Origin of the sequence: Flexilinea flocculi (assembly GCF_001192795.1) — a bacterium.
GTDB classification, from domain to species: domain Bacteria; phylum Chloroflexota; class Anaerolineae; order Anaerolineales; family Anaerolineaceae; genus Flexilinea; species Flexilinea flocculi.
Map to the genome: position 1 here is coordinate 115,344 of NZ_DF968180.1, position 57,671 is coordinate 173,014.

At 43.0% G+C, this 57,671-nt stretch carries 44 protein-coding genes, 1 tRNA gene, 4 pseudogenes and 1 riboswitch (2 of these 50 cut by a window edge); of the genes and pseudogenes, 23 read left to right on the forward strand and 26 right to left on the reverse strand.

What is annotated here, in order from left to right; genetic code table 11:
• The 3 genes from ATC1_RS02580 to ATC1_RS02590 form a co-directional block, all read right to left on the reverse strand.
• Window positions 1–122: the beginning of a sugar ABC transporter substrate-binding protein gene (locus ATC1_RS02580; RefSeq protein ID WP_062278113.1), read on the reverse strand. 847 nt of this gene lie to the left of the window's left edge; 122 of the gene's 969 nt are visible here — the first part of the coding sequence; the start codon lies at window positions 120–122; its stop codon lies beyond the left edge, outside the window.
• A 50-nt stretch (window positions 123–172) separates the two neighbouring features.
• The gene (locus ATC1_RS02585) at window positions 173–1,033 is read right to left on the reverse strand and encodes an N-acyl homoserine lactonase family protein (protein WP_062278115.1); all 861 of its coding nucleotides are present in this window, start codon (window positions 1,031–1,033) and stop codon (window positions 173–175) included.
• An 88-nt stretch (window positions 1,034–1,121) separates the two neighbouring features.
• Window positions 1,122–2,132 (reverse strand): LacI family DNA-binding transcriptional regulator, encoded by a 1,011-nt coding sequence (locus ATC1_RS02590; RefSeq protein ID WP_062278117.1) that lies wholly within the window; start codon window positions 2,130–2,132, stop codon window positions 1,122–1,124.
• Window positions 2,133–2,507: 375 nt separating this feature from the next.
• Between ATC1_RS02590 and asnS the strand changes: the two are divergent.
• Window positions 2,508–3,341: pseudogene (asnS, locus tag ATC1_RS02595) on the forward strand (asparagine--tRNA ligase); the annotation flags it as partial.
• A 76-nt stretch (window positions 3,342–3,417) separates the two neighbouring features.
• Here the strand turns inward: asnS and ATC1_RS02600 are convergent.
• Window positions 3,418–4,449: an NBR1-Ig-like domain-containing protein gene (locus ATC1_RS02600; protein ID WP_062278119.1), complete on the reverse strand. Its 1,032-nt coding sequence runs from the start codon at window positions 4,447–4,449 to the stop codon at window positions 3,418–3,420.
• A 753-nt stretch (window positions 4,450–5,202) separates the two neighbouring features.
• Here ATC1_RS02600 and ATC1_RS02605 point away from each other — a divergent pair.
• The 5 genes from ATC1_RS02605 to ATC1_RS02630 all read left to right on the forward strand — a co-directional run bounded on the left by ATC1_RS02605 (window position 5,203) and on the right by ATC1_RS02630 (window position 10,592).
• Window positions 5,203–5,291, forward strand: a tRNA-Ser gene (locus ATC1_RS02605).
• Window positions 5,292–5,853: 562 nt separating this feature from the next.
• Entirely contained in the window at window positions 5,854–7,236 is a 1,383-nt protein-coding gene (locus tag ATC1_RS02610; RefSeq protein WP_062278121.1) for an APC family permease, read from the forward strand.
• Between the two features lie 335 nt (window positions 7,237–7,571).
• Window positions 7,572–8,981, forward strand: coding sequence for a hypothetical protein (locus tag ATC1_RS02620; RefSeq protein ID WP_062278125.1), 1,410 nt, complete (start codon window positions 7,572–7,574; stop codon window positions 8,979–8,981).
• 12 nt (window positions 8,982–8,993) lie between these two features.
• On the forward strand, window positions 8,994–10,349 hold the full coding sequence (ftsZ, locus tag ATC1_RS02625; protein WP_062278127.1) for a cell division protein FtsZ: 1,356 nt from the start codon (window positions 8,994–8,996) through the stop codon (window positions 10,347–10,349).
• 15 nt (window positions 10,350–10,364) lie between these two features.
• Complete coding sequence (locus ATC1_RS02630) at window positions 10,365–10,592, forward strand: hypothetical protein (RefSeq protein ID WP_062278129.1); 228 nt, start codon at window positions 10,365–10,367, stop codon at window positions 10,590–10,592.
• Between the two features lie 491 nt (window positions 10,593–11,083).
• On the opposite strand, the gene gyrA is transcribed toward ATC1_RS02630, so the two are convergent.
• Entirely contained in the window at window positions 11,084–13,708 is a 2,625-nt protein-coding gene (gyrA, locus tag ATC1_RS02635) for a DNA gyrase subunit A (RefSeq protein ID WP_082174626.1), read from the reverse strand.
• 431 nt (window positions 13,709–14,139) lie between these two features.
• Here gyrA and ATC1_RS02640 point away from each other — a divergent pair, with 431 nt between their 5' ends.
• The 3 genes from ATC1_RS02640 to ATC1_RS02650 all read left to right on the forward strand — a co-directional run bounded on the left by ATC1_RS02640 (window position 14,140) and on the right by ATC1_RS02650 (window position 18,308).
• A complete protein-coding gene (locus ATC1_RS02640; RefSeq protein ID WP_062278131.1) occupies window positions 14,140–14,841 on the forward strand; it encodes a response regulator transcription factor in 702 nt (233 codons plus the stop codon).
• The gene (locus tag ATC1_RS02645) at window positions 14,838–16,265 is read left to right on the forward strand and encodes a sensor histidine kinase (RefSeq protein WP_062278133.1); all 1,428 of its coding nucleotides are present in this window, start codon (window positions 14,838–14,840) and stop codon (window positions 16,263–16,265) included. The genes ATC1_RS02640 and ATC1_RS02645 overlap by 4 nt, the downstream gene beginning before the upstream one ends.
• 447 nt (window positions 16,266–16,712) lie before the next feature.
• The gene (locus ATC1_RS02650) at window positions 16,713–18,308 is read left to right on the forward strand and encodes a trypsin-like peptidase domain-containing protein (protein WP_062278135.1); all 1,596 of its coding nucleotides are present in this window, start codon (window positions 16,713–16,715) and stop codon (window positions 18,306–18,308) included.
• Between the two features lie 68 nt (window positions 18,309–18,376).
• Here ATC1_RS02650 and ATC1_RS02655 read toward each other — a convergent pair whose 3' ends face one another.
• The 7 genes from ATC1_RS02655 to lysW form a co-directional block, all read right to left on the reverse strand.
• A complete protein-coding gene (locus ATC1_RS02655) occupies window positions 18,377–19,549 on the reverse strand; it encodes an alkaline phosphatase family protein (RefSeq protein WP_172667698.1) in 1,173 nt (390 codons plus the stop codon).
• Window positions 19,550–19,728: 179 nt separating this feature from the next.
• Window positions 19,729–20,505 carry a sulfite exporter TauE/SafE family protein gene (locus ATC1_RS02660; RefSeq protein WP_062278138.1) on the reverse strand — a complete coding sequence of 259 codons (777 nt, stop codon included), beginning with the start codon at window positions 20,503–20,505 and terminating at the stop codon, window positions 19,729–19,731.
• A gap of 314 nt (window positions 20,506–20,819) precedes the next feature.
• The gene (locus tag ATC1_RS02670; RefSeq protein WP_082174627.1) at window positions 20,820–21,890 is read right to left on the reverse strand and encodes a M20/M25/M40 family metallo-hydrolase; all 1,071 of its coding nucleotides are present in this window, start codon (window positions 21,888–21,890) and stop codon (window positions 20,820–20,822) included.
• A 269-nt stretch (window positions 21,891–22,159) separates the two neighbouring features.
• Window positions 22,160–22,984, reverse strand: coding sequence for a [LysW]-aminoadipate kinase (locus ATC1_RS02680; RefSeq protein WP_236688107.1), 825 nt, complete (start codon window positions 22,982–22,984; stop codon window positions 22,160–22,162).
• 154 nt (window positions 22,985–23,138) lie between these two features.
• Window positions 23,139–24,173 carry an N-acetyl-gamma-glutamyl-phosphate reductase gene (gene argC, locus ATC1_RS02685; RefSeq protein WP_062278144.1) on the reverse strand — a complete coding sequence of 345 codons (1,035 nt, stop codon included), beginning with the start codon at window positions 24,171–24,173 and terminating at the stop codon, window positions 23,139–23,141.
• A complete protein-coding gene (gene lysX / locus ATC1_RS02690; protein ID WP_062278146.1) occupies window positions 24,170–25,021 on the reverse strand; it encodes a lysine biosynthesis protein LysX in 852 nt (283 codons plus the stop codon). The genes argC and lysX overlap by 4 nt, the downstream gene beginning before the upstream one ends.
• The gene (gene lysW, locus ATC1_RS02695) at window positions 25,021–25,191 is read right to left on the reverse strand and encodes a lysine biosynthesis protein LysW (protein WP_062278147.1); all 171 of its coding nucleotides are present in this window, start codon (window positions 25,189–25,191) and stop codon (window positions 25,021–25,023) included. Before lysW ends, lysX begins: the two co-directional genes overlap by 1 nt.
• A gap of 389 nt (window positions 25,192–25,580) precedes the next feature.
• Here lysW and thrC point away from each other — a divergent pair, with 389 nt between their 5' ends.
• The 7 genes from thrC to ATC1_RS02735 are packed head-to-tail and all read left to right on the forward strand — an operon-like array spanning window position 25,581 to window position 32,417.
• Complete coding sequence (thrC, locus tag ATC1_RS02705; protein ID WP_062278151.1) at window positions 25,581–26,639, forward strand: threonine synthase; 1,059 nt, start codon at window positions 25,581–25,583, stop codon at window positions 26,637–26,639.
• On the forward strand, window positions 26,636–27,544 hold the full coding sequence (gene thrB / locus ATC1_RS02710) for a homoserine kinase (RefSeq protein WP_062278153.1): 909 nt from the start codon (window positions 26,636–26,638) through the stop codon (window positions 27,542–27,544). The genes thrC and thrB overlap by 4 nt, the downstream gene beginning before the upstream one ends.
• Window positions 27,545–27,561: 17 nt before the next feature.
• Complete coding sequence (locus ATC1_RS02715) at window positions 27,562–28,182, forward strand: LysM peptidoglycan-binding domain-containing protein (protein WP_062278155.1); 621 nt, start codon at window positions 27,562–27,564, stop codon at window positions 28,180–28,182.
• A gap of 10 nt (window positions 28,183–28,192) precedes the next feature.
• A complete protein-coding gene (locus ATC1_RS02720) occupies window positions 28,193–29,302 on the forward strand; it encodes a tRNA-ribosyltransferase family protein (protein WP_062278157.1) in 1,110 nt (369 codons plus the stop codon).
• On the forward strand, window positions 29,292–30,101 hold the full coding sequence (locus ATC1_RS02725; RefSeq protein ID WP_062278159.1) for a class I SAM-dependent methyltransferase: 810 nt from the start codon (window positions 29,292–29,294) through the stop codon (window positions 30,099–30,101). Before ATC1_RS02720 ends, ATC1_RS02725 begins: the two co-directional genes overlap by 11 nt.
• A complete protein-coding gene (locus ATC1_RS02730; RefSeq protein ID WP_062278161.1) occupies window positions 30,098–30,940 on the forward strand; it encodes a class I SAM-dependent methyltransferase in 843 nt (280 codons plus the stop codon). Before ATC1_RS02725 ends, ATC1_RS02730 begins: the two co-directional genes overlap by 4 nt.
• The gene (locus tag ATC1_RS02735; protein WP_062278163.1) at window positions 30,933–32,417 is read left to right on the forward strand and encodes a hypothetical protein; all 1,485 of its coding nucleotides are present in this window, start codon (window positions 30,933–30,935) and stop codon (window positions 32,415–32,417) included. The genes ATC1_RS02730 and ATC1_RS02735 overlap by 8 nt, the downstream gene beginning before the upstream one ends.
• Window positions 32,418–32,514: 97 nt before the next feature.
• Here ATC1_RS02735 and ATC1_RS02740 read toward each other — a convergent pair whose 3' ends face one another.
• Window positions 32,515–33,858, reverse strand: coding sequence for a sn-glycerol-1-phosphate dehydrogenase (locus ATC1_RS02740; RefSeq protein ID WP_062278165.1), 1,344 nt, complete (start codon window positions 33,856–33,858; stop codon window positions 32,515–32,517).
• Window positions 33,859–34,246: 388 nt separating this feature from the next.
• Here ATC1_RS02740 and amrA point away from each other — a divergent pair, with 388 nt between their 5' ends.
• Both amrA and amrS read left to right on the forward strand, forming a co-directional pair.
• Window positions 34,247–35,632, forward strand: a complete 1,386-nt coding sequence (gene amrA, locus ATC1_RS02745; protein WP_062278167.1) for an AmmeMemoRadiSam system protein A — start codon at window positions 34,247–34,249, stop codon at window positions 35,630–35,632.
• The gene (amrS, locus tag ATC1_RS02750) at window positions 35,629–36,456 is read left to right on the forward strand and encodes an AmmeMemoRadiSam system radical SAM enzyme (protein WP_062278169.1); all 828 of its coding nucleotides are present in this window, start codon (window positions 35,629–35,631) and stop codon (window positions 36,454–36,456) included. The genes amrA and amrS overlap by 4 nt, the downstream gene beginning before the upstream one ends.
• Window positions 36,457–36,588: 132 nt before the next feature.
• Here amrS and ATC1_RS02755 read toward each other — a convergent pair whose 3' ends face one another.
• The gene (locus tag ATC1_RS02755; RefSeq protein ID WP_062278171.1) at window positions 36,589–37,497 is read right to left on the reverse strand and encodes a demethoxyubiquinone hydroxylase family protein; all 909 of its coding nucleotides are present in this window, start codon (window positions 37,495–37,497) and stop codon (window positions 36,589–36,591) included.
• A 185-nt stretch (window positions 37,498–37,682) separates the two neighbouring features.
• A riboswitch (FMN riboswitch) is annotated at window positions 37,683–37,810 on the forward strand.
• 51 nt (window positions 37,811–37,861) lie between these two features.
• Here ATC1_RS02755 and ATC1_RS14555 point away from each other — a divergent pair.
• From ATC1_RS14555 to ATC1_RS02765, 3 genes are all read left to right on the forward strand, one after another.
• A complete protein-coding gene (locus ATC1_RS14555; protein WP_082174670.1) occupies window positions 37,862–38,650 on the forward strand; it encodes an ABC transporter permease in 789 nt (262 codons plus the stop codon).
• 171 nt (window positions 38,651–38,821) lie between these two features.
• Window positions 38,822–39,814 (forward strand): ABC transporter substrate-binding protein, encoded by a 993-nt coding sequence (locus ATC1_RS02760; protein WP_172667699.1) that lies wholly within the window; start codon window positions 38,822–38,824, stop codon window positions 39,812–39,814.
• Between the two features lie 40 nt (window positions 39,815–39,854).
• Complete coding sequence (locus tag ATC1_RS02765) at window positions 39,855–40,613, forward strand: ABC transporter ATP-binding protein (RefSeq protein WP_062278175.1); 759 nt, start codon at window positions 39,855–39,857, stop codon at window positions 40,611–40,613.
• A 194-nt stretch (window positions 40,614–40,807) separates the two neighbouring features.
• On the opposite strand, the gene ATC1_RS02770 is transcribed toward ATC1_RS02765, so the two are convergent.
• From ATC1_RS02770 to ATC1_RS02780, 6 genes and pseudogenes are all read right to left on the reverse strand, one after another.
• Window positions 40,808–41,815: a DNA polymerase III subunit gene (locus ATC1_RS02770; protein ID WP_062278177.1), complete on the reverse strand. Its 1,008-nt coding sequence runs from the start codon at window positions 41,813–41,815 to the stop codon at window positions 40,808–40,810.
• A gap of 7 nt (window positions 41,816–41,822) precedes the next feature.
• A complete protein-coding gene (locus tag ATC1_RS15140) occupies window positions 41,823–43,541 on the reverse strand; it encodes a hypothetical protein (protein ID WP_407920568.1) in 1,719 nt (572 codons plus the stop codon).
• Between the two features lie 80 nt (window positions 43,542–43,621).
• Window positions 43,622–44,081: pseudogene (locus tag ATC1_RS15145) on the reverse strand (preprotein translocase subunit SecA); the annotation flags it as partial.
• Between the two features lie 276 nt (window positions 44,082–44,357).
• Window positions 44,358–44,660 (reverse strand): annotated as a pseudogene (locus tag ATC1_RS15150) (preprotein translocase subunit SecA); the annotation flags it as partial.
• Window positions 44,640–45,923: pseudogene (locus ATC1_RS15155) on the reverse strand (preprotein translocase subunit SecA); the annotation flags it as partial. The pseudogenes ATC1_RS15150 and ATC1_RS15155, both read right to left, overlap by 21 nt.
• Before the next feature lie 509 nt (window positions 45,924–46,432).
• Complete coding sequence (locus ATC1_RS02780) at window positions 46,433–47,590, reverse strand: IS256 family transposase (RefSeq protein ID WP_062278182.1); 1,158 nt, start codon at window positions 47,588–47,590, stop codon at window positions 46,433–46,435.
• Window positions 47,591–47,711: 121 nt separating this feature from the next.
• On the opposite strand from ATC1_RS02780, the gene ATC1_RS02785 reads away from it, so the two are divergent.
• Window positions 47,712–49,292 (forward strand): glycosyltransferase family 39 protein, encoded by a 1,581-nt coding sequence (locus ATC1_RS02785; RefSeq protein ID WP_062278184.1) that lies wholly within the window; start codon window positions 47,712–47,714, stop codon window positions 49,290–49,292.
• A gap of 259 nt (window positions 49,293–49,551) precedes the next feature.
• Window positions 49,552–50,763 (forward strand): 30S ribosomal protein S1, encoded by a 1,212-nt coding sequence (locus ATC1_RS02790; protein ID WP_062278186.1) that lies wholly within the window; start codon window positions 49,552–49,554, stop codon window positions 50,761–50,763.
• Between the two features lie 274 nt (window positions 50,764–51,037).
• Here the strand turns inward: ATC1_RS02790 and ATC1_RS02795 are convergent, their stop codons facing one another.
• From ATC1_RS02795 to pelF, 6 genes are all read right to left on the reverse strand, one after another.
• The gene (locus tag ATC1_RS02795) at window positions 51,038–52,477 is read right to left on the reverse strand and encodes a DUF4832 domain-containing protein (protein ID WP_062278188.1); all 1,440 of its coding nucleotides are present in this window, start codon (window positions 52,475–52,477) and stop codon (window positions 51,038–51,040) included.
• A 53-nt stretch (window positions 52,478–52,530) separates the two neighbouring features.
• Entirely contained in the window at window positions 52,531–52,992 is a 462-nt protein-coding gene (locus tag ATC1_RS02800; RefSeq protein WP_082174630.1) for a DUF4956 domain-containing protein, read from the reverse strand.
• A complete protein-coding gene (locus ATC1_RS02805) occupies window positions 52,976–53,374 on the reverse strand; it encodes a VTC domain-containing protein (RefSeq protein WP_062278192.1) in 399 nt (132 codons plus the stop codon). The genes ATC1_RS02800 and ATC1_RS02805 overlap by 17 nt, the downstream gene beginning before the upstream one ends.
• Window positions 53,371–55,137, reverse strand: coding sequence for a CotH kinase family protein (locus ATC1_RS02810; RefSeq protein ID WP_062278194.1), 1,767 nt, complete (start codon window positions 55,135–55,137; stop codon window positions 53,371–53,373). Before ATC1_RS02810 ends, ATC1_RS02805 begins: the two co-directional genes overlap by 4 nt.
• A 2-nt stretch (window positions 55,138–55,139) precedes the next feature.
• Window positions 55,140–56,627, reverse strand: coding sequence for an exopolysaccharide Pel transporter PelG (gene pelG / locus ATC1_RS02815; RefSeq protein WP_062278196.1), 1,488 nt, complete (start codon window positions 56,625–56,627; stop codon window positions 55,140–55,142).
• Between the two features lie 287 nt (window positions 56,628–56,914).
• Window positions 56,915–57,671, reverse strand: partial view of a GT4 family glycosyltransferase PelF gene (gene pelF / locus ATC1_RS02820; RefSeq protein WP_062278198.1) — the 3' portion only. 674 nt of this gene lie beyond the right edge of the window; the window shows 757 of its 1,431 coding nt (coding positions 675–1,431); its start codon lies off the right edge, out of view; the stop codon is at window positions 56,915–56,917.

Genomic DNA, 57,671 nt, shown 5'->3' on the forward strand with positions numbered 1-57,671 from the left:
GCGGAGATTGATACGATTCCAATATCCTTAGTGTCTGCTGCTGCAGTTTGTTGAATTGAGCTACCCGCAAACGTTACTGCCATAAACATGGCACAAATAAAAATAACAAATACCTTTTTCATTTTTTTATCTCCTTTATTAAATTATTACAGACCGTGACCATGATCAAGATCTACTTAACAAAAATTGACTTATCGCCTTCAGCAAGGGCGATTTCTGCTACATGCAGTCCGTCGTCATACTTTTTTGTCGGAAATTTCGTCCAATTATTTGGTTCGTGCCCAATAATTATTCGATGCATATCGTTATTAGCAATTTTCATCATGTCATCTAAGGATTTTATGAGGTTGTAAGGAGATCCCACTGCAAGTCCGACAGGAACATAGGTTCCGGTGTTATCAATGCCAGTAAGGTTTTCCTGGACATATGCCAAGTCGCCAACATTCTCCCAAATTCCGTCAGGATTATTAATAACAATGATTTGTGATCCAAATGAATGCCCATCATATGCTGGATACAAATCAATATCGGGAAGAACATTTTTGACTTCACCATCAACTAATGTCATACGATTCTCTACAATCAAGTGAAGTGCATCAAAAATATCCTGATTATTAAGAGCCATGTTTGGAAAACGAAATTTCTTTTCACGCGTCATTGCCCAAACCCAACCAAGAATTTCTTTTTCCTGAACGAAGAAATGAGCTTTTGGAAAGGCTTGCATATTGTTAATATGATCGTAATGAGCATGAGAAATTAAAATATAGTCCACATCTTCAGGTTTGATTCCAACTTTTGCCAAAACTTTACTTGGAGGCTGCCAATCTAAAACACCATCACGTTTATGGAGTTTTAGTGTTGCCTCATTTTCTCCATTTGTACCGGTATCTATAAGGATTGTAAGTCCATTACCTTTAAGCAGCATATATGTAAATGCTAATTCGCGGTAGCCCTTATTGTGTTGTCCCGATAAAACACTTCCAATATGCTGTTTCTGAACATGTGCATATTCTAACAACCATATAGAGTACATTTAATTACCACCTTTCAATTTTTTAGAATGATTATTCTATTAAATTTCCAATGAGATGCAAAAATAAATATTATTTCGTCACTAATTGTTATGAAAGTTTCTTGACAGAATCTCTTTCAATTAATGTTGTTGGAACAATAACAATATTTTCTTCAATCTTTTTGTTATTTGCCTGATTTTCAATTGCAGAAAATAATTGATGAGCAGCTATATTGCCGATTTTTCTTTTTTCCTGTCTCATTGTTGTCAAGGCAGGCTGTAAAATCGTCGCCAACTCAATATCATCGTGTCCAACAAAGGAAATATCATCAGGTATTTTTAATCCGGCTTCCAATATTGCTTTATAGCAACCGACTACCATGCTGTCATTCGCAGCAAAAATTGCAGTGATATCAACTTTATTATCAATAAGTTCTTTAGTTTTAATATAGGCGTCATTTTTAAAATAGTTCGTTGAAACAATCCATTCCGGTTCAACTCTCAACCTATAATTTTCCATCGCAGATAAATAACCATTTATACGCTGAATACCTGTATACGTTTCTTTATGACCAGCTATATGAGCAATTTTTTTATGTCCGGAATTAATCAAATACTCTGTAATTGTGTATGCAGATGAAAAGTTATTGCAACCAACTTTCGGACATTTGACTTCATCCATTAATTGCCCAAACATTACAATTGGATATTGCATTGAAACCATAGCAATGCACTCATCAATAACCCTGTTACTCAAGGCTACAATCAATCCATCCACACGACCATTTCTCAATAATGAAAGAGCTTTTCGCTCTGTCATCACATCATAATCTGTATTAAGATAAATGGTCATATAACCATAAACCGATGAAATATCTTCGATTCCTCTAAATACTTCCGGATAAAAGGGATTTACAATGTCAGGAATCGCAACACCGATTGTATAAGTTTTTTGTGAAGCAAGCCCTTTTGCGATCATGTTTGGTTGAAAATTATGATCGTTAACAATTTTTAATATCTTGTCCCTTGTATTCGGATCAACACAATTTTTATTGTTAAGGACTCTTGACACTGTTGCTGTTGAAACTCCAGCAAGTTTTGCTATGTCATTAATTTTCATGTCTCAGTTCCATAATCCAATGTAAAAACAGAAAAATTTGATAAATATGATTTACTATATTACAACTTTTTGAAAATTACAATATGTAAACGCATACATTTCATATGCAATTTATCACTTTTTCAATTTTATAACAACATATTTGAAAATTTAGTAATATTTTCCCTGTTATTTTAATTATAAAAATTACTGGAAAAGAAAAAATGTAATGATAACGGTTTTATACAAGATAATTATCGTTACAAAAATTGGATTCTACGGAATGTGGATTCCGGTTGTTTATATCGGAATATTCAGCCAGAGGGGAAAAAACAAATAATTGCTCAAATGGACTTTAAAAAATGCAATGCTATGGAAGGAAAAATTGGTGTAGTACTTAATATCTCTAATTTTGAGCGTAAAACGTCTTTTTTCGGTAAACCGACCAGCCTGACCGTGTCCGGGCAGTTGGAAGCGGAAGTGATGGCATTGACATTTGGCAAGGTCTACACCTTTGGACCGACGTTCCGGGCAGAACAATCCTTCACCGCGCGCCATGCCTCCGAATTCTGGATGATCGAACCGGAAATTGCGTTTGCGGAACTGCAGGATGACATGGATCTGGCTCGCGACATGATCAAATTTGTGCTGCAGTATGTCATGGAACAATGTCCCCAGGAAATGGCATTCTTCAATGAGATGTACGACAAAGAGCTGATTCAGCGGATCAATTCCGTGATTGAATCGGACTTTGCAAAAGTCACCTATACCGAAGCGATTGAGATCCTGGAGAAGGTCAAAGACAAATTCCAATATCCGGTCTTCTGGGGAGCCGACCTGCAGACGGAACATGAGCGTTATCTGACCGAACAGGTCTTCAAGAAACCGCTTTTCGTGATCAACTATCCCAAGGAATTGAAAGCCTTCTATATGCGGCTGAATGATGACGGGAAAACCGTCGCTGCGATGGATCTGCTGGTTCCAGCTGTCGGTGAAATCATCGGCGGGTCACAGCGTGAAGAACGCGCGGACGTGCTGGAACAACGCATCCGCGAATGCGGTCTGAATGTGGAAGATTATGAATGGTATCTGGATTTGCGCCGCTTCGGCGGAACGCATCACGCCGGTTTTGGCCTCGGTTTTGAACGGCTGATCATGTACATGACGAGCATGGCGAATATCCGGGATGTGATTCCCTTCCCAAGGACGCCGAATAACGCACTGCTTTAAGCCACACGCAACAAGTCCTTCTCTCTGCCGGGGAGAAGGACATTTTTTTTTATTCATCCCAATAGAACAGGAAAAATCAATACGCGACGTTTACTGTTACATCAACACTGCAGGCAATCTCGAAATTCTGCACCACGCCGAAGGTCATGGTGAACCGTCCCGGATAGGAAGGCACGACGGCATCGATCATGACGGAGAGCGGATTGCCGGGCAGGACGTCATAAGGCAGATCGCGGCGTGTCTCCTCTTGCCGTTTGAGCATGTTCGTTCCGCCGACAAATGCAATGTCAAAATCCGCAGCCGTCCAGGTGACGCCGGAATCGTTGCGAACCGTCCAGGCGAAATCCAGCTCCTGACCAGGGGTGAATCGAGTTTCAGCAGGCGGGAAGACGCTGATAATCGAACAATTGCCGCCGGAGGGCAGTCCTGGATAAACCGGAGTGGCAGGATTTTCGGAGCCAACAATGATTTTGACCCAGATGCCCTGATTGACCGTATCGGATGTGCCAAATTTCATTCCGGAGGCGTTCTGCATCATCCAGTTCCCCTGATAAATGCCATTTGCTGCCGGAGCCCGCAGGTCGACACTGATGTCAATTGTTTGATCCGGCGAGACGTATTGCGGTATATTCACGGATGCCGGTCCGGACATCGGATCGCCACTATCAAAAATCAGGCGGTAACCGGGAGACCAGGTGCAACTGCCGGAGTTCTGGATTCGCCATGTTTTTCGAAAAGCCTGATTGGGAGACAGGACTGTATTGTCTTCAATCGTCACATCGGCAATAAACCGCATGCGATCGCAGGCTTTTTGCACCGGTTGGACGTAGCTGATCGTTGGTATGACAACAGAACGGATTGTCGGAATGGCAGTAGGTGCAAGCGTTGGTTGAATCAGGATTGGTCGGGTTGTCGGACTGGCTTGCGGAAGAATTGACACAACGGATGAAGATGTTGCATTGGTTTGACCCATTGCCTCAATTGTTTGTTTCGCCCATTGCTGTATCTGCTGAGCTGAGATAGTGGGGGTTGTTTTGCCAACCGATGTGATGTTGCAGCCGGAGAATAAAATTATGCCGGCAAAAATCCATACGATGCTTTTTTTCATGACGCGCTCCAAAATCCGATTTCTTCATTTTCTATCAGATATATTAAATTTTATCTATTTTCATCTTGCTTTTTTCAACCAAAGCGATTCGAAAGGCGGGTCCAAATTCAGCAATTCGAAATCGGGATAAACTTTTCGGATTATGAAAGAGAGTTTGTTGTTCTTATGGTTTTGCGAAACCGCAAAACCATAAGAACAACTATGAATTCTTTTCATATTTCAAATTACTGGTCCATATTCCGTGTTGCTGCTATATCTGATACGATTTTTGGCATACTTAAGTTTAAAATTTTACAGATGTAATGCGTATTGGTGCAACTCATAGAATTTTCGTGGGAAGAAAGGGAAATCGTATCGGTTTTAAAATTCTATCGTTAAATAAATGGAATTAGTCCCGGATGAAATTTATTCCTGAAAAAATCATGAACTGAAACAGAAACACAGCGATTCGAAAAATTAAAGAATCTTTCGAATCAATCAGGCAAAACTTGTTGATGTGATGATTTTACGCAGAAAGCAAAGCCATCACATCAACAATGATTCCTTCCCATATTTGGAATTACTGAATATTAAGCAGCAGTTCGAAATTCGGAAAAGTCTTTTGAGAAAAAAGAGAAAACTTATTGGTGTGTTGTTTTTGCGCTCATCGCAAAAACAACACACCAATAAATGATTCCTCCCTTAATTCGAATTACTGAGTATTAAGTCATGGCGCGTTTTTTCAAAGATGGTATAATACTCGAAGTTAAAAATGGGGAGGTGCCAGAGTGGTTGAATGGGGCCGCCTGCTAAGTGGTTGTTGGGGTAAAACTCAACCGGGGGTTCGAATCCCCCCTTCCCCGCAAGATAATCCGCTCTAATGAGCGGATTATTTGTTATCGTATCTGTTCTAAAATACGGTGTGTTGACAAATAAAGTGAAACCAAAACGTCCGTTGAAGCAATGAAGACAGGACATGCAAAAAATTGTTGACAATCTGAATGATATTCTGTCAAGCGAGAATACAACGATAGCAATGAATGACACTGACAAACGTCACAAATGGAACACAAATAGATATATGAAACATAAGATTCACAATTTTTTTTGTATCAGTAAATGGAACCTCTTGTTACGCGTAATAATTCAATTTGACTATCCTTGGGTCTTCAGCCATTTAACGAACTGGCATTGCTCATCGAATCAAGGATCTCGTAATCTTGTCATCATAAATCGTATTGAAAGTTTAGTCTTGTAAACCCTAAGCAATTCGAAATAAGGATTCACTTTTCGGATGAAGAGCAACAATGAATTCTTTCCATTATTCGAATTACTGTCATTCGTGGGTTTTCAGGGTAGAATTAGAATTTGGATTAAATCCCCATTATTTTATTTTTTTTCAATTGAAAGGATTATTAAGAAGACATGGAACAGAGAAAATATGGCCTTTTCACAGCAATTTCCATGATCGTCGGTATCGTTATCGGCTCCGGTATTTTTTTCAAGAGCTATAACATTCTTGCTTTAACCGGCGGAAATGTCTCACAAGGTGTATTGGCGTTATGTCTGGCAGCGATCAGTATTGTTTTTGGCTGTCTGGCAATTTCGGAACTTGCCAGCCGTACAGACAGTGCAGGCGGCGTGATCACATATTCAGAAAATTTCTGGAGCAAAAAACTCGCTATTGTTTTCGGCTGGTTCCATATGTGGATCTATTACCCGACTTTAATCGCCATCATCGCATGGATTGCAGGTATTTATATCAACAATCTGTTTGGTTGGAAAAACACGTTGGAACTTCAGGTACTCATCAGCCTCGTTGTGATCCTGTTCTTATATGCAATGAACATGATCTCAGCCAAGCTCGGCGGTGGATTCCAAAGGACTTCCGTTGTCCTGAAAATGATCCCGCTGGTCTTGCTGGCGATTGCAGGACTTATCTGGGGAGATCCTGTCACCACATGGACTGCCCATGCTACCAAAGAGACTTCCGGAACCTGGTTGAAAGCTATACCGGCTGTACTTTTTTCTTTCGACGGATGGATTGTTGCGACTACCATTTGCCATGAAATTAAAGAATCCAAGAAGAATCTGTACCTTGCATTAGTCTTCTCCCCTCTGATCGTACTTGTACTTTACATCATGTATTTTGTCGGTATGAGCGCTTATATGGGCCCGGATCAAATCATTGCCATGGGAGCCAGTGAACACCTGGCAGCTGCCGCCACAAAGCTGGTCGGCAGCCAAATCGGCGCCAAACTGATTATGATCCTGGTGATTATTTCCGTTCTTGGAACCGACAACGGGTTGATCCTGAGCAATATTCGTCTGCCTTACTCACTGGCGATTCGAAAAATGATGCCCTCCTCTGACAAATACACTACCGTTGACAAGGTTCACGGTGTGCCGATGCGTTCCGGTTATTTTTCACTGTTTGTCGCTTTATTCTGGGTGGTAATGCACTACATCACACAGAAATTCATCTGGAAAGACGGTCTGCATGACATTTCCGAAATCGCCATGGTTGTCAATTACATCCTGATCATCTTCCTGTATCTTGCTGTAATCAAACTTGCCATAAAAGGAGAAGTCAAAGGTGTTGTACGCGGATGGATCATCCCCATTCTGGCTATTGTCGGTGCGCTGATTATCGTCAACTCAGGCTTCCAGAATGAACTTTTCGGAATTTTCCTGGTGATCTGTCTGGTAGTTGTGGGAATTGCCTATCTATTTGCTGTGAAACATCCTGAAATCGATAAAGTAGATCTAAAAAGTTTTGAATCAACTGAATTCGGTAAAGATGTCTGATCGTTGTCTTTTCCTTTGATAAAAAAAACTGTTGCCAATCGGCAACAGTTTTTTTTATGTTTCCTTAATTCTCCAATGTTTAGGGCTGGAAATACTTCTCGATTGATTCGGAAAACGAGTCTACATTGGTATAGACTGTCCCGACATCAAACAGATGACATTTTGAAAAATACAAGCTTTAAGATTTCGGGCTTCATGATCAAATTGGCACCATTCTTGCAACAATATGAATATAATTTATGGCTGCTCCGAAGACAGATCAGGAAGCACAGAACAGATCTGACTGAGCAACCCAATACTGTAGAAAGATTTATAAAGAAAAGAGAAAATCTTCCATGATAAATCAGACAAAACAGCTTGGATTTCATTATTATAGTGATACTGATCATTATGATGAAGCCAGTTTGGATTACTGGCTGCCGAAGCTGTTAGCTGTCGGCACCCGCTGGCTGGTGCTCTCCATCATCGAAAGAGCAGAAATCCCCGAGAATTTTCTGAAACGAGTGACTGCGGCTGGAATTGAACCGATTATCTGCCCACAATTTTCTATCAGTAATCCCCCACAGGTGGACATTTTTCGGGAGAGAATGTCTTATTATCGAAAAAATGGCGTCCATCTCGTCCAACTTTACAATTATCCAAACATGAAGAGCGCCTGGACACCGGATGAATGGAAGAAACAGAAACTGGTGGAACGATTTATTGAGTTATTTTCCAGATATGCACAAATATGTATTGAACAGAAAATCATCCCCATTTTTCCACTACTTCAGCCAGGTGGCGATTATTGGGATATTTCATTTTTAAAAGAATCGCTTCATGTTCTGCAGCAAAAAAAATATGAATCCATACTGTCAAATCTGATATTTTCCGCAGACGCCGGTTTTCAGGAACATGCGTTGGATTGGGGGAAAGGTGGTCCGGAAGCATATCATCCTGTTTATGCTTATCAGACTGGGCAGATTGATCATCGTGGTTTTCATATTTTCGAATGGTATCAAGCGATACTGCATCAATCTTTAAAAAAATATGCTCCGATGATTCTCTTTCAAACCGGTCGTTGGTCACCCAATACCGGTCCATTTGATTTATCACCCAAACAAGCCAAGCAGCAATTATTAAAAATCTTAGCGTTACTACAGGAACAGGCTGTAAAAGTCTTACCGCAGGAAAATCCGGAAATACCACCATATATCATTTCATGCAATCTTTATAAGCTGCCATCTGAATTTCTGACAAATCTCAAAACAGAACAAGAATCCAGGAAATTCCTGAAAGATGTGCTATTACACAAAAAGGTTTCAAACGCAAGCCGCAGTCTGGATCCCACCGTTTCGGTTTCCAAATCTGTTTCCTCTGAAATCGGTTCTGTTATCTGCAGTATTATCGCAGCGATTACACCTTACCTGTGCGGAGCAGGAAAACAATTTGTGATTCTGGTCGTTGAAAATTTTGTTAAAATTGTTCGATCTCTGATTTCAATCTTTCTGCGAGGGGAAAGCTATTCATCCTACTTTTTGATTCCGGATGCTGAATCACTGCTGACCGAGGGACAGAGAGAAATTATCCGCCAATATATTAATAAAACAAACTGCAAATCCGGAAAAAATTTGTATGAAGCGTTATCTTCATCGAAAGTGATCCTGTTGAATGACAGTTCACTTTATCCAAGAAATGTTATAAAACAGCTTCGATATAACAACTGTCAAATTCAGACTTTATCCGAATCAAATTACGGAAATTAGCGAGGTACTCCTATGAAAAACTCATTAACACAAAAAATCGGTGATGAAATTGTCTACAATAAACCTGTAATTAAAGTGATTGGTTTGGGAGGTGGGGGCGGCAACGCTGTGAGCCGAATGATCTCAAGAAATTTCACAGAGGTTGATTTTATCGCAGCCAATACAGATTCTCAGGCTTTAAAGTCAAATAGCGCTCCGACAAAATTGCTCATCGGTCCGGGAATTACCCGAGGAATGGGTTGCGGTGGAAATCCGGAAATCGGAGAATTAGCAGCGCTGGAGAGCGAATCGCTAATCCGTGAGGCGTTGCAGGGAGCGGATATCGTTTTTCTGACAGCCGGCATGGGCGGCGGTACCGGATCCGGTGCTATCGGCGTTGCGGCAAAAATCGCCAAAGATCTGGGGGCAGTTACCATTTCGGTAGTCAACACTCCCTTTTCATTTGAATCCGGGAAACGGATTACCAATGCGCGCACCTATCTGAATAAATTAGCTGCTCACTCTGATACATTGATTGCGATTCCCAATGATCAATTATTGAAAATTGTCCCGCGAGATCTCTCGTTAAAAGAATCTTTTGAAATTGCCGATGATGTGCTACGACAGGGTGTTCTTGGCATCAGCCAGTTACTGACCGGTGTCGGCGAAATTAATGTCGATTTTTCTCATATCCGCAATATGATGATGAATGGCGGCGGATCCCTGCTGACAATCGGATATGGAAAAGGTCCCAACAAGGTTTCCATGGCAATGTATCAGGCATTAAATCATCCGCTGTTGGAGCATCTGCCGATTGAAAATGCGACCGGTATGATCGTAAACTTTACAGGTGATGAAAACCTTTCATTCCGCGAAGTTGTTGAAGGAATGGGCTATTTACAGCAACTTTCCAACCATCAGGCTGAAATTATTCCGGGACAGATCGTTGATAATCGGCTGCAAGATGAAGTAGAAATTATTCTGATTGTCACCGGAATGGCTTCCACACCGCTGGAATCGTTGAACACGAAACCGGAAGTTAAAAAGAATTCTTTGGAAAGAGAAAAAACGTCACCCAAAACGTTCTACTCGAACGTGGCGATTCCTGATTCGATCAGTCACGGGGAGGAGACAAAAGTACTGGAAACAGTCCTTTCATCGACAGAGCCCATGCGATCAATGCAATCGATTGATGGACCGATCATTCCGACCCCTAATACAGAGAAAAAAGAATTCTCTGCATCCGCAGAAGCCGCATTTGAAACATTTATGTCTCCGCTGGGATTAAGCGGCTATACCCCCGCTTCCATCACGAAAAACGTCGAAAATTCTGACACTGATAAAATTCAGGATTTGGATATCCCGACGTTTATTCGGCGGAAAATGTAATATTGAGGTCCTTGCATGGCAGCGTTTTCAAAACAAAAAGTTCAATCCGTAAATCAGACTATCTGTCAGGAATATCCGGATTTTAAGAATATATATCCGAAGGTTACTGAGACATCAGATGGAAATGCTGTGTTGGTTTATGAGAAAAAAGAAAAAACAGCGGATGGAATACCCATCAAATTGGTGCTGCGGGTGACTGTCGATGCAAATGGGAGAATTTTAAAAGTTTCGACATCAAGATAAAATCAGTATCCATCCTTCTTCGATGGGTAAGGCAATTTTTTCGTTAATAAATCATAACCACCGGTTTAACCGGTGGTTTGTTTGTTCCTATAAGGGTACGCGAACCTGTTTCGCATGATAGCGCCCGAAGTCGTCAATAACCGCGCTATTCCTTCACCTTTCGCTAAGCGGTTTGATTTTTTCCTTCTTTTGTTGCTTGTATGTGATGTGATTCCCAGTCTGTGTTGATTATTGCATAGGAGGTTCTCCTTTTGGGCGAAATATTCTTTTCTCCTCCTTCATAACAGAGTGTTTTTTGATACTTTAAGATTGCTTTGTCGGGCTTAAGCCTTCCTTACAATGACAAATTGCCATGCAAGCCTTACCGTGGTAAATCCTGTCGGTGCACTTTATACAAGGGCGGACTTTTATCATTGCGAGCTCTGCAGGGCGTGGCAATCCTCTGTCGCATGAGAATAATAAAAAAGCGGGCTGTTTAACAGCCCGCTTTTTTATTCGTCGTTATCAGAATCTTCCGGAAGGATTTCCTCATTTTCATCCGATTCTGGAATTTCCTCCGATTCTTCAGCTTCGTCCAATTCCTCATCAAGATCGTCAACTTCTTCAAAGGCGTCAGCAGCCATGTCCTCCTGAGTTTCCGGCGGGAGTACATTTTCAGGAACCACATCATCCAGAATTAAATCTGCATCATTACTGGTCACAGCCGCTACAGTCGCTCCTTCAGTCAAGCGTACCAGTCGAACGCCGCGAGCCGTCCTTCCTTTAACCGGAATGGTAGTACCTTTCAAACGTACCACATTTCCCAAAGAGGTGATGAAAGTCACATCATAATTCTCACGTAAGACACAAGCTGCGATCACCTTTCCAGTGATAGACAGTGCACGTTTGTTTGTAATCATCACGCCGCTTGTGGCACGGCCATGTGTCGGGATCATTTGGACAGGGGTGCGTTTTCCAATGCCTTTTTCTCCGACTACCAGCAGAAAATCCTGTTCCGCTGCAACGTCGACCGAAGCCAGACGATCATCCGCTGCAATCTTCATTCCGCGAACACCCGAAGCTGTTCTGCCCATTGAACGAACGATTGTCTCAGAAAAACGCAGTCCTTTTCCATTTTCCGTTGCCATAATAATAAATAGCTTTCCATTGGTTTGGAGAACCCATTTTAATTCGTCATCTTCTTCCAGACGAATCGCTTTAATGCCATTCGTGCGGACATTGGAATATTCTTTCAGCGGAGTGCGTTTAATTTTTCCATTTGCTGTGACCATGACAAGGTAATTCCTGGGATTGAAATCGGAAACAGCAATTAATTCAGTCACTTTCTCCTCAGGTTCCAGACTGATTACATTGATCACTGGAGTTCCTTTATCCGTACGCTCCCCTTTAAGGATACGGAAGACTTTTTCCGTATAAACTTTTCCCTTATTCGTGAAGAAAAGAACCGTATCATGGGTATTTGCAAAGACCAGTTTGGAAAGTTGATCTTCTTCTTTTAATCCATGACCGGCTACTCCGACAGCGCCGCGGTTATAAGTCCGATAGACATTTGCATTGACTCGTTTAATATATCCGCGTTCGGTGAGTGTGATAAAAACCGACTGATCATCGACCAGATCACTGTCCGACAAATGTTCTACAGCATCCGCTTCAACGGATGTTCTGCGGTCATCGCCATATTTTTCTGTCAATTCCGCTGTTTCCCGTTTCACCGTTTCAAGCTGCTGCTTCGGATCGGCAAGCAGATTTTCTAAGTAGTTGATGCGAGCTGTTATTTCCTTCTGTTCATCCTCAATTTTCATCTGCTCAAGAGCGGCAAGTCTGCGGAATTGCATATCCAGAATTGCCTGTGCCTGTAAATCAGAAAGATTAAACCGGGTCATTAACCCATTTTTGGCTGTTTCGATATCGCGGGAAGCCCGAATTAATGCAATCACTTCATCGACATTAGCGAGAGCAATCAGCAAACCTTCCAAAATATGTGCACGAGCTTTTGCCTTTTCCAATTCAAAGTGCGACCTGCGTTGGATGACCGTCAGGCGATGTTCGATAAAAATCTGCAGCGCTTTTTTCAAAGAAAGCGTACGCGGCTGGTTTTCCACTAATGCCAGCATCTGGACACCAAAGGTAGATTGCAGCATGGTGTGTTTATACAGCAGGTTTAATACTTGTTTGGGTTGACCATTTTTCTTGAGTTCGATAACAATGCGCATTCCCGTACGATCAGATTCATCGCGCAGATCTGATATCATATCCAGCTTGCCTTCACGTACCAGTTCAGCGATTCGTTCGATAAGCGTAGTTTTGTTGATCTGGTAAGGAATTTCTGTGATAATAATGTCATACCGTCCGGGACGGTTTTCTTCAATTTCCGTGCGTCCGCGCACTACAATACGTCCACGTCCTGTGGAATACGCTTGCATGATTCCTTCTCTTCCAAGAATCACACCGCCAGTCGGAAAATCCGGTCCCTGCACAAAACGCATCAAATCTTCCACGGAGATATTTTCAATATCATCATAATTGTCGATAATATAAATCATCGCTGCGGAAATTTCCCGCAGGTTATGCGGGGGAATATTGGTTGCCATTCCGACGGCGATTCCGGCTGATCCGTTCAGCAGGAGATTTGGCAGTTTTGATGGAAGGACAAGCGGTTCTTTCAGTGTTCCATCAAAATTGTCACTGAAATCAACCGTATCTTTGTCAATATCAGCCAATAATTCATCTGTAATCGCGGCAATTCGCGCTTCAGTGTAACGCATAGCTGCCGGTGAATCGCCATCGATGGAACCAAAGTTACCCTGCCCATCAACCAGCGGATATCGCATAGAAAAATCTTGTGACATACGAGCCATCGCATCATAAATCGATGAGTCGCCATGCGGATGATATTTTCCCAGAACTTCACCAACAATACGGGCTGATTTTTTGTGCGGACCGTTGGACCGGATACCCATGTCCTGCATTGCGAAAAGAATTCTGCGGTGAACTGGTTTAAGACCATCGCGTGCATCTGGTAATGCCCGTGATACAATTACACTCATTGCGTAATCCAGATACGCAACGCGCATTTGCTGATCGATATCCACCGAATTTACTGCATCATTTCCCATATTTTTTTGCCTTTTACCTCAAATTTAACATGCTAATTATACCATCCATGTCCTCTCTGCACGGTCTGGCCGGCGGTTTTCGTGCAGTCATTCGAAATAAGAGCGGGATTCTTCGTTATTATTTTGCAGCAGCTAAATATTCTGACGGCTTATTAATAAAGAAAATGAATTACCCCCCAATACCGTGATACATCCAGCTGATTTCAACAACAGGCAGATCATTGAACAGGACAGCCTTAAGGTGGATTTAATCATCAGGAGGATATCCCTTCTTGACACACATTTTCAAAACAGGTATATAAAATAAATGAGGACAGTAATTTGAAAAATGAAAAGAACATCAAATCTTCTTTCTTCAAAGAGTTAATCCATATTTCGAATAGCTGAAAAAAGAAGATTCGAATATTAATCGAAATGGAGTAGGATAAGGAATGGCAAATAAAATCTTGATTGTTGATGATGATGTCTTGCTCCGAAGGAGTTTGGCTTTCAATTTAGAAAAAAGCGGGTTCCAATCCAATACTGCGGAAAGTGCAGAGGATGCGCTCGCAATCATCCAAATCGATCAACCTGATTTGATTCTTTTAGATATTGGTTTACCTGGTATGGATGGTCTCGATGCCATTTCCAGCATTCACCAGATTAAAAATATTCCGATAATTTTTTTGACTGCCCGGCGCAGCGGCAGCGATCAGATCATGGGATTAAATGCCGGAGCCGATGATTATATTTCCAAACCGTTTGATTTTGATGTGTTATTGGCTCGCGTGAAGGCAGTCCTGCGCAGGAAAGAAACAGCCGCACCGCCGCAACCAGAAGGAATTATCCAGGCAGGTAATCTGAGAATTGATTTTTCTCAGCATCAGGCAAGTATTGAGAATCGTCCACTGGAGTTATCGCCGAAAGAATTCGATCTGCTGACTGCTTTTGTGTTGGACGCGGATCGCGTGATCAGCACCGATAACCTGTTGAAACGCGTATGGGGTGCAGAATATATTGGAGAAACGCAGGTTTTATATGTACATATTCGCTGGCTGCGTGAAAAAGTAGAAAAGGATCCGGACCATCCGGAACGTATTGTAACTGTACGAAGTATCGGCTATAAGTTTGTTTCAAATCCTGGTTCAGAATGAAAAATCTAAAATTGCAGTTTATTCTCAGTCATATTCTTCCGGTCATCATCACCATCCCATTGATAGGTGTCGCGCTCTCGTATGCGATGGAGACAAGTTTTATCTTAAAAGATATGAAAAAGACAATCGAATATCAGGCGCAACTAATCAAGGGATACGCAGAGGGAAATCCGGATATCTGGAAAGATCATGAATCTGCAAATAATCTGATCCAGGAAATTCGCCCGCAACTGGTATCCGGAATTGTTCTGTTTGATCAAACATGGCAATGGATCGCTTCCTCAGACAACAAACCCATAACGCTGGATCTGAATTCGGACTTTTCGTTGCTGGTTTCACAGTTGCAGCAAAAGTCTTTTGAACCGTTTATGAAAGTCAATCCTTATCAACCGTTTAAAAAATCAGGGGATATCATCGAAATGATGGTTCCTGTCAGTAACGATAAGGATGAATTACTGGGGGTCATTCGTTTAAATCTACCCATCAATTATTTTGAAAATCAACTAAAACAAACTTCTACCAGAATTGTCATTATCCTGATCTGTGGAATACTTCTGGGGATCATCATAGGACTCTTTAACGCCATTCGTCTGGAAGAACAGCTCAATCGTACAACCAATGCCATCTATGATTTATCAGGCGGCAGTAAAAATAAACCGCTGCCAGAGACAGGACCGGCCGAAATTCGGAAATTATCAGCAGCCTTTAATAAATTGTCGCAGAAGCTTGAAACTTCAGAACAAACCAGAACCAAATTAATTTCCTATCTGACGCATGAACTGGGACGACCGTTAGGCGCTCTGGCATCTGCGGTTGATTCGTTGAATTTAGGCGCTATACAGGATGAAAATCTGACGAAAGACCTGACCAGCGGAATGAAAATGGAAATTAAAAGATTAGAACTGCTTGTAGGCGATCTGTCTATTCTGAGATCCGAATCCGATCCGCTGAATCAGTATTTCATGAAACCTGTTCCATTGGCCGAGTGGTTAATGAATTTTTCCACCTATTGGACAAAATATGCTCAAAATAATCAGGTCAATCTCATTCATGAAATTCCAGATCAATTGCCGACCGTTTTGATCGATGAAAACCGATTTCACCAGGCTGTCGGAAATATCTTGAGCAATGCCATTAAATACTCATCGAAAGGGGGGGACGTAATCCTTTCTGCATCTGCTAAACCGGAAGAAATTCAAATTTCCGTACAGGATTTTGGCCCGGGAATTTCGCAAGACGATCTGCCGCATATATTTGAACCTTTTTACCGTGGATCGGAAAAAAAGCGATTTATACAAGGAATGGGACTGGGGCTCAATATTGCGCAGGAAATTGTTGAAGCACATCATGGAACGATCAGCGTGGAAAGCATCAAAGGGAAAGGGAGTACGTTCACCATTCATTTGCCTCTGCAATCTGTATAAAATCAACTGCAGGACATCATTTCAAATTTCGAATTACTGGGATGAAATCTGTCATTGCAAGGAGAGCATCAGCACAACGAAGCAATGACAGGTATATCTTTGAATCATTCATTATCTGAATATTTAGCACGAATTCTAAAATCATAAGAACAACAATTAATTCTTTTAATATATCGAATTACTGTTATAAAAAATGGATAAATAAATATTTGTTTCCAATCCACCATTTAAAAAGCCAATCTATACTTCAAATTACGGTAAAAATACCCAAAATTTCTTAAAAAATGGTTTTTTTAATCAGAACTTAAGGTTTTTAAGGAATTGGTTTAAACGAAAGTTAATATTCTGCTAACAAATCCGTAGTAATCTTATTATCAATGAAATATAAATTTACAATTTATCTTGCAGTTTTCTGGAAGAAAGATAAAAAAAGAAAAGGAGCAAAATATGAAAAAAACATCAAAAATCATCTGGTTATCCGTAATCCTCATCCTCGCAATCAGTTTCGGGGCTTTCAGACTGGTTCAGGGACAGGAAACCGTATCACAGACAGACGTTGCTGCAGCAAAACTCTCCCTGAGTTCGCTGTATGATCAGATTAATCCATCAGTTGTATTTGTTTCGGTTGCCATTCCGGCTAAAACAACATCGCTGGATCAAGGTCAGGATAATCCCTGGGATAATTTCGATTTTCAGAACATTATCCCCTTCTTCGAACAGTATAATCAACAGGAACGACCGAATAAAAAACAGCCTGAACCGGATAATGATAATGAAAAACCGATGCAATATGGTTCCGGTACCGGTTTTGTGTATGATACCGAAGGTCATATTGTGACGAACAATCATGTTATTGAAGATGCCGCAGAAGTAACTGTAACCTACTATGATGGTATCGTGCGTGACGCAGAGGTTATCGGAGCAGATCCGGACAGTGACCTTGCCGTATTGAAAGTTACCGATGCTCGGACCGATATTCAACCGGTAACATTGGGTGATTCATCGAAGGTAAAAACCGGCGATTTCGTTGCTGCCATCGGCAACCCGTTCGGTAACACGGGGACGATGACACAGGGTATCGTGTCAGCGCTTGGCCGCAGTTTCTCCTTGGAAAGCGGATCCGACGAAACCGGTCATTATTCGATACCTGACATGATTCAGACTGATGCTGCGATTAATCCGGGCAACTCCGGTGGTGTGTTGATCAATCTGAATGGGGAAGTTATCGGTGTAGTCAACTCTTTCTCATCGTCAACCTATTCCTCGGCAGGCATCGGCTATGCAATTCCTTCCAACCTGGCAATCAGAGTCGTACCAAAACTGATCAGTGATGGTTCGTACCAGCATGCATGGATCGGAATGAGCGGAATTGCCCTGACTCCTGAAATCAATGAAGCGCTGGAGCTTGATCATGATCAACGTGGTGCTTTGATCCAGACCGTTCAAAAAGACAGCCCTGCTGAAGCAGCGGGTATTCAAGGTGGTAAGGAAACCATCGAGATCAGCGGTTCAGAAATTTACAGTGACGGCGATATCGTTACAAAAATAAATGATCGCGTTGTCAAAGGAATGGATGATGTCATTTCTTATCTTGCATCCAATACCAGTGTCGGAGATAAAATTACACTCCATATTTTGCGTGACGGAAAAGAAATTGACATGGATGTCACATTAGCAGCTCGTCCATCCTCTGAAGAACGGGAACAAAAGGCTGAAGTAATCGCACAAAATGGCAAAGGAAATGCCTGGATCGGTACCTATGTCAAAGATATTACAGCGGAAGATATTAAATCGTTGAATCTCCCCGAAGGAACCGAAGGTGCGCTGATCAGCCAGGTCACCAAAGATAGTCCGGCAGATGATGCCGAATTACAGGTCAATGATATTATCCAAAAAATGGATGATCAGGAAATTCACAATGTCGATGAGTTGAAAGAAGAGCTCGCAAAATATTTGCCGGGTGAACGTATTACTCTGACGATTCTACGCGATAACGAGACCATTGAAGTCAGGCTGACGCTTGGAACCACTGTCACACGCTGACAGGAAAAATCAGAATAAAAAAACGGCTGAATTTTTTTCAGCCGTTTTTTTATTCAGCATCACTTTTTTTATTTCACCAGAATCAACGGTACGAACATTTCCTCTGCAGTCAAACCGGCATGATGTCCATTAAATTCTTTCGGAGGACGAAAACCATCCGGAGCAAAGAGAATATCACTGTTCCCAATTCCGCAGGCGATAAAATCACCGAGAAAATCTTTTACCTTTGGGTGCATCCGACCTTCCCCCAGCATTTTTTTCGAAAGGAATTCATCCTGGCTAAACAATAAAAACTCATTTCCAAATTCACGTTTGAATCTTTCCGCAAAAGCGTCTTCACGACCTGGGTGGACATAAAGAAATTTTGCCCTTGGATCGCCTGCCGGAAAATTTCGCAACAGTTCATTCAAAGGCTGTACCGAGTTGAGGTAAAAATGATTGTTGATATCCTGCATTCCATGGTCGGCTGTGATGATCATCAAAGTGTCTTCAAATTGATCTGCATATTCAGCAAAAAGCCGGTCTATGTTTTCAAGAAATTCCGACACTTCAGGATGTGTCAAACCATTTTTATGCAGCAGATCATCTGGAGATTTATAGTAACTGAAAATGAAATGATCGCCCGGTTCTCTCGATTTTTCAAGCGTTGTTTGCAATAAGGATTCAAATGATCCGATCTTTGTCAGATATTTTCCGGCTAAATCGACCAGACGAGGCCGAGCAATATCGGTAAATACACAATGAATTTTGACAGAGCCTTGTGTTGATTCTTCAATTTTCGGCAGAATTGGATCAAAGTTCATAAAGTCGAGTACGTTCTTCTCATTTCGATCGATCAGATCGCCTGTGAAAGAATCCCTGTATGGGAAAAGGTCAATCACCTGTTTCCATTCCTTAAAGTAAAGACTCCACGCCAGCCAGGAATGGGATACAGGCTGTAATCCGGAGAAAAATGAGGAGGTTACACAAACGGTGGTGCAGGGATACACTGCCGTCAACTCCTTGCGAAGATTTCGGCGAAGAAAACTGTCTGTTGAAAGGTTTTTCTCAAGAATACGTGAGCCCATTGCATCCATCAGAACCATTACAACATTTCGATATTTTTTGGATGCAAGTTCATCATCCAGTTCGGATATAGATGGTGTGGCACAAGGGATATTGTAATATCGAAGTAATGAAGAAATGATGCCTAAATTGTTGTTGGAATAATCCGGAAATATAATTTGATTTTTGGGTTGCATTGATTTTTTTTCGGGCTGATCTACAATCATTTGAATTTTGAAAACTTTTCAAGAAAAAGAGGAAAACTTGTCATTGTGCTGACGCTGCGAAGAGCGTAAAAAATAACACTACCCTAAATAATCCTTCTCATCATCCGAATCGCTGTGTAACAAGAGTAAAAAAGCCCGCTTTTCCTTTTCTATAATAAGAAATCCAGAATTTGTTTGATAATAAGACCTGAAACGACAATAATAAAAAATATTCGGATAAATTTACTCCCCTTCAAAACCGCCAATTTCACACCGCATACAGCTCCTGCCATATTAAAGGCAGCCATTAAGATGCCCAGAAGATAATATCCATAACCGCTGATGATGAAAAGAAGCATGGCTCCGATGTTGGTTGCTAAATTGACAACTTTTGAGGATGCAGAAGCCTGTAAAAAGTCTAATCCAAATATAAAAATGAAACAAAGGATTAAAAAATTTCCGGTTCCTGGTCCAAAGAAACCGTCATAAAAGCCGATAAACACACCGACCAGCAAACCAAGAATGATTTTGCTCTTTTTTGAAACGCCGGCTTTTTCGGTATCGTCCCCCAAATCCTTTTTTAGCAGTGTATAAATCAGGATTACGATCAGCAATACTGTCACTAAAGGGCGCATCCATTGATTTGGAACTCGTGTCGCGGTCAGCGCTCCGCAGATACTGGCAAAAAAAGCAATTGCCGCAATTGGAATCATGCGTTTCCAATGTATCGGCACTTTTTTGGAATACTGAAAAATTGCCATGCCGGTTCCAAAAGCGGAAGACATCTTATTGGTACTGAGAAGCATAACAATGGGTACATTTGGCAGAACAGCCATTAAACCGGGCAGTTGTATTAAGCCTCCACCACCAGCAATTGAATCAATGGCTCCGGCTAAAAAAGAGAAAAAACAAGCCCCAATTATTTGGAATATGGAAATATCAGGCATAAAAGGTAATATTTTCTTTCTATCAGTTTATATTGCCAGAAAGATTATAACCCCCAAAAGGAGCTTTTCCTGAAAAGAGGATCAGCGATTTCAAATATGGAAAGAAATATTTACTGTTATGAAATATTTTCTCTCTCTGTTCAAAATGGATATCCAAATTTCGAATTTCTGAAAGAGGACTGTCTGCAGCGGTTTGAATTATCAGAGGAAGTATTTGTTGTTGTGTTGGTTTTGCCCAGAGCGCAAAACCAACACAACAACAAAAATTGGTATACAAATCGAGTTATCAGTAATTTTCAATACGAGAAGAGTACTTATTTTGTCAGACGTCTGAGTACATCGATGAGTATCTCTTTCGCTTTAATAAATTCAGGCAGATATAGGTGCTCATTCGGTGTATGATCCAGCGTTGAATCACCGGGTCCATAGGCAAGGCCGGGACAATTCCATGCAGGAGCCACCAGATTCAGATCCGCTGTGCCGGTTTTATAAACAAAGGCAGGTTGCCCACCGTTCGCGCGGATCGCCGGAAGGAATGCCCGAACCAGCGGTGAATTCTTTTCTCCGCGATATGCCGGTGTTGGGAATGCGGAATGAGAAATAATCGCATCCGGAGCAATCGATTCTAAAACTGCATAAAAATCTTCCGGCATAAATCCTGGCGGAATTCTGGCACTGACCACCAATCGTGCCCATTGAGAAAAACCATCTTTTCCCGAATACCAGTTTGTCAGTGAAAACATAATCTGATCAAAAATTTTAGGACGGGATTGATTGTATTCCTTACACCACAAACGAATTTTTCCCCAAATTTCGGAAGCAATTTCACATGCAGTAGCCTCTTCACTGGCGCCATGGGTTACATCAGAAGAAATTTGGATACTGGACCACGCGCATCCTTTATACCCGAGGGCAATGCGATCCCAGCGGCTGGGTTCACCCACGATAACCAGTTCCGGTGAAAAATTGGGCAGCACAAAACGTGCCCCCATTCCATCACATTCCTCATCGACACAGGCAATTACAACAATCTGCCAGCCTGGAATTGATCCGAGTTGTGCGACACTGTCCACAAAACAGGATAAAGGCGCTTTCGCATCGACAGAACCACGACCGTATAGAATGTTATTTTCCACCGAAAACGGGATTTCCCCCGGAACTGTGTCAATATGTCCGAGCAGTACTAATTGTCTCGGACCATCTCCCATCACACCGATTGCATTACCACCACCGTCGACATAGGATTTTGTAAAACCCAGCGCTGCCATTCTGGCAACAAGCCAAAAAACAGCATCCGCTTCCGATCCGCTGGGGCTATACTTTTCCACCAGCCCGAATAACGTTTTGAATTCTTCCGGAGCTGTCAGCCAGTAATTATTCTCCATTCGTTGATGATCCTTATTCTCAGCGATTTGAATTATTGGAAAGACTATTTTTATTGCATTGTTTTTCACGAAGCGCGTGTGCAATACAACAATAAGTTTTCCTTTTTGATTCGAAAGGTTATTCTAAATCTTGAATTGTTGCCTGATTCCGTAATCGTTATAATTCTGAATGATTGTAGTCAACAATTTTCGATTATAGAGAAGATTGCTTGTTTTTCTGTTGCTGAAAAAGTGTTGCAAGGATTGTCGAACAATCCGAAGAGCAATGCTCAGCTAATCCATGTACAGTTGCCGGCAAGTGCATGATCAATCGGATTTTCCACACTGCCGTCCGCAATTAATACCCTGCCTACTCCTTTTTCAAGTGCTTCCTGTGCTCCTAACACTTTATTTTTCATTCTACCTTGTGCATAGTCCTGCAGCACTTCAATATCTTTTCGATCGACTTTTTTAATCAGCGTGGCCTCATCCGGAAACGATTTCATCAATCCCGGCACTGCTGTCAGCAGAATTAATGTATCCGCTTTCATCGCTGCAGCCACTTCAGCAGCCGCACGATCCGCATCCACATTGAGCGGTTCACCTGTCTTGCCGATTGCAACAGGTGCGACGACCGGTACTAGTCCCGCTGTAAGCAAAATATGCAACAGATCAGCCCGGACTGTATCTATCTTCCCGCTGAAATCATCGCGGATGATCCGGCGTTTTCCATTTTCAACACTCTGAATCGCTTCTTTGCGCGTTGCCTGAATCAGTCTTCCGTCCATACCGGATATACCGAAGGCATTTACCCCGTTTTCCTGGAGTTGTGACACTAATTTCGAATTCACTTTCCCGTTAACAGCCATGATAAATACTTCCATGGTCTTCTGATCTGTATATCGGGAAGTATGCCCGGAGGGTGATGTAATAAAACGCGGTGGGACATTTAATTCCAATCCAAGCTGGTTGGCTTCCGCAGACCCGCCATGAACCAGGATTAATTGTTTTCCTTCCATAATCATACGGGCAGCATTGACACAAATGTGCGAAAAATCCACACCCTCTGTTCCGCCAATTTTTACAACCATTATTTTTTGATTTTCATCATTCATAGCTTAATTTCCCTCCATTTGAGAAGTAATCACCAATTTGAATTATGAGAGGGATTATTTGTTGTTGTGTTGTTTTTGCGCTCAGCGCAAAAACAACACAACAACAAGTTTTCTCTTTTTTACTCAAAAGGCTTTCCCAAATTTCGAACTGCTATTATATGGGATGCAAGCCTGTGAATTCTAATCCCGTAGTTTCATCCATACCTGACATCAGATTCATGCATTGTATGGCCGTTCCTGCAGCACCTTTCATCAGATTATCAATGGCACAAATTGAAATTAAATGACCATTCTGTGGATCAAAGTCGAATCCAAGATCCGCGAAGTTTGATCCTGCCAGAATTTTAGGTTCCGGAACTCTATATATCCCTCTTTGCTCATGGACCAGTCTCAGAAATGGGTTTTCATTGACTACAGTCCGATAAGCTGCCCATAAATCCTTCATCGTTACGGCAGATTTTGCCGCTGCATGGACGGTTGCCAGCGCACCGCGCACCAGTTCAACCGATGTCATCGTCAGCGCAACTTTAGAAAGATGCATTTCCTGCATCACTTCCGCAGTATGACGATGTCCAAAACACGAAAATGTTCGAACGGTATTGCTTCGTTCCGGATGGTGCGATCCGGCATTTCCTTCCGCGCCGCCTTCGGAGGAACCAACTTTTATTTCAACATAAACCGGCTGATCCAAATCAATCAGTTCAGCTTTAACCAGCGGCATTAATGCCAGGTTGGCAGCAGTCGCATTGCATCCCACTCCGCTAATGTACTGCGCATGTCTAATTTCTTCTCGATGCAGTTCCGGCAAGCCGTATACAAATTTGGGCATCCATTCCGGTGCCAGATGGGGACTTCCATACCACTGCTGATACGTTGTTTCGTCTTTCAGGCGAAAATCGGCTGAAAGATCGATGATTTGTGGAGCCAGTTCAGCGTATTTTTGAATTTTCTTCATCGCCTGGCCATGGGGAAGAGCAAGGAATAAAATATCCACCGGTTCCACCTGATCCGGATCACAGAACTTCAACATGGTCCGTTTTCTTAGGTTTGGATGCACCTGATAGACATATTCGCCTAAATGGGAACGGGATGTGACCTGGGTTACCTCCGTCCCCGGATGATTCAACAAAAGACGGAGTAATTCACCACCACCGTAACCCGATCCTCCAATAATCGCAGTCTTTATCATCGTTTTGCCACCTTCAGAACATATTCAACAATATGATCGGCGATATTCACACCGGTTGTCGGCTGTAGCGTATGGAATTCCATCGTATGATTGATTTCATTGATCATCAAACCACGGTTCGCATCTTCAAAAACATCAACCGCCAGAATTTCACCACCTACAGCAGCGGCTGCTTTGAGGCAGATCGATTCCAGGTCAGGCGTGATGGGACAAATTTCCCCTTCACCGCCACGCGCCGTATTGGTAATCCAATGCTGCGATTTCCTGTAAATGGCTGTAACGACTTTGCCGTCTATGACAATTGCACGGATATCCCGCCCCGGTTTGTCAATATATTCCTGGACATAAAAAACGGAGTGTAAAGCAGAACCCAGTGTAGATTTGTGTTCAAGGATTGCTTCCGCAGCATCGCGATCGTTCAGTTTTGCCAGCAGTCTGCCCCAGGAGCCCACAACCGGTTTTATTACTACAGGATAACCAAGCGCTTCAATGGCATCCAATGCGGACTCAGGTGTGAAAGCGCAAACATAACGAGGCTGTGGAATGCCTGCTTTTTCCAGCGCGCAGCTCGTTGCCAGTTTATCACCGCAAACTTCAGCTGTCAGCGCGGTATTCACAGTCCGAATACCCCATCCATTCAAAACTTTCAGAGCATAAAGCCCGCTGTAATAACTGATACTGCGTTCTAAAACGCAGTCATATTGCTGCCAGGTCTCTACTCCCTTGGAATCCAGTACCAGCTTACGGTCATCGATTCGATCATAATCGACTCCGCGGGATTCAAGAGCTTCGAAAATCCATTTTTCTTCGACACGAAGACGGGAAAATAGCACACCGATTTTCGGCATTATTCTCCCCAATCTTCCTGTTCCATCGGGGCTTCTTCAGCTGTCAATGGATCCAAAGATACAATTTCCAAATCAACACCACAATCCGGACACACAATGATCTCTCCGAGTTCTACAGACGGATCTACTTCGATTTCGGCTCCACATACAGGACAAGTAACGGTTTTCATGATGAATCTCCTTCATTTTTTATTCAAATGGATATAAAAAGCCCTCCTTGAAGGAGGGCTGCTTTTCACATATAAGACCGATCAGTGACAAAACACGACATCCCCGCTTCAAACCTGAAGGGAGTAATATCGGCTGGTTCGTCGAACAAATTGATCGAATAACATAACTTTAGTTTATATATTTTTCAAAAACTGTCAACTGTTTTTTAGGAAACCATGATAATCAATGGCTTTTTTTCGGTGTGAATCGGCTTTTGGTAGAAAGCTAAGAAATCATTCACACCCATATTTCGAATTGCTGCTCTGAGACGGCTTTTTCGATAAAATATATTAGAATAGTAGACATAAATTTTCAAAGAAACGCGAATGCGTATCAGAGAGGAAAAATTATGAATTATCAAGGCGTCATCAATCGTTATCGTGATCTGATCCATTTGCCGACAGACATCGATCCTGTAACCCTTCTGGAAGGAAATACGCCTTTAATACCGGTTCCGGCATTGGCGGAAGAACTTGGCGGCGGATTTGAACTGTACATCAAGTTTGAAGGATTGAACCCGACCGGTTCTTTTAAAGATCGTGGCATGACGGCAGCTATGACCATGGCGAAAGCAAAAGGTGCAAAAGCTGTAATATGTGCATCCACCGGCAACACTGCCGCTTCTGCAGCAGCGTATGCACGCAGAGCAGGATTGCGGGCAATCGTCATGATTCCGGAAGGAAAAGTCGCCGTAGGGAAACTCGCCGGAGCGATTGCATATGGTGCTGAAGTGATTCAAATTCCCGGTTCTTTCGATGAAGCGCTTTCGTTAGTTGTGGAAATCAGCCAAAAAAGTACAGTCGAGCTGGTCAATTCTCTCAATCCATATCGTTTGGAAGGTCAAAAAACGTCCTCTTTTGAGATTTGCGATGTTCTTGGTCAGGCTCCTGACTGGCTTTGTCTGCCAGTTGGAAATGCAGGGAATATTACTTCGTACTGGATGGGATTTAAACAATATCATCAATTGAAAAATACTGGATTGCCGCACATATTGGGTGTTCAGGCTGCAGGTTCAGCACCTTTAGTTATCGGGCATGCTGTGGATCATCCGGAAACAATTGCAACCGCAATACGAATCGGCCGTCCGGCTCGCGGTGAAGAAGCGCTGGCAGCTGCGGAAGAATCTACAGGAAAAATCATTGCTGTAACGGATGATGAAATTCTGGCAGCTCAAAAAATGTTAGCTCTGAACGGAATCTGGGTAGAGCCGGCTTCTGCAGCAGGCATTGCCGGATTAAAAGCTCAAATTCAAACCGGTTCCATCAATGTCAACCAGAAACGCATCGTTGCAATCTGCACAGGTCATGGCATGAAAGATCCGGACATCATCACATCCAAAATGACCAAACCGACACTGCTGCCAGCTGATTATGATGCGATTGAAGCTTTCATCCTGAGAAAGCCATGACTCCGCAAAGAATCACAGTTCACGTTCCGGCAAGCACTTCGAATATCGGTCCCGGTTTTGACTGCATCGGACTGGCATTGGATATTTGGAATGAGACAGTTTTTTCATTTGACCAGGAAGGACGAACGATCAACAGCGTCGGGTACAAGCCGGAAATTGAATCAGAGCCTGAAAATAATCTGGTTTTTCAGGCTTTTTCAGAATTTTGCAGACTGCATGGCAGTGTACTTCCGGCAAATCTTCATATCGATTGTACAAACCGAATTCCAATTGGAGCCGGTTTGGGTTCCAGCGCTGCCGCAACGCTGACAGGGTTACTTGCAGCAAATGCATGGCTTAATGCCAATATTACTGATGAAGATTTGCTCAAAATGGCACTATCGATTGAGGGGCATCCCGACAATTCAGCTCCGGAAATATTTGGCGGTCTCATTGGAATGAGTGCTGATGAAGGTACAGTCTGTACTCATCGTTTCCCGATCGCACCATGGAATACGGTTATTCTGATTCCAAAAATTAATTTGCCAACGAAAACCGCAAGAAAAATTTTACCGGAGACAATTCTCAGGAAAGATGCTATATTTAATATTGGACATGCGATTTTAGTGATGCAAGCGCTCGCTGAAGGAAATGAAGCGCTGCTTCAGTTTGCAATGAAAGATCGTCTGCATCAACCATATCGTATTCCTTTGATCACCGGATCGGATGCAATCATTAAAGCGGCAGAGAATACAGGCGCTGCAGCCGGTTTATCCGGAGCAGGACCTGGCATCATCGCGTTTACAATGTCGGACACGAATTTGCTGCGATCCAGGATGGCTGCAGCAGCAGAAAGCTTTCATCTGAAAATGGAAATCCTGACTCCTAAGATTTCTTGTTCCGGTGCATACATCACGATTGAATAAATCTTTTCGGAGGATCTATGAAAAAAACAATGCTCATTCTTTTTGCCGGGTTGATTCTATTTGCAGGTTGTTCTAAACAATCATCCACTGATCCGATCCAATCGTTGGAGAAAGCTACAATCAGTCCGGAACGAGCGTTAATGTTTGAGGCGACAAAACAGGTATGGGAATCCAACCAGGTACCGCTTGAGACAATGTCCGATCAAACGATATCCACAGAGGGAAATCCACCTGTGCTGGTTTCAGAACAAATCCCAAAGAATGAACCGATCGATTTCGAATCAGGTGTTCTTCCGGAAACCTATATCCTTCAATTTGGTGAAACGCCAAAATGCATTGCCAGAAGATACAATCTGAACTGGGCAGCCCTTTATTCTCTCAATCAAATTACATTTGAAAACGAAAATAATATTTCTTATGGTACGGTTCTAAAAATTCCAAAGAATACTGAGTGGAATGCTGCTCAGGGACCGAGATCCACCTCCGTTCATCCGACAATGTATACCGTACAGCAAGGTGACACTTTTAACAGCATCGCATGCATTTTCGGCGATGTTACGCCGGAAGCAATTGCAAAAAAGAATTCATTGAACCTGAATGAAGCCATTCTTCCGGGATTGAATCTGCAGATTCCCTGATGCGAGTTGGATGACAATCACAAATTCTTCCAATTCCTGGATCGATCTCCCGCATGGGAGATTACAGTATCCGGTTTACCTACCAGACGCAACCTACGGGATGGTCCGCAGTGTTGATGCTGCTGATCTGGAAAATGTGTCAGTCCAAGGTTTGGTGATGAACACGTTCCATCTCATGCAGAAACCAGGCAGCCTGACGGTTCAATCGCTGCATGGCATGCACGAGATGAGTGGATGGACCAAACCAATTGTGACCGATTCAGGTGGTTTTCAAGCCTATTCACTGATTCATGAAAACGAAAAATTCGGGAAAATAACAGACCGTGGAATTACGATTATCCCGGAAAATTCAACCCATAAGTTACAACTTACTCCAGAAAAAACGGTTCAGCTTCAGATGGCATTTGGAACCGATATTGTCATATGTCTGGATGAATGCACCCATGCTGAAGCCTCTGACAGTGATCAGGTATTATCGGTGAATCGCACGCTTGCCTGGGCATCTCGCTGCAAAAAAGAATTCTTACGCTTGAAACAGCAGGTCTCGAAAAGCGAAGCTATTCAGCCAAAAATTTTCGGTGTCATCCAGGGAGGCGGATCGTTTGAATTACGGAAACGCTGTGCCGAAGAACTGCTGGAAATCGGATTTGACGGCTTTGGTTTTGGCGGCTGGCCTTTAGACAGCGAGGGAAACCTTTTATTTGATATCCTGCAATATACCCGGGAATTGATTCCGCCAGAATTTCCAATTCATGCCCTGGGAATCGGACATCCTGAAAATGTCGTTCGCTGTGTCAACCTTGGATATGACATCTTTGACTGTGCGATGCCAACACGCGATGCCAGGCATGGTCGTTTATATGCCTTCCGTGAAGAGTACCCTTCCTTTGACGGGAAATGGCTCCAATACCACTACATCAGCGACGAACAATATATCCGCTCCTCTCAACCGGTTTCGCCAGGTTGTGACTGTCTGACCTGCACGCGCTATTCCATGGGTTATCTGCGCCACCTTTTTAAAATGGGAGATACGCTGTTCCCTCGCCTGGCGACGATCCACAACATCCGAATTCTGACACGATTAACGGAGCTTCTGCGGGAAGAAAAATATGGAAAATGACTTCAATCCCGAAGAATTAATCGCAGAAATTCATAAAGGTCGCAATTTTCGGAGTATGGATCAGCAACTGACCAGGCAGCTCATCGTCCGAGAGATGCATTCCTCGAATAATCGCAAGGAGATCGTCAAGAATGTCAAATCCAAGCTGTATCAGATCGCATCAGCTTTTCGAAATGAGAAGATTGAAGACCCGAAGCTATTCGATTCATTCGCAGATCAAACCTGGCAAGATCAGGAAGCCGTCAAAGAACAATGCCTCCGTCTGATGAAGAATCATGCCTCTACGCGGGAACGCATGCCCATCCTCGAAGAGTTTTACCGCACGATTTTCTCCAATCTGCCGCCTATCGATTCGGTATTGGATCTGGCCTGCGGTCTGAATCCGCTTTCCATTCCGTGGATGCCATTGGAAAAAAACTTTTCCTATGAAGCGTACGATGTCTTTCAGGATTTGATGGATCTGATTAATGCATTTTTCCATCGTTTTCAGATCCATGGAATGGCAACGCAGATGAATCTATTGGAGAATTATCCCAGAAAACAGGCAGCTTTGACACTGCTCCTGAAAACGATTCCCTGTCTGGAACAAGTTGATAAAAATGCCGGTAAAAAAATTTTGTCTCAGATCGAATCCAAATTTGCAGTAATCAGTTTTCCCGCCCATAGCTTAAGCGGAAAAAACAAGGGAATGCCAAAAAATTACGAATCACATTTTCTTGAAATCTGCAACCCGGATGTTTGGGAGATTCAAAAAATCCTTTTTCCATCTGAACTGGTTTTTCTGATAAAAAGAAAATGAGTGTCGATCGTCCATCCACATTCACCTTCGATATTGAAGAGATACAAAAGACCGTCATCCGGAAAATTCTGCGATCCAGGAAATATCAGGCGCTTGATATTCCTGAAGACACCATTATGCAGCTATGGCAGCAGGAATCATCCAAAACAAAAAACTGGAAAGAGGCTGAAAAAAACGTCCGCGAAAAATTGCATCAGATTATCGCACCGTATTTGGGCGATCCGGACTATTCTTTGGCAGAACAGCAGCTGCTGGAAGCTTGTCAAAACGGGGAAGCAGCCGTGCAAAACTGGTGTAAAGATATGCTGCTGAGCCATTCATCGTCCAAAGAGCGTATGCCGCATATGGATGTTTTTTATCAAAAATTGTTTGAAAAAATCGGCAGACCACAAAGCATTCAGGATTTAGCTTGTGCCATGAATCCTTTTGCGTTTCCCTGGATGAACTTGCCAAAAAGCACGGTTTATTATGCGTATGATCTGCATCATCCTCGAATCAATCTGATCAATCGATTTTTTGGAATTCAAAGACTCCAATCGTTGGCAAAAGTCCAGGATATCCTGATCAACACACCGGAGATTCACACAGATGCCGCTTTCTTTTTTAAAGAAGCGCACCGATTTGAAGCACGCAGCAAAGGCTGCTGCAGAGATTTCTTTCGGCGAATCCAAACTGACTGGCTGGTTGTTACACTGCCTGCAGAAAACTTGACCGGTCAACATGGTATGCGAGATCGGCAACGGCGATTAATGGATAAGGCGATTGAAGGAAGCGGATGGGATATGGTTGAATTCGAAATAGAAACAGAAATGGTTTTTTGTATTCACAAATATGGCTAAAAAGCAATTACGAAATAATCAAGATCATGAAAATCCCAGACAGGATGCGTTGGATGCAGCGTGGGAGAAATTTCGCCCATTCATTCCGGAGGCCGAACTTTCCGCGATGGAATCTGCACTCAGCAAACCACTGGATCGCGCTTTTCGCCTGAATCCTCTGAAATTGGATCGACAAGAGGTAGAGATACTCGCGAAACGGTATGGTTGGACGCTGGAACAAGTCCCCTTCTGCCCGGACGGTTTTCGGGTTAGAACATACCAAACATCTCCCAGTCTGACGCGGGAACACCAGATCGGTCAGTATTACATTCAGGACACGGCTTCCATGCTGCCAGTTTCCTTATTTGATACGCGGTTGATGGAGTCCCGCCCGTTGATACTTGACATGGCAGCATCACCGGGAGGAAAAACCACCCACCTGGTTGCCCGCAGTCTCGACCAGGGTCTCATCATGGCAAATGATTCAAGCCTTTCCAGAATCAGCGCGTTAAAAACTGTTCTGAAAAATTGGGGAAGTCTGAACCATTTCATTACCAATTTCCCGGGAGAAAATTTCGGTTTATGGTACCCGGACACATTTGATTTCATCCTGCTGGATGCTCCTTGCAGTATGCAAAGCCTGGTTTCCATCGATTCTCACCCTATGCGGCCAATTACAGAGCGAGAAGAAAAAGCGCTGGCACAAAGACAGACTGCTTTGTTGGATTCTGCCATCCATGCATTAAAGCCAGGCGGACAGCTTGTTTATTCTACCTGTACATTATCACCTTATGAAGATGAAGCTGTTGTGAACCAGATTCTACAAAAATATGGCTCAAAAATCAGCGTTGCCAATGCGCAGGAAAAGCTTCCTTATCCTGCTCCGGGTTTAACCACAGACGGTATCCAAACATTTGATCCGTCTTTAACTGGCAGCATCCGATTATGGCCACATCGATACGAAACCGCAGGTTTTTTTGCTGCATTGATTTGCAAGCAGGATTCTTTCGGTGATCAAAGATCAGAAACTCCATTTCGATCCTGGGAAAAAAGCGGATTTACTGAAATGAATGTAGCCACGCAAGAAAAAATTGATACTTTTTTTAAAGAACAGTTCGGATTCTTGTTGAAACCTGTGTTGGAAAAATATGATTGTTCCCTGTGGCAGCGTGAGAATGAAGTTTGGGCATTATCCAATCGTTATTTCACCGAATTTTCTTCGCTTCCCTGTAAATCTGCCGGGATGAAAATCGCCTCGCTCACAGTCTCCGGCTTGATTCCGGACAATGATTGGATAAGTCGATTTTTCAAAGAAATGAAAAAAAACCGCTTTCTATTGGATGAAACTCAGACAGCTCGCTGGCTCCATGGAGAGGATTTGCCATCTGCAGATGGCAATTTATCAAAAGGGACAATTCTCTTGATGGTTGATGCCTGTGAGACGTATTTGGGTTGCGGTTTTGTCAGCGCCGGAAGAATTCGAAACCTATCGAAATAGTAAGGATGTTTCTCCCCAGCCGTGTGTCTCGCTTTTTCCCTTTCTGAAAATTCTAAGGAAAAGCGGACAAAGCCAATAACTGTAAGTGAAATTTCTCTCAGAAAAGTTCATCGGCAGCAGCTTCCAGCAATCCCATATCCCATAACAGGCTGCTTGCCATATATTTATTGCGCAAATCTTTTGTCGTTAGGAATGTTCGTTTCAGAATTTCCGGAGATATACCAATTTCCTGTGCGGAAATCGGAGCGCCAGCTGTCTGCAGTTGATTGCGTAATTGATTGAGATCTGGAAGATCTGTCTCGATGATTTTAACGATCTCGTCCCAACGCTGAGAAATCGTTTGAAATCGATTGGCATGTTTTTGCGGATCAAAACGATTCTCTGCTGCCGCCTGTCGAATGATGCTGTCAGCAGCAGATGGAAGAAATTCTCTTATGGATTGCTGCCATTTTTGCCAGTCAAATTCTTCCATGCAGGATTGCGCTCTGCTACGGTCTGGTTTCTGTTTTTTTATCAGATCATAAATCCGAATGGAATAGATCGTTCCGATCCCGACCTGAATGCCATGTAAATCCGGCATTTTACCGTTTTGAAGCGCCAGCATATCCCAAATATGGGAAAAATAATGGTCAATACCGGATGCCGGTCGCGTGGTTTCAGCAAAAGCCATGGCGATACCGGACATTACCAGTCCTTCCATGATATTCGCAATTGCCTGAGGGTCCCGGTTCATCAAACCGGATGATGAAGAAAGACACTTGTAAGCGGAATTCCGCATCAATGAAGCCACATTTTCGCAATAAAACTCTTCATTGATCAAGTTGGATAAGCGCCATTCAAGAAGTGCATTCGGTTTGGCAGCCATATCTCCTAGCCCGGCTTGCAGCATTCTGGTCGGAGCGTTGCATAACACATCCAAATCTCCGATAATCGCAACCGGACAGACACCTGGTACAGTCGATTTCAAACCGCTTACAACGTTGGAACAGGTTGGGGAAGCGAAGCCGTCCATCGAAGGAGCTGTGGCAACCGTGATCAAAGGGTTGCCGCTTAATCGGGCAATGATTTTGCTGATATCCCCGATAGAACCGGATCCAACTGCCAGGATTCCGTCACAGGTTGTATCGTATGCCATGGCAGCTAATCCGACTGCACTTTCATCCGATTCCGGCCTCTCAACTTGAAATATGTATTTTGCATAAGGAATATGGGATGCAGACAGGATTTCACTGATATCTCGGCCTGCCGCTTCATACGTGCATAAATCTGCAACCAGAAACGGCTTTGTGATGCCCGTTTTGTGAAGCATTGCTGGCAATCGGCTGATTGCTCCTTGAGCAATATCCACATATCGCAGATTCACGCGATGTACTTTGCCGCAGGAACAGACAAAACCTTCGGGATTTAAAAGATCGGAAATTGTGCTGGAAGAAAAATTCAAAATAAAGACTCCTGTTGCTTAGGATTTTGTAATTTCTGTTGCGTCAGAAAAAATATGGGAAAAACCAGCAATTTTTGATCCTTCCACGATTTCGAAACACTGACCAGCAATAATTTTGTCGATACAGTTCCTTCTCAAACATTTTTCCAGGAGCGATGTCTGACATTTCATCGACTCTCTCAATTTTAATCGAAAGCGATTGAAAAATCGTTATTCGAAATATGGACTTGCTATTCGAGTCGATCGGGAAAAACTTGTTGTTGTGATTGTTTGTGCGGAGCCGGAAATCATTACAACAACAAAAAATCTTCCCTATATTTCGAATTGCTGGTTCAGTTGACAGCTGTATATAATTAAAGAAAAGAAGTTTTCCGGAGAAGGAGTCAACATGTCCATTATCGGCGCTTTTATCGTCCCTCATCCGCCAATTATTTTACCGGAAATCGGAAAAGGTGAAGAGAAGAAAATTCAAAAAACCATCGACAGTTACCGGTTAGTAGCAAAAAGAATTGCCGAACTTGCTCCGGAGACAATTGTCGTCACAACACCTCATTCCATTTTATATGCAGATTATTTTCATATCTCACCTGGCTTGAAAGCAGAAGGAAATCTCAGACAATTCGGCGTTCACAACATCATTCTTGAAGCGAATTATGACAAAGAATTTGTCCAAAAGCTTGAAAAGAACGCACAGGAAGAGCTGATCTCTGCTGGAACGCTTGGCGAGCGCAATCCGGGAATCGATCACGGAACACTGATCCCGCTCAAGTTTATTAATGAATTCTGGACATCCTATAAGCTGGTACGAATCGGTTTATCCGGAGAACGGCTGACAGTACATTATCAGTTTGGAAAGTGTATTGCAAAAACCGCGGAACAGCTCAATCGGAGAACAGTGTTTATCGCCAGCGGGGATTTGTCTCATCGATTAAAAGAAGACGGACCTTATGGATATCGAGCAGAAGGACCATCTTTCGATCAAAAAGTCACACATGCGATGGAAACCGGAAATTTTCTGGACTTTTTCACATTAGATCCAGTACTTTGTGAAAATGCCGGCGAATGCGGACTACGCTCCTTTGTGATCATGGCAGGCGCGTTAGATGGACAGGCTGTCCGCTCGACTTTGCACTCTTACGAAGGCCCGTTCGGTGTAGGATATGGTGTTGCCTCTTTTGAGATCACAGGAAAAGACGAGAATCGCCATTTTGATAAAATCTATGAACAAAATGAGAAACAACGCATGGCTGAGCGTAAAGATCACGAAGATCCATATGTCAGGCTGGCAAGAACATCGTTGGAAACTTACCTGACAACGAAAAAGCATATAAAACCACCGGAAAATCTGCCGCAGGAAATGATCACAAAGCGAGCTGGCGTTTTTGTAAGCTTAAAGAAATTCGGACAACTGCGAGGCTGTATTGGAACCATTGCTCCTGTCACTAAGAATATCGCAGAAGAAATTATTATGAATGCGATTTCGTCGGGTACCAATGATCCGCGTTTTCCTCCGGTCACTGTTTCAGAATTGCCGGATCTGGTATACAGCGTGGATGTACTCTCGGAAGCAGAGTCTATCCATTCACCCGATCAGTTGGATGTAAAACGGTATGGCGTCATTGTTTCAAAAGATTATCGGCGCGGGTTGTTGCTGCCAAATCTGGAAGGTATCGACAGCGTTGAACAGCAAATCTCCATCGCCAAACAAAAAGCTGGAATCAGAAAAGATGAAACCGTTACAATGGAACGTTTTGAGGTGGTGCGTCATCAATGAAAACAACTTGTCCCATCTGTTTCCATCATTGCAGTCTGGAGGAAGGGCAAACCGGATTTTGCGGTGCAAGAACCAATATTCAAGATCAGATCATTTGCACTAATTACGGGAAAATAACCTCCATTGCACTGGATCCAATCGAAAAGAAACCGCTTAGGCGCTTTTTCCCCGGCAGCTTCATTCTTTCCGCAGGGAGTTACGGCTGCAACCTTCGCTGTCCCTTTTGCCAGAATAGCGACATTTCTCAGACTTTTAAAGATCACGTCCGGATTACTATGATTTCGCCGCAGGAACTGGTAGATGAGGCTCTCAAACTGAAAGCCAGAGGCAATATCGGTATTGCCTACACCTACAATGAACCGTTTATCAGTTATGAATTTGTCATGGACTGTTCCAAACTGGCACACCAGAAAAAGCTAAAGAATGTTTTGGTAACCAATGGTACTGTGGAAGAAAAACCGCTGTTGGATATTTTGCCATGGATTGACGCCATGAATATTGATCTTAAAGGATTTACTGAAGCTTTTTACAAAAAGCTGAGTGGCAATTTGGATACTGTAAAGCGGACAATCGAGTTGAGTGCAAAATCAACCCATGTAGAAATCACAACGCTGATCATACCTGATGAAAATGATTCCGAAGAAGAGATCAGTCAAATCGCCCAATGGATCGCAGGTATCGATCCGGAAATTGCCTATCATATCACACGCTTCTTTCCTCATTTCAGAATGATGGATCGGAATGCAACTGAAGTGAGGCTGGTTTATCATCTGGCAGAGATAGCCCGTCAGTATTTGCCGTATGTATATGTCGGTAATTGCTAAAAAGCGTTTTTCGTTGTCGGATTGAATCCAGCGAATTTGATTTATGGGATGAATTATTCGATGTACTGTTGTTTTTTACGCAGTGTGAAAAAAAACAGCACATCGATTTTTCTTTGTTTTCTCAAAAAATTTTCAAATATCGATACCCAGTATTTTCTTCACGAGCAAACCAATTAAAAACGAAACTCCAGCCACTGAGAGACTGACGAGGATCATTTCCCTGAATTTCGTGGAAAATTTTTCATTCCTTGCGACAGAAATATAGTAATTAAAACCGGCGATGATCAGAATAACAATTGCCAGCATAATAATCAGAGCCGACAAAAATTGATGATCAGGCAATAGGATATAAGGCAGCAGAAGTGCGACAACCGTGAATAGGTAAGCAATACCGGTATAACCGGAAGATTTCAGGGCATCCTCCCGACCTTCATTCTTGGCAGAAAGGTATTCTGAAGAAGCCATGGAAAGTGTCGCCGAAATTCCTGTGATGAGACCAGCCAGTGTGATCATCCGATTGCTCTGCATGGCAAAACTCCAACCTGCCAGACTTCCAGAAAATTCGACCAGTGCATCGTTCAATCCAAGGACCATCGAACCAACATATTTCAACTTTTCTTCGTCAATCATTTGGATCATTTTCAATTCATGTTCTACTTCCTCGGCAAAGAGTTTTTCAAACTCCGGATGTCGACGAAACAATTCCTGGTTACCCTCTTCCAGCATGAGCTGTTTCCGCGTTTTTTTCTCTGTCTCATGACTCAAGAGATGAATCTCCATCAGTTTCACAGCGAACGTGTAACCGAGAATTTTACCCATCAGAATGTACCAATAAACAGAAAACATATTCGGACGAACGTCCTGTTTCGTTAACTTCTTAAAAAGATCGTAATGTACCTGTTCCTGTCGGGCAATATGTAAAAGCGTTTCCTTATCCTGTTTATTTTTTACACTCTTTGCAATACCTTCACAAATAAGTTTTTCTCTGATTTCATTTACCTGCATAAATTTTAGATATTCCATGAATTGTCGATCGTCCATCCGGTTGTTCCATCCTTTCCATCCATTTGTATGCTAATTGTAATCGCTTGAGATCACTCCGCAAAACAGGAAGATTCCCAATAATTCGAAATATTGAATCCATCCCACATTTCGCATGCTGATTCCTGCAAAAACATCTGGCAGGTTGACAAAAAATGGAGTAGAATCAATTTCAAGTATAGAAAACATTCTTTCAGGGCAGGGTGCGGTTTGAAAAAAACCTATTCCCGATCGGTGGTGACAATCCACAAGCGAAAGCTGACTCAGTGAAATTCTGAGATCGACGGTATAGTCCGGTATAAAGAAAGAAGTGACCTGGTTAAGGTTCATAAAAGCCCTGAAAAGAAACGGGGCTTTTTTAATTATGGCTTTGCAACGTTCGAATAAAAAAAAGTTCACGCCGAAGAATCTTATCCCGCCATTATCGATTCTGTGCGGTTTGATTCTTTGGGAATTTTTGGTTGGCGTGTCGCAATATCCCGAGTTTATCCTGCCTGCTCCGTCACAAATTTTGAGCCGTTTTCTGATATCCGTTCAATCCGGTGTTTTATTGCGGCATACGCTGATTACCTTATGGGAAGTGGTTTTAGGATTGGCAGTGGGTAGTTCGCTGGCGCTGTTGAGCGGATATTTTCTGGCACACCATCCGGTGGTGGAAAAGATCTTCTTTCCGTATATAATCGCCAGTCAGGCTATCCCGATGGCTGCCATCGCTCCACTGCTTGTGATCTGGCTGGGTTCCGGCATCGCTTCGAAAGTGCTTATTTGCTCGTTGACAGTTTTTTTCCCGATTCAGATCAATGTCATCATCGGTCTGCGGGAGATTCCGCGCAATTTACAGGATCTGATGAAGTCGATGCGCGCAACGCCGCAAGCGATTTTAAAATATCTGGAAATTCCGGGAGCGCTGCCTGTCATATTCGGCGGGCTGCGCATCAGTTCAACGCTCTCCGTGATCGGCGCTGTCGTTGGTGAGTTGACCGGCGCCGACGCAGGACTGGGTTACCTGATTAATACAGCACGCGGACAATTCGATACAGCCATGGTATTCGTGACGGTTCTCATGCTGATGGCGATTGCTCTGTCATTGTACTTACTGATTGTCCTGCTGGAAAAACATTTCTTAAGATGGCAGCAGGCAAAAATCAATTGACCTGACGTGAACCTTTAACAATTCGAAATATGGATTGACTTTTCTAATGTCGAAAGAAAATTGGTTGTTTTTATGGTTTTACTCTTCAGGAAAAACCATAAAAACAACATTCAATTCTTTTCATATTTCGGATTCCTGGTGATCATCTATATGAAAGGTAAGGATTTATTGATGCAAAAAAGAAATTTCATACTCTTGTTAATGATTTGGATGATTGTTTTCGTTATTTCTGCTTTTTCCGTCAACGCCGAAGAACAGCCCATCGATGTTTTTTCATTGCCGGTCGGGTTTGTCCCCAATGTTCAGTTTGCACCGCTTTATGCCGCGCTGGAGAATGGCTACTTTTCGGAAGAACATATCGACCTGAGTCTCAACCACAGTATGGAAATCGACACGGTTGCGCTGGTCGGAGCTGGCGAGATCCCCTTCGGAATTTGTTCCGGAGAACAGGTTCTGCTTGGCAGAAACAAAGGACTGCCATTGGTTTATATCGCCGGTTGGTATCAGCAATACCCTGTCGGAATTGTCTCTCTGGCAGAAAAGAACATTCGCACCATGGAGGATCTGCGCGGAAAAAAAGTGGGCACGCCGGTGCTCAGCGGAGCATCTTACATCGGTCTGGAAGCGCTTTTACAACAAGCCGGGATGACGGATGCCGATCTCCAATTGGAAACGATTGGTTACGCTCAGGTTGAAATGCTGACTTCGGACAAGGTGGATGCGGCGGTTATTTATGTCTCCAATGAGCCAGAACAACTGAAAGCGTTAGGATATGATATTCATCTCATCACGGTTGCAGATTCGATGTCCATGGTGGGCAATGGCCTGATCACGAATGAAAAAATGATTCGGGAACATCCCGATCTTGTCAGCCGCATGACCAGAGCGTTCTTAAAAGGGATCCAATGGACAAAAGAGCATCCCGACGAGGCTTATGATATCTGCCTGAAATACGTCGACAATCTCAAGGACGCAAAAAATCAGGATCTGCAAAAACAGGTTTTAAAGCAAACGATCCGTCTTTATGAGAATCCCGAACAAACCATTCCGGGCGCTTCTGATCCGGAAGCCTGGCAGAATATGGCGGCTGTGATGAGCCGAATGGGCTTGATCAAGGCGGATATCGATGTCGCAGCCGCCTTTTCCAATGCGTTTGTAAAATAGATCGAACGCTATAAAAAACGATGGAAATCTGGAGTATCGTTTGGAAAAGAATCTACTGAGCATACAGAATTTATCGAAGTGTTTTCCGGCTGAGAACGGCAATACGCTGGAAGCATTGGATTCTATCGATCTGAATCTTCAAGATGGAGAATTTGCCTGTATCATCGGACCTTCCGGTTCTGGTAAAAGTACCCTGCTCAGAATTCTGGCAGATGTACTGGAGCCGACTTCAGGGACGATCCAGTATGCGGAGAAGAAACCGATCACCAAAGCGATCGTTTTTCAGAATTCTAACCTTCTTCCCTGGTATACGGTAATCCAAAATATTGCACTTCCACTGCAAATCCAGGGAATTCCAAAAATTATGGCGATTCAACAGGCACAGGCTTGGGTGGAAAAAATCGGATTGCAGGGATTTGAAAATGAGTGGCCGCAAAATCTTTCCGGAGGGATGGCGCAACGCGTCGCGATTGCCAGAGCCTTAATCCAGAAACCACAGCTTCTGTTACTGGATGAACCTTTTGGTGCTCTGGATGCACTGACTCGCGAACAGATGTCCATCGAATTGTTAGGCACCTGGGAACAGATTCACACGACTGTTCTGATGGTCACGCATTCTATTTCGGAAGCAGTGCTGCTTGCAGATCGTGTGCTGGTGTTCGGACATCGCCCTGGCTGTATTGTCAATTCACTCGAAATTCAATTTGACCGTCCGCGAAACCCGGATTTAAGAGATACAGCTGAATTTACGCAAACTACAAAATTGTTGCGTGAAATGATCCTCACGAACACAAAATAAACAGGATGACGATTATCGTAGTAATTCCTACGAAAATAGAATTCATTTTTCAATATCGGATGTGTAATTTCTTTCATCTGCTGTTCGAAATATGGATTGACTTTCCGAATCAATCAAGAAAATTTGTTGTTCTTATGGTTTAGCACTTTACGCTAAACCATAAGAACAACAAAGAATTCTTTTCATATTTAGAATTAATGCAAACTGGGCCATTCCAATAATAAATTTTCTGTCAGTAGCTGTAGATTAACATTGGCATCCAGATAGTCCATGGAATGGTTGATCTGGTTGAGTACGGATAAAAATCGCTCGGAAGGAACTTTTTCGGCGATTCCTGACAAGTCAAATTTTAGATCTACAAAAGTCAGCGGTAATTCTCCAGGTAAATTGCTATTTGTGGAAAGAAGCAATAAATCTCGGAATAATGACTGCCAGATTTGAAGCGTATTCCTCAAATCACCACGTTTACGTACATCTTTGAATTTCTCGGCATAGCGAAAACGCTGACGAGTATTTTGCGATAAAAGCTCCAGCCCTTCTCGTGCTGTCTCTAAAATCGTATCCGCTTTCTCTTCGTTTTGCAGCAGACTAACCGCAAAGCCAATCCGACCAGCAGCCAGATGGGCAATACGCCAGGCATGTTCTTCATCCGCGTTCCATTCGTCTATTAAAATTTTTTGCAGATCCGCCAGCGGCATCGGGCGGAGCCGAATGATTTCGCAGCGTGAGAGGATCGTCGGCAGCAGTGCGTTTTCCATACTGGCAGTTAAAATCATTTTAACATTTTCAGGCGGTTCCTCCAGCGTCTTTAATAAGGCATTCTGTGCGTTTTGGTTGGCTTCATCAAAACGCAGAAATAACGCAACCCGCCATCTGGCTTCATATGGCTGCAGGGACAGGGAATGCTGAATTTCACGAACTGTGTCAATTTTGAGAATACCGCCCTGTGTTTCCGCTTCGCCGATAAAAAGATCAGGATGCTGCATTTGTAAAACCTGACGGCAAACTCGACATTCTCCGCAAAACTCACCGACAGTAGGAGGATTCAGACAATTCAACGCCTGGATAAAGCGCAGACTGATCGTACGCCGTCCGATGCCCTGAGGACCGACAAACAAATAGGCATGACGGGAATTTCCGCTGCGCATATGATTTTGTAAAATTTGAACAGCCCAATCATGGGCAGCGATGTTCCAGTTCATCACCGGTCTATTTCCTTTTCTGCTTTTTCTCGTTCTTTCGGGAATCCGCTTCTTTTTTTTCGCGATCGGATTTTTCTGCGTTTGTTTTTTGCTGTTGTGGCGATTCTTTATTTTCAGCATTGTCAGCAGCAACAGGAATTCGTTCTGAAACGGTCAGCATTGAAAGCGCTGGCAGCGCAATAAACATCCGTTCAACGACATTCTGGCGGATGTCATTCAACAACTGTGTAAATAATTCAGCCGCTTTCATTTTATATACAACCAGCGGATTTCGCTGCGCATAACTTTCCATACTGATGGAGACACGCAATCCTTCGATTTGGGTCAAGTAATCTACCCATTGGCTGGTGATGCTTCGCAACAGCACCTGGCGATGAACCTCATTCTGAAGGCGCTGTCCCAAGATGGATTGAATCGCTAACTGCGGTTCGCCGTTGATCTCCATCGGAGAAACATCCTTTATTTCAGCAAAAGTATCTTCTCCGAGTTCCTGACGAATCCGAGCTTGAATATCCGTTTTCATTTGACTCAGAGTCAGATTGTTGGTACGAATTCGGCTCCAGTCTAACCAGCCAAAAATCATTCGCTGGCCTTTCATGGCGTCCATATAATGCTCCCAGATCAGCCGTTGCAGCTCGTCCGCTTCCAGATTTTCGAGAAGCTGTCCGCAATAATAAATAAAACTGCACCGCGTGTAGGTTTTTGTCGATTTTCGGTGCGTTTTTGCGTCAAATGCAATGTGTTGACCCTGACTCATCGTCCGTAATAATTGTACCCACTGCAGATCGGTCAGATCCGACGGCTGATATGATTTTAGCGCTTCGGTTAGATCCGACTGAATTTGTGCCTGACTGCCAAAAAGTTTATCTGCGCGCAATGTATAAGCTTTTTCAACAGCGTGCATCACGCTGCTGCTGAGAGAATCCCAATCGCCGATGGCTATTGTTTCTGCAGGAGCGCTGTAATCACCGCTTAAACGGTTGCCGATCACCAGATTCAGACGCTGAACAAAAACGTTGAACAAAGCGCTGGTTATCTGATCACGCAGTTCATCCAGAACCGACTCATCGCCTTCAGCCAGCAAGCGTTGTTTTTCAGGATTCAATCGAAACGCCACTTTGGCGTAACTGGAAGCATCTGCCAGCACATCCTGCGGTCGAAGCGGATCGGTTAACTGATTCGACTCCTCATTTTCTCTTTTTTGTTTTAATTTGTCCTTCAGAGAATCAACAAAAAGTTCAAAGTTGTTTTGTCGTTCGGATAATTGTGTTTCAAAGCTTGTCCGGTTATTTTCAATCAGTTTCTCCATGATTTCCATGCCATTGCGATTTTCAACTTCAAAAGCTTTTTTTCCGAAATCAATCAATGACGCCAGCAAGTGTTCACGGGAAGGCTGCGATCCGACTATCTTTTGAAGGGATTGAATGATCATCTTCTGAGAAAAAGAAGGCAGGAATATTCCTTCCAGCTCAATTGCTGGTTGAACGCTGTCCAGATAAGCAGCCAGTTTCCACTTTTCCTCTTCTTTTGATTTTTCGAGGTGATTTTTCAGGTCGGTTTCAAGCAGTGCGTAAATATCTTCGCTCAAATCCGCTTTAATAAATGCCTGATCCCGCTGATCATAGATTCGTTTTCTCTGTGTATTCAGCACATCGTCATATTCAAGGGTGTGTTTGCGAATATCAAAATTCGTTCCTTCCACACGTTCCTGTGCCTGTTCGATCATTCGCGAGAAGAGACTGTTTTCCAGCGGTACATTCTCATCGATCAGGTTAACGCGTTTCAGGACATTTTCGAGCTGTTGTCCGCCAAAAAGCCGCACAATTTCATCCTGCAACGACAGGTAAAAGCGCGAGGATCCGGGATCCCCCTGGCGGGCAGCACGACCGCGTAACTGGTTATCAATACGGCGGGACTCATGGCGTTCGGATCCGATGACATGCAGACCACCCAAAGAACGAACCAGTTTCATATGGTCGACAAAGTCGATGTATCCTTTGACGGATTCTTCGTATATACCATATTCTTCTACTGGAATTTTCTTGATGGCTTCGTAGCGTTCTTCGATCGTCAAGTTATACGGATCGATCCCCAACCGGCTTAAAACACGGTTGGTATCCCGAAGGATATCCTCATCCAGTTCACCGCCTAATTTGATATCAACGCCTCGTCCGGCCATGTTCGTTGCTATGGTTACTGCGCCGTAAGCGCCAGCGTGCGCAATGATCATACCTTCTTCATCGTGTTTGCGGGCATTTAATACCTGTGGATTGATTCCGGCTGTGACAACTTCCAAAAAACGATCCATGTCTGTTTCCGACAGATTGAATTCTTTCATGAGGTAGGGTTTGTTTTCTGGTTCATCAATGTTCAGTGATACGCCGAGCTGTCGCGCCATCGGGCGCAGATCACCGGCGTTGATATCCAGGATGGATTTATTAAAAGGAATGAATTCTTTGATTGGTGATTCCAGATCCTTAATTTGATTCTGCTCCATCCAGACCCTGCGAAGCATGAGTACCTGTACCAGCCGTCGCAGCGGTTCCTGCTTTAATCGGCTTGCCAGATACTCAGAATGTTCAACCGATGCGGTGCCGATGAGCTGTGGTCGTCCGATCACATGATTTTTGAGGATTTCAATTGTAATTGCCCGAAATTTGGCTTCTTCGGATTGATAAATGACATCCGGATAATCTTTCCGTTTGTAAAACAGCGGCTGATCAATGCGCTTCGGATCAGCATAATAAATATATTTGTATCCGGATTCATCTTTCGCTTCTTTTTCGACCAGGTTGCTGCCGGATAAATGGGCTGTATATTCCAGATTCGTTGGAATCGGAATCACGTCTAATAAGTAAATTTTATAAAACTCTTCTTTTTCAGTCAGCGCTGTACCGGTCATACCCGCAATTTTTTGATACATGCGATAGTAATTCTGGAGCGTAATTGTCGCATAGGTGACATTCTCCGGTTCAACTTTCACGCCTTCTTTGGCTTCAATAGCCTGATGCAGTCCATTGGACCAGCGGCGTCCAGGCATCAAACGACCGGTAAAACTGTCAATAATGATGACCTTATTGGATTGAACGAGATATTCCTTGTTCCGTTTGTAGAGAAATTCCGCGCGCAGCGCCTGATTTAGATACCCCATCATGCGTTCCTGCTCAATCGTGACTTCTTCCGGACGGTTGGGATCCCTTAATACCATCCCAAGCAATTCTTCAACATGATCCATTCCATTATCGGTCAGATAGACATTCTGATCTTTCTCGCTGACTTCATATTCTTCCGGAAGAAGTTGTTTGACCACTTTCGCCATGCGGTAGTATTCTTCTACATCATCCGATGCCGGTCCAGAAATAATCAACGGAGTACGTGCTTCATCGATCAGGACATTATCGACTTCATCGATGATTGCATAATGATGCCCGCGCTGTACGCGATCTTCTAAATTCATCGTCATATTATCGCGAAGGTAATCAAACCCAAATTCACTGTTCGTCCCATAGGTAATATCCGCATCATAAGCTTCTTTTCGAGAGACCAACCGCAAATGATCCTGGTCTTCTTTCGGAGAAGAAACGCTGAAATCGACCAGAAATGCTTTCTTCCCGTTATCCGTCCTGGCTGCCATCTGCAGCACGCCGACACTGAGTCCCAGCATTTGATAAATCGGCGCCATCCAACGGGCATCGCGTCTTGCCAGATAATCATTGACGGTGATCAGATGAACGCCTTTTTCTGAAAGCGCATTCAGATATACTGCCAGCGTCGCAACCAGCGTTTTGCCTTCGCCGGTCCGCATTTCGGCAATGCTCCCGTCATGCAACGCCATACCGCCAATTAACTGTACGTCATAATGGCGCATGCCAAGAACCCGTTTGCTGGATTCTCGTACAGCAGCAAATGCCTCTGGAAGAATATCGTCCAATGTTTCGCCTTGTGTTAGGCGTTGTCGGAATTCAAGCGACTTCTTGTTCAATTCCTCATCGGACAGTTTTTCATAGGCTGATTCCAGTAGGTTGATTTGCTCAACCACTTTGGTGTATGCATCCAGTTGTTTTTGAATAGGATCCAGTCCTAAAGCAATTTTTACTTTTTTAAACATATCGTTCTCCGTAACGAGTTTTGCGGACTGCTTTCAGCAATTCTTAATTCAGAAAAGTTTTCAAAAAAAGAGGATATTTGTTGTTCATTTGTTTTTGCATTCTGTGCAAAAACAAATGAACAACAATAGTTCTTTTTTTTAATGATGGAATTGCTGAACTACTTTTTTCAGGCTTTCCATCGTCCCATTTTTTACCAGTTCTATATGTAAAGAGCACTACTTAAATAAATTGGGAGGATGCTTCGGCCAGCAATGCCCTATCGAAAGTAGATGACAATCATATTTTTTATGGGTTAATCTTACCACTTGCTCAAAACAGATTGGACATTATGGCCAGTAGTAATTCGAAACATAAACCAACCTTTCGAATCAATCCAGAAAACTTGAAACACAACATTTAATAATCGTCCTTATATTTAGATTTATTGATGATATTTGTGTCCATAGGTTCCATGCAGGATTATGCAACCCTTTTTCTGTAAATTAGAGTCTGAAATATCCATAGATCTTTAAGAATTCATAAACTTGCCAGTACAAAAATGTTTTCCGATCTGCCATTCTTCGCAGGTCTCCATCAGTAATGCCGAGACCAACCTGAGACAAGAAGCTTGATTTGGAAACACACCAACCACTCTTGTCCGTCTGCGAATCTCTTTATTAATCCTCTCCAGACTATTGGTTGTTCGTATCGTTCTTCGATGTTCCAATGGAAAATCAAAAACCAAAAAACCCTCAAAAAGGTTATTTTCGAGCCAAGATGAAAGCCGCGGAGCAGAAATAGCATACTTCTGGATGGCGCTCTGCAAGAGCTCTTCTGCTGTCTTTCGATCAGGAGCATTAAATATGGCTCTGATGTCTGCTGCCACTTCCAATCTCATCGATTGTCTGGGCAGATAAGCTCCGGCATTCTGTTGCAGATGGAACTGACACCGTTGCCAGGGAATACCGCCAAAAACTGCTCTTCTGGCTGCCCCTAGACCTTCATGGTCATCACTGATAATCAGCTTTATTCCGTGTAACCCTCGCTCTTTTAGACTCTTTAAAAATGCTTTCCAATGTGTTTCATGCTCACTAAGCGAAACTGAAACCCCAAGTATTTGCCGTTCGCCTTCTGGCGTAATGCCAGAGGCCACCAAAACCGCTGCATCTCTTACTTGTCCTGCTTCACGAATCTTCTCATATCGGGCATCCACAAAGAGATAGCTGATCTCTCCTAATGGCCTTTCACGCCATTCTTGCAGTACTTCGTCCAATTGCGCTGTTGCCCGGCTGACTTGTGTGGCTGAGACCTCAATCCCACAAAGCTGTTCCGTAATGGTTTTTACCTTCCGAGTCGATACTCCCTGTACATACATTTCAGCCAGTGTGATCGTAAGGGCTCTTTCACTTCGCAGTCCCTTTTCCAGAGCACTGGGATAAAAACCACCCTCTCTAACCTGTGGAACTGCAAAGGTAATGTTTCCTATCCTGGTCTGTATCGTCTTCGGTTTGAAACCATTTGCATGTCCCTTGCGATCCTTTGTGCGTTCGTACTGTTCAGCTTGTAAGTACCTTGATCTTTCTACTTGCATGGCGTTATTTATCAGCACTCGCATCATTTCTGGAATTGCTTCCAATCCTTTTTCCGCTATTTCCTCTGCAAAGGTATAATTATTTGGGTGAGTCATTTCTAGTCTCCTTTTATGGTTTGGTTACTATAAGGATACTTCTGACTCACCTCTTTTGTTAAGGTTCTTTATTTTACAGAAAATATGTTACACCAACCCATGCAGGGATAAAATTAGCAGTATGAATCTTATTAAAAAGTTGCACATTTCAACCAGTCACCCGCAAACCTTTTTGTTTGTAATCGCTGTTTTTTTGCTCTGTCTGATTTCAGTATTTCTGTATTGCTATGCAACGCCCTATGGTATTGGATTGACCAATGATTCCGCCGCCTATCTTGGCGGTGCGCGCAGTCTTCTGACTGGATTTGGCTATGCTCGGATTGGTGGTGATGGATTGCCGCGCCTGATCACGCATTTTCCCCCCATGTATTCGCTATTCATCGCGGCAGCAGCATTTCTGGGAAAAACAGATGTTTTCAAATCTGCCTGGGGAATAAACTTGTTTTGTTATGCAGCCAATCTGGTATTGTTCGTCTTGCTGTTGAAACAAATGACCCATCATCATCTACCAGCTCTGCTTGCCGGCATTTGTTATCTATGCTGCGGACCGATTCTGCAGGCGCATGTCTACGGACTCAGCGAAGCGCTATTTCTGGCTTTTTTCCTAAGTACACTGCTCTTTCTGCTATCAGATAAAAAAAGCGAATTCCGATCTGCACATTGGCTATTTATCGGTTTTTGGATAGGAATCCTTACTCTGATTCGCTACATCGGTGTAGCAACATTATTGACAGCATTAATTGTAGTTATCTGCAGCATTCCTGCCAAAAAGAAGAAAATACGGGCTTCAATCAGCCTCCTGATCGGTTTTTTCTTGCCGGTCAGTCTATGGCTGATCCGCAATGGCATCGCCGGCGAGAATGCAGTAAACCGTTCTTTTTCCTGGCATTGGCCTGCAGCCGATAAAACGGAGGAAGGACTGCGCAATCTGGCAAGTTTTTTCCTGCCGGAATTCGGAGGAATTGTTGAGAAATTTCTGCCATTCTGGGGAATTATTCTGAGTATTCTTCTGGCTGGTTTGCTCATCTGGACGTTCCGATCCTGCATCAGAATATTATCTGCACAAAAAGCTGCTGAGTCTGCCGTGTTGCTTTCGCTCCAGGCTGTGGTTTACTTTTTCTCCGTGATCTTTGTTGTCATCTGCATAGACGGATCTACACTTTTTGACAATCGCATTTTTTTGCCGTTTTATGTATGCCTTTCCGCCATGGTGATTGATTCAGCCTCCCGGCTCTTCACTAAAAAAAGGTCGTTGAAAATCACAGGAATTATCATCATCCTGGTTTTTTCTGCGCTTTTAATAGAAGATGAATCGGATCTATGGAACACCTATCACCAGGACGGACAAGGATTTGCCAGTCAGTCATGGCGGGAATCAGAAACCAGAAATGGGGCAATCGCTCTTCCGCAAACAGCGGATCTTTTCAGCAACCGGCAGACATTTTTATGGTTGATGAATAATCAGCCAACCTATATACTGCCGCCAATGTTTAACGCTGCCAACCAGGAAGAACGTGAATCATTCGAAGCGGAGAAAGAATGGATGAGGGAGGATATTCTTAGTCACAAAGCCTATGCAGTAATTTTTAATTATCAGGAGATGATGAATGATCCGGGGGATCGCGCATGGCTTGATCTTTTATTAGAGGATCTGCCGATTTATGGAGAATACTCGGATGGGATGATTTTTGGAATCCGATAATATTATGAGCGTGAGCCTGCGAATATTTTTCTTGAATTTCAATGTAATTTTTTATTCTTGCAAATAAAATTTGCAAAATAATTGTTTTGAACACTGTGGTAAAATTAGAAAATATATTAAATGGAAATGTTATCAAGCGAACTTTTTCAAATCTCGATCAGTTTTTTGTCAACAATTCCAAGGGTTTTATCTTGTCAAGCAGATTAAACCAATATATAATGATTGAATAACCTTTCTTGTTGGAGAAAAAAACAAAATTATGGAACCTATCGTCTCCCCTAATGAACAGGGGGTAAACCTTGACCCCGATGACAACATGGCATCTCTTCTCGAATCAAAGGGAATGAGTATTGATTTTCCCCGTCAGGGTGAAACTCGTCAAGGAGTTATCGCCAGTATTACCCAAGACCAAATTTTGGTCAATGTTGGCACGAAATCTGAAGGTATCATTTCTGGGAAGGAACTCGAGTCGATCCCAAAAGCTGAACGTGACAGGCTGAGTGTCGATCAGGAAATTTCTGTTTTTATCCTTGATCCTGAAGATTCGAGCGGAAATTTAGTTCTTTCCTATATGCGAGCACGTGAAGAGGAAAGTTGGAAAAAGGCCGAGGAATTATTAGCATCCAAGAAAACTTTCGAAAGTAAGATTACCGGTTACAACAAAGGTGGCTTAATCGTCGATCTGGACACAATTCGTGGATTTATTCCTGCCTCCCAAATCAGTCTGTCCCGCCGCGCAGCAATGAGCGGAGACACTCCGGAACAACGCTGGAGTAAAATGATTGATGAACCGGTTAAAGTATGTGTAATCGAAGTGGATCGAGAACGCCGCCGTCTGATCTTCTCAGAACGAGCAGCCAGCACCGAAACCAGAGAAACGCTGAAAGAACGTGTCATCGACAACCTGAATGAAGGTGATATCCGCACCGGTCGTGTAACCAGTTTGGCTGATTTTGGCGCTTTCATAAACATTAGCGGTGCCGATGGGTTAGTCCATCTTTCTGAGATTTCCTGGGATCATATTAAGCATCCCAATGAAGCACTGGAAATCGGACAGGAAGTAAAAGTGAAAGTCATCAGCGTTGACAAAGAAAAGAAACGCATTGGTCTTTCCATCCGCCAGACCCAGGAAGATCCATGGGCAGATCGCGTTGCAAAATATCAGGTTGGCCAATTGGTGGAAGGTACGATTACACGTTTGACCAAATTCGGCGCCTTTGCAAAACTGGATGATGAGATCGAAGGACTGATTCATATTTCCGAAATCAGTGAAAAACGGATTGAACATGCCAAAGAAGTCCTCAAAGAAGGCGAAAAAGTCACCTTGCGTGTGATCAAGATCGATCCAGCCAATCATCGCATCGGTTTATCTGTCCGCCGTGTTGATTCCATGGCATATGCTGATATGGATTGGCAGTCTTTATTAGACAGCGACTTTGATGCAGCCATAGAGGAAGCACAAGGAGAGTAATCTCTCTTTGATTGTGAAAATGGAAGGTACAAAACCGCGCAATGCTGCGCGGTTTTGTTTTTTAAGTTTTAATAAAAAAACGGTTTGTTATGTACGGAGTGAAAAGAACTTTGCCAGAACGAAGAACATGCAAGGCGGACAGTGGAACCGGCTGACAGAGGACTGCTTTGCCCTTTGTGTGGTTCCATGTTAGTCTGTCGATGCGAGGAGGGCATACGCGCCCGATGAAGTAATTTTTTCTTAGATTTTTAATTCGCAGGAACATTGATCCTAATTATTGCTGCAGAGACAACAGTTCATACCAAAAATCATCATGTGGGGCTACCATGGCAAGCGTTACGCGGGCTCGTCCGTTTGAAGGATCAACGATGCCGGTTTCGATTCTGTTCTCACCCTTGAATAATATTTTTTGCGGAATTGTTAATGTAACTGGAAACTCAACCCCGGGCTGAATCTCGATCAGGTGCATCGGAAGCGGCATCAGATTATACTGACCATCATCTCCGACAATTCTCAGATAAGCTTTCCAGTCAAAATAGAAGGGGGCAATTCCATCGTTGTGCCAGGTTAAGGTGAACTGGTAATCCCCATTGTTCAGCTTTGAAATTTCACTCTTTGAAATACGCAGCCTGTAACCGATCAAACGATTCACCTGATCCAGCGCCGGCTGAAGGTTACCATCGCGTTCCACTTTAACAAAACTGCCCGGTCCGATCCAACTGGTGTGCGATCTGGCAAAAAGATCCAATGTCAGTGGCAGCAGTTCGCCCAGTAATTGCTGATGTTTCATTTTTGTCGATAATTCACCACCGATTGGATTGGTTTGCCAGGCTTCCGGCATTGGCAGAAGTAATTCGGATTCAGCGGATTGTTCAGTATCTTCTCCAGTTTCAATCCAGGTTAACCACGCTTCCGTTGGTTCCTGTTCTCCGGCAGCGTCGTTGAATAATCCGACTGCGATGTTTCCGGCGGCTGCAAAGGGACGGCGCAGCATTAGTTTTGCATCAGGAAAAGCAGAAACATATGGAAGAATATATTGTCTGCAGATAGAAACCGACGGCATGGACGCGACATCGGGATGAATATGCCATTCACCCCAATGTCCGAGTGAGCCAAGTTCGATGTATGCAAAGAATGGATCTTTCGCATAGCGCTTTCCCAGCGCGGCAATCGCTTTGGCATGGGCTTCGATGAAAATCGGATTTGCATAATTGGGAGAATAACCACGCCCGTAAGAAACAGCGTAAGCTTTTCCATCTTTACCTGTGGCGTTGTAGAGCCAATCGGGAATGTCACGATGGTTGTTCTGCCCCGGCATATCTGTAACAAATCGGAAGATGACGTGCTTTCCCTGTTCCCGCCAGAGATCGAAATGATTGTTTTTCTCAAATGATTCAAAGTCATAAATTCCCTGTGTCGGTTCGAATTCAGCCCACGTCAGATCTGCATAGACCAGTGTGAAGGGCTGTTCTCTTTCTGAAGAGTCGTCTGCCCATGTGGCGCTGCCGATAAAGGGATTGGATATTGCTTCATCGCTTGCAGGATAGTGAAATGAGATTGCAATGCCGACAGCCGATTTTGTGTTTAGACCGAGAATCCATGAGATGCAAAAAAAGTTCAACCAACAGAAAAAAAACTTCCACTTCATTTGGGAAGTGGAAAAAAAGACTTTTTGTATCTGTTGCTCAGGCATATTTTTTTTAGAAGTTGTCATTAACTGTTTGCAATCCTTTTAATCAGAAATTCAATCGGATTGGCATAACCGAATTAATCAACATAGTCTCCACGGTATTGCACAATTGTCAAATCTTTGATGTTCTCGATTTTTCGGATGCGATCGGTGAAAGAAAGGTCGTGCTTTCGAACGCGTACTTCAACAGCCATCTCGGTATCATTTTTGCGCATCGTCTTGGATTTGATTTGGTATGGATTTGTTCCGAGAATTTTTCGGACTTCTTCATCGATGCCCTCTCCATCGTAGTGGAGCAACAGAATGTACATTTCATCCCGCCCATGTTTGCGGCTGGATAAAATCCACAGGAGCAGTACCATGATAACAGATGTGAGCACGGCGATATAGAACATACCGGCACCGATAGCAATTCCGGCAGCAACTGCCCAGAACAAAAATAGCAGATCCATCGGATCCTTTACTGCGGTACGGTACCGTACAATAGAGAGCGCACCAACCATACCCAATGATAAAACAATGTTAGATTGGATCGTCACGATAATGCAGCAGGTTGTATTTGCTTTTTTTCAGGAAATCATATTCACCGCAAAGAATCAATTCAGTTTCACTGCGGGTCACCGGTGCGCTTTCTTTGAGGATGTATTGTCCATACTTGTTTTTCCGTTCCAATTTAATAAATCGATCCGAACAATTATAAACACGCAGGCGATATTTATGTCTCAGCAAAATACCATCTTCTTTTTCCTGGTAGGCTGAATCCCAATAATCATCAAAATAAAGACTGCGAATCCAATATTCTCCGCTTGTTCCGGCGTTTTCATCAGGTGGGATAATTCCCTTCATCCGGGCACGCAGCAAAGCCCAATCCGGCAAATTGATCAGGTATTTCAGCTCGTGACGATAGCGGTCATCTTTCATAACGGGTTCTCCACTTTCCCGTTTTCAAGAACGATAAATCTTCGCATCCCTTGATGGAGACCGCTGTCTGTGGCAACCTGATCGAAAGGTATTTGTGTTTTTCCACTTTCGTTCCTGGCGATTATCCGCCAATAATAATTTCCAGGAGGAAGCATCGGAACTATCGTATTGGATGGCAATTGATCCAGGCTTTCGTATACAATCGTGTTTGGTGCAAAAGACCAGTCTTTAGCAATTTGAACGTCATAGTAAATAAACTCTGCATTAAAATCATAAGCTTCTGCCCAGCTGAGTGAGATTTCTTTTCCATCACTTTCAACGGGATCCATATAGAAAGGCATCGGTTTTTCAAGAGAACTCAGAAAGCGTTGATAAGCGATTTCTGTATCATTGGGCATATTCTCATAAATCCGATCAAGATCTTCGAGAGTGACCTGCAGATTAATCTTGTCAGGCATCCTCTTTGTAAATTGATCTACAACCGTCCGATATTTCGCAATCTCTGCAGCTATCCTTTCCGGAGTGATAATACCTCTTAATAATTCCACCTTTTCTTTCAGCGCGTCCCGATATGCTTTAACGCGCAGCATGCGATTGAAAAGGACAACACCCCAGTAACCGGAAACGCCGTGTTCCCAATCTGCTTCAGTCCATACATTCTTAAGCAGTTTATCTTCATAATAAGAAAGGCATCCATCCCCATCCCAAAACAGATAATACCATTTACTGCTGTTGACCGGGCTGTATAGCAGATAATTCTGTGCATTGCTGTCTGGATTTGCCATCAAAATATTGTAGGCTATATAGCTGGTCAGATTGTTGATGTCAAAATAACGTGTGATCGTATCTTCAATCGGGATGGAATAATCATTGATAGCATCCAGCATTTCGATTATTTTCTTGTGGTTTTCTCCGGTTTTTGGTTCCAGAATATCGTCAAATTCTGAAAGATCATAGAGCGGATCAGTTGCCAGTCGTATTTTGTCTTCGTATCGGAAGAATTCGTTTAAATTGGCTTTATAAAGGTTTCCTTCGCGACTGAGGCCATGATTGCGCAAATAACGGCCGTTCGGCAGCTCAACTTGTGTGAACAAGCCATAATCGGTGAAATCTTTTTCACCTGCTATTTGATCTTTGATGAAAACATTTACAAATTGTGTACGAAGACTTGTTGTATCAGGAATATCTTGTAGCAAGGTAAAATAAAGCATGTTTCGTAGCCGAGTCGGATCCCCCGGATGTTTATTGATGGCAATCGCTCGTTGTCCTCTCCAGAGACCTGCATTATCAAAAAGATCGATACGATAGGATTTCTGGGGATAATCAGTGCTGGTACGGCCGCGAACATTGAGGGTTGCATTAGATGCCAATGCTCCATACCCGACTTCTCCCGGCAATGGTCCATATTGATCCCCGACCTGGAAAATAATTTCCGTTTTGATTTTCTGAACATTATTCATACCCTGCAGATTTTTGTATGAATTTACTTCTTCAAAGGTATGATTCGTTTGGTCTTCCTCACTGCCTCCCGTAATTGTGATGTAAAAATAGATCAATGAGGTTGGATCCTGATTGGCATAGAGCGTTTTATCGTCTTTTAATGGAAGTTCATTTACATCCATCGGTTGCGCTTTGGATACTTCACGCTGCGAATCCGGAATCGTATTTTCAGAAGGCGGCTTTGTATCCTTGGTATTGCAGCCGAAAAACATCAGGCTTATAACAGCCAATCCGATAAGAAAATTTTTTCGTTGGATTCTCATGCTTAAGGATTCCTATTTCGTGTTTTTCTGTAATAAGCTCTGTCAGCTCCATATTCCATTTCATCCAACACAGATGCCAGTTTTATCCAAAGGTTGGATCGCTGGACTGCTAAAATCGGCTGGCTGCAATAGATATGGTAATCTATGTTTCTGACAAAGGCAAATAAACGGGGAATGCCTGCCAGGTACATGATAATTCCGGCAATCATCATGCCGAGGCCATAATAAATTGGAGAACGGAATAAGAAAAATCGCGTACAAAGGAGGTTCGTACAAAAATACAAAAAGCAGGTTAACAGTGCACCCTTACGGTCATTAAAATAAAGCTGGAGCTGCATAACACAGTTGCCGATTGCATAAGCACTGTACCCGATGCACATAATTTGGAACATCGTGATCATGTCTTTTGTAAAACCGATGGATTCCAAAAAAAACCGCATCAGGATTGCATAAAATACCATCGCAAAAACTTGAATTTCGATGAGCCGGAATACTTCCTGATTTAAGGAGGCTGTCATATTTTTCTGCGAAATTTGAATTTCTTTCAGCGTGCCTCCGTTGGATATCGCTGCAAAATAGTGCTGGTATTTTTTGAAAAAGGTTACTTCGACTGAAACTACAAAATTTACATTTGCCGGAATGGTTACCAGGAAAGCGAAGAATGCTGCTGCATCATGCATCGGCGCCTGACGGAAAAGGCCTGTTACATTTTCTCCCAAAGGGGAAAACCACATCAGAACAATATGGACGAATGCCCCCATCTGTCCCAGTATCCCAATGAAAACGAGATCCGGGTATAAGCCAAAATATTTGATAAAAGCAAATAAACTGCCGGATCCGACCGGGAAAATTCGCAGGAGAATTTTCGTAAAGCTGTAAATCATCAGCCCATATCCGGCAAAGAGTCCTGCTATGACAGCTGTAACGGGGTCAATACCTAAAAGAAGAAGAATTCCACTAATAATAAATACTGTCAGAACCCCTGCGAGAAATCCAAGCAGTATTCTCTGATAGTCCTTCGCCGCAGTGATATAAGCCATCTCGAGCCAGACAAAAGTCATTTCAATGAATAATCCCCAATTAAACAGACGGTCAGTAACTGGGATTTCGGGGGCAAAATGGAGGAATATACCATAAATCAGCCCTCCGGGAATAAGGATCAGAATTGCCCCTCCAAAAAGAGACGGCAAAACGCGTTCATAGTTTTTCTCGAATAGGCTATCGGCTGTATAACGGGCAAGGATGGTCTGCAGAACTGAAGAAAGGATTAAAGATCCAATTGTCGCATATACTACCATAACTAATAAGATATCAGTCTGATGTTCAGTTGCTCCAAAGTATTGCGCGAGATATTTGATCCCAAGCATCATTAAAACCGCCAAGACCATCGTGCCGGATGTGATGATGCTTGTATAAGCATAAGCACGGATTTTTGAAATTGCGCTTTTGCCTACAAATAATTTTCTAAGTTCAAATCCAATTCCTGCCATATTTCCCTTTTCGTATCAGCGATTTTAAATGTGGGAAAAATAATTTACTGTCGTAGTTTTTTTGTCCGTTGTGTAAAGTCAATACGACAACATGTTTTTTGTCTTCATTCGAAATGCCTGTCAAAATTTCGATTTGCTGTTTTCACCTCGGTATTTTTATTAAGAACGAATTTTTTGTAAGAGAGCTGTCTCCGTTCCCTTTTTTTGAAAAACTATATGGAAAGTGGTTAGTTTTCAATCAAATAAGGTCTTTTCTCAATTTAAATTTATCAAAGAAATCCCATGAATTATGCGTTCCATTTTTTTTGAGCAATATCGATCGCTTCTTGATACAAATCCAGATAATTCCGAATCATTTGTTTATGATCATATAATGCATGGACGCGCTTTTTGCCATTTTCTCCCATTTGCCTGCGCAGATCGTCATTTTGACAAAGCGTAATCATTGCTTCTGCCAACGCCGACTGGTGCATTGTTGGAACGCAGAATCCTGCATCGCCAAATCCGTCTCCTTTACCCTCAATTAATTCATCGCAACTTCCCACTTTCGTTGTCACAGCGGGTCTTCCGGCAGCCATTGCTTCAAGAATTGCCAGCGGCTGTCCTTCGGAGATACTGGTTAAAACGGTAAAATCAATTTTTTTCAAGTAATCATGCACATCTACCCTGCCGGTAAAAATGATGTTTTTTAGCTCCAAATCCCGAATTAATTGCAGGCATTCTTCATAATACTCTTCATCCTCATCCGTTGAGCCCATAATATGCAAACGCACGTTATCCATTTCATCACACAGAAGAGAAAAGGCATAAATCATCGTTTTAATATCTTTAATTGGAACAATTCGTGCAATAGCACCGATATCGATAAAACCATCCGGTTCTTTCAATGGAATGTCCGAAAATTTATCAATATGGACTCCATTGGGGATTACGGTACATTTTGCGGAATTACATCCGATTTCCTGTTGAATTTGGCTTGCCCGCTGAAAGAGTGATGTTACACAATCTGCTGCGTCATATGCACAGCGGGTGAACATGTAAAAC

What these genes read in the sequence shown, in the direction of transcription:
- ATC1_RS02585 (WP_062278115.1), bottom strand. Translation starts at nt 1,033, where the DNA reads ATGTACTCTATATGGTTGTTAGAATATGCACATGTTCAGAAACAGCAT.
- ATC1_RS02590 (WP_062278117.1), bottom strand. Translation starts at nt 2,132, where the DNA reads ATGAAAATTAATGACATAGCAAAACTTGCTGGAGTTTCAACAGCAACA.
- ATC1_RS02600 (WP_062278119.1), bottom strand. Translation starts at nt 4,449, where the DNA reads ATGAAAAAAAGCATCGTATGGATTTTTGCCGGCATAATTTTATTCTCC.
- ATC1_RS02610 (WP_062278121.1), top strand. Translation starts at nt 5,854, where the DNA reads ATGGAACAGAGAAAATATGGCCTTTTCACAGCAATTTCCATGATCGTC.
- ATC1_RS02620 (WP_062278125.1), top strand. Translation starts at nt 7,572, where the DNA reads ATGATAAATCAGACAAAACAGCTTGGATTTCATTATTATAGTGATACT.
- ftsZ (WP_062278127.1), top strand. Translation starts at nt 8,994, where the DNA reads ATGAAAAACTCATTAACACAAAAAATCGGTGATGAAATTGTCTACAAT.
- ATC1_RS02630 (WP_062278129.1), top strand. Translation starts at nt 10,365, where the DNA reads ATGGCAGCGTTTTCAAAACAAAAAGTTCAATCCGTAAATCAGACTATC.
- gyrA (WP_082174626.1), bottom strand. Translation starts at nt 13,708, where the DNA reads ATGGGAAATGATGCAGTAAATTCGGTGGATATCGATCAGCAAATGCGC.
- ATC1_RS02640 (WP_062278131.1), top strand. Translation starts at nt 14,140, where the DNA reads ATGGCAAATAAAATCTTGATTGTTGATGATGATGTCTTGCTCCGAAGG.
- ATC1_RS02645 (WP_062278133.1), top strand. Translation starts at nt 14,838, where the DNA reads ATGAAAAATCTAAAATTGCAGTTTATTCTCAGTCATATTCTTCCGGTC.
- ATC1_RS02650 (WP_062278135.1), top strand. Translation starts at nt 16,713, where the DNA reads ATGAAAAAAACATCAAAAATCATCTGGTTATCCGTAATCCTCATCCTC.
- ATC1_RS02655 (WP_172667698.1), bottom strand. Translation starts at nt 19,549, where the DNA reads ATGCAACCCAAAAATCAAATTATATTTCCGGATTATTCCAACAACAAT.
- ATC1_RS02660 (WP_062278138.1), bottom strand. Translation starts at nt 20,505, where the DNA reads ATGCCTGATATTTCCATATTCCAAATAATTGGGGCTTGTTTTTTCTCT.
- ATC1_RS02670 (WP_082174627.1), bottom strand. Translation starts at nt 21,890, where the DNA reads ATGGAGAATAATTACTGGCTGACAGCTCCGGAAGAATTCAAAACGTTA.
- ATC1_RS02680 (WP_236688107.1), bottom strand. Translation starts at nt 22,984, where the DNA reads ATGAATGATGAAAATCAAAAAATAATGGTTGTAAAAATTGGCGGAACA.
- argC (WP_062278144.1), bottom strand. Translation starts at nt 24,173, where the DNA reads ATGATAAAGACTGCGATTATTGGAGGATCGGGTTACGGTGGTGGTGAA.
- lysX (WP_062278146.1), bottom strand. Translation starts at nt 25,021, where the DNA reads ATGCCGAAAATCGGTGTGCTATTTTCCCGTCTTCGTGTCGAAGAAAAA.
- lysW (WP_062278147.1), bottom strand. Translation starts at nt 25,191, where the DNA reads ATGAAAACCGTTACTTGTCCTGTATGTGGAGCCGAAATCGAAGTAGAT.
- thrC (WP_062278151.1), top strand. Translation starts at nt 25,581, where the DNA reads ATGAATTATCAAGGCGTCATCAATCGTTATCGTGATCTGATCCATTTG.
- thrB (WP_062278153.1), top strand. Translation starts at nt 26,636, where the DNA reads ATGACTCCGCAAAGAATCACAGTTCACGTTCCGGCAAGCACTTCGAAT.
- ATC1_RS02715 (WP_062278155.1), top strand. Translation starts at nt 27,562, where the DNA reads ATGAAAAAAACAATGCTCATTCTTTTTGCCGGGTTGATTCTATTTGCA.
- ATC1_RS02720 (WP_062278157.1), top strand. Translation starts at nt 28,193, where the DNA reads ATGACAATCACAAATTCTTCCAATTCCTGGATCGATCTCCCGCATGGG.
- ATC1_RS02725 (WP_062278159.1), top strand. Translation starts at nt 29,292, where the DNA reads ATGGAAAATGACTTCAATCCCGAAGAATTAATCGCAGAAATTCATAAA.
- ATC1_RS02730 (WP_062278161.1), top strand. Translation starts at nt 30,098, where the DNA reads ATGAGTGTCGATCGTCCATCCACATTCACCTTCGATATTGAAGAGATA.
- ATC1_RS02735 (WP_062278163.1), top strand. Translation starts at nt 30,933, where the DNA reads ATGGCTAAAAAGCAATTACGAAATAATCAAGATCATGAAAATCCCAGA.
- amrA (WP_062278167.1), top strand. Translation starts at nt 34,247, where the DNA reads ATGTCCATTATCGGCGCTTTTATCGTCCCTCATCCGCCAATTATTTTA.
- amrS (WP_062278169.1), top strand. Translation starts at nt 35,629, where the DNA reads ATGAAAACAACTTGTCCCATCTGTTTCCATCATTGCAGTCTGGAGGAA.
- ATC1_RS02755 (WP_062278171.1), bottom strand. Translation starts at nt 37,497, where the DNA reads ATGGACGATCGACAATTCATGGAATATCTAAAATTTATGCAGGTAAAT.
- ATC1_RS14555 (WP_082174670.1), top strand. Translation starts at nt 37,862, where the DNA reads ATGGCTTTGCAACGTTCGAATAAAAAAAAGTTCACGCCGAAGAATCTT.
- ATC1_RS02760 (WP_172667699.1), top strand. Translation starts at nt 38,822, where the DNA reads ATGCAAAAAAGAAATTTCATACTCTTGTTAATGATTTGGATGATTGTT.
- ATC1_RS02770 (WP_062278177.1), bottom strand. Translation starts at nt 41,815, where the DNA reads ATGAACTGGAACATCGCTGCCCATGATTGGGCTGTTCAAATTTTACAA.
- ATC1_RS15140 (WP_407920568.1), bottom strand. Translation starts at nt 43,541, where the DNA reads ATGATCGAACAGGCACAGGAACGTGTGGAAGGAACGAATTTTGATATT.
- ATC1_RS02780 (WP_062278182.1), bottom strand. Translation starts at nt 47,590, where the DNA reads ATGACTCACCCAAATAATTATACCTTTGCAGAGGAAATAGCGGAAAAA.
- ATC1_RS02785 (WP_062278184.1), top strand. Translation starts at nt 47,712, where the DNA reads ATGAATCTTATTAAAAAGTTGCACATTTCAACCAGTCACCCGCAAACC.
- ATC1_RS02790 (WP_062278186.1), top strand. Translation starts at nt 49,552, where the DNA reads ATGGAACCTATCGTCTCCCCTAATGAACAGGGGGTAAACCTTGACCCC.
- ATC1_RS02795 (WP_062278188.1), bottom strand. Translation starts at nt 52,477, where the DNA reads ATGACAACTTCTAAAAAAAATATGCCTGAGCAACAGATACAAAAAGTC.
- ATC1_RS02805 (WP_062278192.1), bottom strand. Translation starts at nt 53,374, where the DNA reads ATGAAAGATGACCGCTATCGTCACGAGCTGAAATACCTGATCAATTTG.
- ATC1_RS02810 (WP_062278194.1), bottom strand. Translation starts at nt 55,137, where the DNA reads ATGAGAATCCAACGAAAAAATTTTCTTATCGGATTGGCTGTTATAAGC.
- pelG (WP_062278196.1), bottom strand. Translation starts at nt 56,627, where the DNA reads ATGGCAGGAATTGGATTTGAACTTAGAAAATTATTTGTAGGCAAAAGC.